This window comes from Ensifer adhaerens (assembly GCF_020035535.1).
Lineage (GTDB): Bacteria > Pseudomonadota > Alphaproteobacteria > Rhizobiales > Rhizobiaceae > Ensifer.
Genome location: NZ_CP083350.1, coordinates 1,494,952 through 1,551,706, shown reverse-complemented (window position 1 = coordinate 1,551,706; position 56,755 = coordinate 1,494,952). Strand labels below are relative to the sequence as shown.

54 protein-coding genes, 1 pseudogene and 1 riboswitch (1 of these 56 cut by a window edge) are annotated in these 56,755 nt (G+C 58.6%); of the genes and pseudogenes, 29 read left to right on the top strand and 26 right to left on the bottom strand.

Going from position 1 to position 56,755, the window contains the following annotated elements:
- The 3 genes from LAC81_RS27435 to LAC81_RS27425 all read right to left on the bottom strand — a co-directional run.
- A protein-coding gene (locus LAC81_RS27435; protein WP_223730274.1) for an ABC transporter ATP-binding protein crosses the window boundary here: on the bottom strand, window positions 1–155 show its start. It extends 1,012 nt beyond the left edge of the window; only the first 155 of its 1,167 coding nucleotides appear in the window; the start codon lies at window positions 153–155; its stop codon lies beyond the left edge, outside the window.
- Complete coding sequence (locus tag LAC81_RS27430; protein ID WP_223730273.1) at window positions 152–994, bottom strand: metallophosphoesterase family protein; 843 nt, start codon at window positions 992–994, stop codon at window positions 152–154. The genes LAC81_RS27435 and LAC81_RS27430 overlap by 4 nt, the downstream gene beginning before the upstream one ends.
- Window positions 995–1,218: 224 nt before the next feature.
- Entirely contained in the window at window positions 1,219–2,124 is a 906-nt protein-coding gene (locus LAC81_RS27425) for a LysR substrate-binding domain-containing protein (RefSeq protein ID WP_223730272.1), read from the bottom strand.
- Window positions 2,125–2,253: 129 nt separating this feature from the next.
- Here LAC81_RS27425 and LAC81_RS27420 point away from each other — a divergent pair, with 129 nt between their 5' ends.
- From LAC81_RS27420 to LAC81_RS27395, 6 genes are all read left to right on the top strand, one after another.
- Entirely contained in the window at window positions 2,254–2,565 is a 312-nt protein-coding gene (locus LAC81_RS27420) for a hypothetical protein (RefSeq protein ID WP_223730271.1), read from the top strand.
- A gap of 275 nt (window positions 2,566–2,840) precedes the next feature.
- A riboswitch (cobalamin riboswitch) is annotated at window positions 2,841–3,065 on the top strand.
- Between the two features lie 390 nt (window positions 3,066–3,455).
- On the top strand, window positions 3,456–3,677 hold the full coding sequence (nrdH, locus tag LAC81_RS27415) for a glutaredoxin-like protein NrdH (RefSeq protein WP_223730270.1): 222 nt from the start codon (window positions 3,456–3,458) through the stop codon (window positions 3,675–3,677).
- 9 nt (window positions 3,678–3,686) lie between these two features.
- Window positions 3,687–4,103 carry a class Ib ribonucleoside-diphosphate reductase assembly flavoprotein NrdI gene (nrdI, locus tag LAC81_RS27410; protein ID WP_223730269.1) on the top strand — a complete coding sequence of 139 codons (417 nt, stop codon included), beginning with the start codon at window positions 3,687–3,689 and terminating at the stop codon, window positions 4,101–4,103.
- Window positions 4,073–6,226: a class 1b ribonucleoside-diphosphate reductase subunit alpha gene (nrdE, locus tag LAC81_RS27405; RefSeq protein ID WP_223730268.1), complete on the top strand. Its 2,154-nt coding sequence runs from the start codon at window positions 4,073–4,075 to the stop codon at window positions 6,224–6,226. Before nrdI ends, nrdE begins: the two co-directional genes overlap by 31 nt.
- A 255-nt stretch (window positions 6,227–6,481) precedes the next feature.
- Entirely contained in the window at window positions 6,482–7,456 is a 975-nt protein-coding gene (gene nrdF, locus LAC81_RS27400) for a class 1b ribonucleoside-diphosphate reductase subunit beta (protein WP_223730267.1), read from the top strand.
- A gap of 139 nt (window positions 7,457–7,595) precedes the next feature.
- Complete coding sequence (locus tag LAC81_RS27395) at window positions 7,596–9,035, top strand: RtcB family protein (RefSeq protein WP_223730266.1); 1,440 nt, start codon at window positions 7,596–7,598, stop codon at window positions 9,033–9,035.
- Window positions 9,036–9,105: 70 nt separating this feature from the next.
- On the opposite strand, the gene LAC81_RS27390 is transcribed toward LAC81_RS27395, so the two are convergent.
- The gene (locus LAC81_RS27390; protein WP_223730265.1) at window positions 9,106–10,302 is read right to left on the bottom strand and encodes a multidrug effflux MFS transporter; all 1,197 of its coding nucleotides are present in this window, start codon (window positions 10,300–10,302) and stop codon (window positions 9,106–9,108) included.
- 207 nt (window positions 10,303–10,509) lie between these two features.
- Between LAC81_RS27390 and LAC81_RS27385 the strand changes: the two genes are divergently transcribed.
- Window positions 10,510–11,199: a TetR/AcrR family transcriptional regulator gene (locus LAC81_RS27385; protein ID WP_223730264.1), complete on the top strand. Its 690-nt coding sequence runs from the start codon at window positions 10,510–10,512 to the stop codon at window positions 11,197–11,199.
- 65 nt (window positions 11,200–11,264) lie between these two features.
- Here the strand turns inward: LAC81_RS27385 and LAC81_RS27380 are convergent, their stop codons facing one another.
- Window positions 11,265–11,549 (bottom strand): acylphosphatase, encoded by a 285-nt coding sequence (locus LAC81_RS27380; protein WP_223730263.1) that lies wholly within the window; start codon window positions 11,547–11,549, stop codon window positions 11,265–11,267.
- 295 nt (window positions 11,550–11,844) lie between these two features.
- Between LAC81_RS27380 and LAC81_RS27375 the strand changes: the two genes are divergently transcribed.
- The 6 genes from LAC81_RS27375 to LAC81_RS27350 all read left to right on the top strand — a co-directional run bounded on the left by LAC81_RS27375 (window position 11,845) and on the right by LAC81_RS27350 (window position 18,808).
- Window positions 11,845–12,735, top strand: coding sequence for a substrate-binding domain-containing protein (locus LAC81_RS27375; RefSeq protein WP_034805529.1), 891 nt, complete (start codon window positions 11,845–11,847; stop codon window positions 12,733–12,735).
- A 160-nt stretch (window positions 12,736–12,895) separates the two neighbouring features.
- Complete coding sequence (locus LAC81_RS27370; protein WP_223730262.1) at window positions 12,896–14,407, top strand: sugar ABC transporter ATP-binding protein; 1,512 nt, start codon at window positions 12,896–12,898, stop codon at window positions 14,405–14,407.
- Entirely contained in the window at window positions 14,404–15,366 is a 963-nt protein-coding gene (locus LAC81_RS27365; RefSeq protein WP_113538363.1) for an ABC transporter permease, read from the top strand. The genes LAC81_RS27370 and LAC81_RS27365 overlap by 4 nt, the downstream gene beginning before the upstream one ends.
- A 23-nt stretch (window positions 15,367–15,389) precedes the next feature.
- On the top strand, window positions 15,390–16,331 hold the full coding sequence (locus tag LAC81_RS27360; protein ID WP_223730261.1) for a sugar kinase: 942 nt from the start codon (window positions 15,390–15,392) through the stop codon (window positions 16,329–16,331).
- Between the two features lie 5 nt (window positions 16,332–16,336).
- Window positions 16,337–17,617, top strand: coding sequence for a D-tagatose-bisphosphate aldolase, class II, non-catalytic subunit (locus LAC81_RS27355; RefSeq protein WP_223730260.1), 1,281 nt, complete (start codon window positions 16,337–16,339; stop codon window positions 17,615–17,617).
- 174 nt (window positions 17,618–17,791) lie between these two features.
- Complete coding sequence (locus tag LAC81_RS27350) at window positions 17,792–18,808, top strand: LacI family DNA-binding transcriptional regulator (RefSeq protein ID WP_223730338.1); 1,017 nt, start codon at window positions 17,792–17,794, stop codon at window positions 18,806–18,808.
- Between the two features lie 65 nt (window positions 18,809–18,873).
- Here LAC81_RS27350 and LAC81_RS27345 read toward each other — a convergent pair whose 3' ends face one another.
- On the bottom strand, window positions 18,874–19,491 hold the full coding sequence (locus LAC81_RS27345; protein ID WP_223730259.1) for an isochorismatase family protein: 618 nt from the start codon (window positions 19,489–19,491) through the stop codon (window positions 18,874–18,876).
- Between the two features lie 125 nt (window positions 19,492–19,616).
- On the opposite strand from LAC81_RS27345, the gene LAC81_RS27340 reads away from it, so the two are divergent.
- Both LAC81_RS27340 and LAC81_RS27335 read left to right on the top strand, forming a co-directional pair.
- Complete coding sequence (locus tag LAC81_RS27340; protein ID WP_223730258.1) at window positions 19,617–20,621, top strand: GlxA family transcriptional regulator; 1,005 nt, start codon at window positions 19,617–19,619, stop codon at window positions 20,619–20,621.
- Window positions 20,618–20,911: a hypothetical protein gene (locus tag LAC81_RS27335; protein ID WP_223730257.1), complete on the top strand. Its 294-nt coding sequence runs from the start codon at window positions 20,618–20,620 to the stop codon at window positions 20,909–20,911. Before LAC81_RS27340 ends, LAC81_RS27335 begins: the two co-directional genes overlap by 4 nt.
- Before the next feature lie 153 nt (window positions 20,912–21,064).
- Here the strand turns inward: LAC81_RS27335 and LAC81_RS27330 are convergent, their stop codons facing one another.
- Window positions 21,065–21,979, bottom strand: coding sequence for a LysR family transcriptional regulator (locus tag LAC81_RS27330; RefSeq protein WP_223730256.1), 915 nt, complete (start codon window positions 21,977–21,979; stop codon window positions 21,065–21,067).
- A gap of 91 nt (window positions 21,980–22,070) precedes the next feature.
- On the opposite strand from LAC81_RS27330, the gene LAC81_RS27325 reads away from it, so the two are divergent.
- From LAC81_RS27325 to LAC81_RS27315, 3 genes are all read left to right on the top strand, one after another.
- On the top strand, window positions 22,071–22,478 hold the full coding sequence (locus LAC81_RS27325; protein ID WP_223730255.1) for a glyoxalase: 408 nt from the start codon (window positions 22,071–22,073) through the stop codon (window positions 22,476–22,478).
- Window positions 22,465–23,136: an SDR family oxidoreductase gene (locus tag LAC81_RS27320; RefSeq protein ID WP_223737062.1), complete on the top strand. Its 672-nt coding sequence runs from the start codon at window positions 22,465–22,467 to the stop codon at window positions 23,134–23,136. Before LAC81_RS27325 ends, LAC81_RS27320 begins: the two co-directional genes overlap by 14 nt.
- A gap of 128 nt (window positions 23,137–23,264) precedes the next feature.
- The gene (locus LAC81_RS27315) at window positions 23,265–24,281 is read left to right on the top strand and encodes a zinc-binding alcohol dehydrogenase family protein (RefSeq protein ID WP_223730253.1); all 1,017 of its coding nucleotides are present in this window, start codon (window positions 23,265–23,267) and stop codon (window positions 24,279–24,281) included.
- A gap of 17 nt (window positions 24,282–24,298) precedes the next feature.
- Here LAC81_RS27315 and LAC81_RS27310 read toward each other — a convergent pair whose 3' ends face one another.
- Entirely contained in the window at window positions 24,299–24,793 is a 495-nt protein-coding gene (locus LAC81_RS27310) for a GAF domain-containing protein (protein ID WP_223730252.1), read from the bottom strand.
- 279 nt (window positions 24,794–25,072) lie between these two features.
- On the opposite strand from LAC81_RS27310, the gene LAC81_RS27305 reads away from it, so the two are divergent.
- A complete protein-coding gene (locus tag LAC81_RS27305) occupies window positions 25,073–25,885 on the top strand; it encodes an arginase family protein (protein WP_223730251.1) in 813 nt (270 codons plus the stop codon).
- A gap of 30 nt (window positions 25,886–25,915) precedes the next feature.
- Here the strand turns inward: LAC81_RS27305 and LAC81_RS27300 are convergent, their stop codons facing one another.
- From LAC81_RS27300 to LAC81_RS27285, 4 genes are all read right to left on the bottom strand, one after another.
- A complete protein-coding gene (locus tag LAC81_RS27300) occupies window positions 25,916–26,905 on the bottom strand; it encodes a serine hydrolase domain-containing protein (protein WP_419195886.1) in 990 nt (329 codons plus the stop codon).
- Window positions 26,906–27,064: 159 nt separating this feature from the next.
- Complete coding sequence (locus tag LAC81_RS27295) at window positions 27,065–27,637, bottom strand: TetR family transcriptional regulator (protein ID WP_223730249.1); 573 nt, start codon at window positions 27,635–27,637, stop codon at window positions 27,065–27,067.
- Window positions 27,638–28,144: 507 nt separating this feature from the next.
- Window positions 28,145–28,504, bottom strand: coding sequence for a hypothetical protein (locus LAC81_RS27290; RefSeq protein ID WP_223730248.1), 360 nt, complete (start codon window positions 28,502–28,504; stop codon window positions 28,145–28,147).
- Between the two features lie 1,170 nt (window positions 28,505–29,674).
- Window positions 29,675–30,187, bottom strand: a complete 513-nt coding sequence (locus LAC81_RS27285; protein WP_223730247.1) for an HIT family protein — start codon at window positions 30,185–30,187, stop codon at window positions 29,675–29,677.
- 237 nt (window positions 30,188–30,424) lie between these two features.
- Between LAC81_RS27285 and LAC81_RS27280 the strand changes: the two genes are divergently transcribed.
- Window positions 30,425–30,799 carry a DUF4440 domain-containing protein gene (locus tag LAC81_RS27280; RefSeq protein ID WP_223730246.1) on the top strand — a complete coding sequence of 125 codons (375 nt, stop codon included), beginning with the start codon at window positions 30,425–30,427 and terminating at the stop codon, window positions 30,797–30,799.
- A gap of 23 nt (window positions 30,800–30,822) precedes the next feature.
- On the opposite strand, the gene LAC81_RS27275 is transcribed toward LAC81_RS27280, so the two are convergent.
- On the bottom strand, window positions 30,823–31,119 hold the full coding sequence (locus tag LAC81_RS27275; RefSeq protein ID WP_223730337.1) for an isochorismatase family protein: 297 nt from the start codon (window positions 31,117–31,119) through the stop codon (window positions 30,823–30,825).
- A 421-nt stretch (window positions 31,120–31,540) separates the two neighbouring features.
- Here LAC81_RS27275 and LAC81_RS27270 point away from each other — a divergent pair, with 421 nt between their 5' ends.
- Window positions 31,541–31,867, top strand: a complete 327-nt coding sequence (locus LAC81_RS27270; RefSeq protein WP_223730245.1) for a DUF4258 domain-containing protein — start codon at window positions 31,541–31,543, stop codon at window positions 31,865–31,867.
- 27 nt (window positions 31,868–31,894) lie between these two features.
- The gene (locus tag LAC81_RS27265; RefSeq protein WP_223730244.1) at window positions 31,895–32,347 is read left to right on the top strand and encodes a helix-turn-helix domain-containing protein; all 453 of its coding nucleotides are present in this window, start codon (window positions 31,895–31,897) and stop codon (window positions 32,345–32,347) included.
- A gap of 1,223 nt (window positions 32,348–33,570) precedes the next feature.
- Here LAC81_RS27265 and LAC81_RS27260 read toward each other — a convergent pair.
- Window positions 33,571–34,760 (bottom strand): IS3 family transposase gene (locus LAC81_RS27260; protein ID WP_223725348.1). Its coding sequence is split into 2 segments (ribosomal slippage): window positions 33,571–34,508 and window positions 34,508–34,760, totalling 1,191 coding nucleotides; the frame shifts between segments, so codons are not numbered across the junction.
- 111 nt (window positions 34,761–34,871) lie between these two features.
- Window positions 34,872–35,666 (bottom strand): hypothetical protein, encoded by a 795-nt coding sequence (locus LAC81_RS27255; protein WP_223730243.1) that lies wholly within the window; start codon window positions 35,664–35,666, stop codon window positions 34,872–34,874.
- Between the two features lie 756 nt (window positions 35,667–36,422).
- On the opposite strand from LAC81_RS27255, the gene LAC81_RS27250 reads away from it, so the two are divergent.
- On the top strand, window positions 36,423–37,091 hold the full coding sequence (locus LAC81_RS27250; RefSeq protein ID WP_223730242.1) for a hypothetical protein: 669 nt from the start codon (window positions 36,423–36,425) through the stop codon (window positions 37,089–37,091).
- Here LAC81_RS27250 and LAC81_RS27245 read toward each other — a convergent pair.
- A complete protein-coding gene (locus LAC81_RS27245; RefSeq protein WP_223730241.1) occupies window positions 37,072–37,665 on the bottom strand; it encodes a M50 family metallopeptidase in 594 nt (197 codons plus the stop codon). The genes LAC81_RS27250 and LAC81_RS27245 overlap by 20 nt on opposite strands.
- Window positions 37,666–37,815: 150 nt before the next feature.
- Here LAC81_RS27245 and LAC81_RS27240 point away from each other — a divergent pair.
- Window positions 37,816–38,258 (top strand): annotated as a pseudogene (locus LAC81_RS27240) (IS66 family transposase); the annotation flags it as partial.
- A gap of 478 nt (window positions 38,259–38,736) precedes the next feature.
- Here LAC81_RS27240 and LAC81_RS27235 read toward each other — a convergent pair.
- The 6 genes from LAC81_RS27235 to LAC81_RS27210 all read right to left on the bottom strand — a co-directional run bounded on the left by LAC81_RS27235 (window position 38,737) and on the right by LAC81_RS27210 (window position 43,920).
- Window positions 38,737–38,967 (bottom strand): hypothetical protein, encoded by a 231-nt coding sequence (locus LAC81_RS27235; RefSeq protein WP_223730240.1) that lies wholly within the window; start codon window positions 38,965–38,967, stop codon window positions 38,737–38,739.
- Between the two features lie 46 nt (window positions 38,968–39,013).
- Window positions 39,014–39,412, bottom strand: a complete 399-nt coding sequence (locus tag LAC81_RS27230) for a hypothetical protein (RefSeq protein WP_223730239.1) — start codon at window positions 39,410–39,412, stop codon at window positions 39,014–39,016.
- A 233-nt stretch (window positions 39,413–39,645) separates the two neighbouring features.
- Window positions 39,646–40,434, bottom strand: coding sequence for a hypothetical protein (locus LAC81_RS27225; RefSeq protein WP_223730238.1), 789 nt, complete (start codon window positions 40,432–40,434; stop codon window positions 39,646–39,648).
- A 40-nt stretch (window positions 40,435–40,474) separates the two neighbouring features.
- The gene (locus LAC81_RS27220) at window positions 40,475–41,281 is read right to left on the bottom strand and encodes a metallophosphoesterase (protein WP_223730237.1); all 807 of its coding nucleotides are present in this window, start codon (window positions 41,279–41,281) and stop codon (window positions 40,475–40,477) included.
- Between the two features lie 11 nt (window positions 41,282–41,292).
- Window positions 41,293–43,059: an AAA family ATPase gene (locus LAC81_RS27215; RefSeq protein WP_223730236.1), complete on the bottom strand. Its 1,767-nt coding sequence runs from the start codon at window positions 43,057–43,059 to the stop codon at window positions 41,293–41,295.
- Between the two features lie 264 nt (window positions 43,060–43,323).
- A complete protein-coding gene (locus tag LAC81_RS27210; RefSeq protein WP_223730235.1) occupies window positions 43,324–43,920 on the bottom strand; it encodes a hypothetical protein in 597 nt (198 codons plus the stop codon).
- A 408-nt stretch (window positions 43,921–44,328) separates the two neighbouring features.
- On the opposite strand from LAC81_RS27210, the gene LAC81_RS27205 reads away from it, so the two are divergent.
- On the top strand, window positions 44,329–45,117 hold the full coding sequence (locus tag LAC81_RS27205) for a hypothetical protein (RefSeq protein WP_223730234.1): 789 nt from the start codon (window positions 44,329–44,331) through the stop codon (window positions 45,115–45,117).
- A 1,364-nt stretch (window positions 45,118–46,481) separates the two neighbouring features.
- Here LAC81_RS27205 and LAC81_RS27200 read toward each other — a convergent pair.
- Window positions 46,482–47,216, bottom strand: a complete 735-nt coding sequence (locus LAC81_RS27200) for a hypothetical protein (protein WP_223730233.1) — start codon at window positions 47,214–47,216, stop codon at window positions 46,482–46,484.
- A 1,068-nt stretch (window positions 47,217–48,284) separates the two neighbouring features.
- Here LAC81_RS27200 and LAC81_RS27195 point away from each other — a divergent pair.
- Complete coding sequence (locus LAC81_RS27195) at window positions 48,285–50,567, top strand: DNA cytosine methyltransferase (protein ID WP_223730232.1); 2,283 nt, start codon at window positions 48,285–48,287, stop codon at window positions 50,565–50,567.
- A gap of 29 nt (window positions 50,568–50,596) precedes the next feature.
- Here LAC81_RS27195 and LAC81_RS27190 read toward each other — a convergent pair whose 3' ends face one another.
- Window positions 50,597–51,274, bottom strand: a complete 678-nt coding sequence (locus LAC81_RS27190) for a hypothetical protein (protein ID WP_223730231.1) — start codon at window positions 51,272–51,274, stop codon at window positions 50,597–50,599.
- Window positions 51,275–51,773: 499 nt separating this feature from the next.
- On the bottom strand, window positions 51,774–52,103 hold the full coding sequence (locus LAC81_RS27185; RefSeq protein WP_223730230.1) for a hypothetical protein: 330 nt from the start codon (window positions 52,101–52,103) through the stop codon (window positions 51,774–51,776).
- Between the two features lie 263 nt (window positions 52,104–52,366).
- Between LAC81_RS27185 and LAC81_RS27180 the strand changes: the two genes are divergently transcribed.
- Window positions 52,367–52,648 (top strand): hypothetical protein, encoded by a 282-nt coding sequence (locus tag LAC81_RS27180; RefSeq protein WP_223730229.1) that lies wholly within the window; start codon window positions 52,367–52,369, stop codon window positions 52,646–52,648.
- Window positions 52,649–52,970: 322 nt separating this feature from the next.
- Window positions 52,971–53,366, top strand: a complete 396-nt coding sequence (locus tag LAC81_RS27175; protein WP_223730228.1) for a helix-turn-helix domain-containing protein — start codon at window positions 52,971–52,973, stop codon at window positions 53,364–53,366.
- Window positions 53,367–53,892: 526 nt separating this feature from the next.
- Here LAC81_RS27175 and LAC81_RS27170 read toward each other — a convergent pair.
- Window positions 53,893–54,504: a TetR/AcrR family transcriptional regulator gene (locus tag LAC81_RS27170; protein ID WP_223730227.1), complete on the bottom strand. Its 612-nt coding sequence runs from the start codon at window positions 54,502–54,504 to the stop codon at window positions 53,893–53,895.
- Window positions 54,505–55,206: 702 nt separating this feature from the next.
- Between LAC81_RS27170 and LAC81_RS27165 the strand changes: the two genes are divergently transcribed.
- Entirely contained in the window at window positions 55,207–56,541 is a 1,335-nt protein-coding gene (locus LAC81_RS27165) for a hypothetical protein (protein ID WP_223730226.1), read from the top strand.
- Window positions 56,542–56,755: the final 214 nt, after the last annotated feature.

The following is a 56,755-nucleotide window of genomic DNA, read 5'->3' as shown; positions in this document are numbered from 1 at the left end:
AGCCCGGCGACGATCCGCAGAAGCATGCTCTTGCCGCACCCGGAGGGGCCGACAAGGGCGATAAACTCACCGGCCTCCGCCACCAGGCTGACGCCCTTCAGGATCGCGTTGCCGCCATAGGACTTGGTGATACCCTCTAGCGAAAGCACGCTCATTGCGCCGCCTCCACAAGGGGCTTCTTCTTCGCCGCCTGCGGATAGACCTCCTCGACGATCGGATCGAGCACGTGGCTGACAAGTCCCGGGACGGCGACGATCTCGCTCGAGACACCGGCATCGGTGAATTCGTGCACGACGGCGCCGACCAGCCGCTCTCCCGGCATCGGCCGCTCCAGCGTGTCGATGATAAAGGAGGTCGGCGGCGCCCAGACGAGCGCCGTTCCGGCATGTTCGCCCTTCCAGGCCCAATGCAGGTGGCCGCTTGCATGCAGCGCCACGTCGGAACCCTCGATCAGATCGAAGAGGCGCTGGCGCTGGTGGGGGCGAACGCTCCAGTATCCGGTGTCGCCTTCCTCTGGCGCGTCGACGAAGAGCGGCTTGTGGGCGAAGATCGCCACTTGGCGCCCGCCGTGGCTCCGCAACTGCTCCTCAAGCCAGGCGAACTGCGTTTCCTCTTCCTCATCTTCGAAGCCGAGGAGCAGGCTGTTGAGCCCGATCAGCCGCCAGCCCGCGTGATCGGAGACCCAGTAATCCGGTCCGGCGAGGCGGCGCCAGCGGGCAAGACGCTCCAGGTCGACCGGCTGATGCGAACCGGGCAAATGGCCGACATCGTGATTGCCGGGCACGATCAGCACCGGCATCGACAGCTGGCCGGTCAGGTCGAGCGAAAAGGTGATGTCGTCTTCGTGGTCGGCGCCGTCGATGGTCACGTCACCGGTGTGAATGACGAGATCAGGTGCCACCGCTTCGATCCAGGCGCGAAGCGGCTCCCAGTTGTCGTTGAAATGGCTCTTCAGCGGGCTGAGATGGGTGTCGCTGATCTGGACGATCTTCATGGAAACGGCCTCCGACGATGGCTTCAAGGCGTGCGCGTCGGAGGGCTTCGGTCTCCTCTCCGGCTGCGGTTGGCCGCAGTCTTTAGGGAGCTGCCATGTCAGTTTGGTAACAGCCGTTCTCAGCTGATTTTCAGTTTCTCCATGAAAGTTTCACCTTCATCCGATAGCGCCAACCGAGGGTGGTTTCGGCAAAACAACCTGCAAGGGAAATCGTCCGTCGGGGCTCAGCCCGAAACGGACCCCTGCTCCCCCATCACCGACGAAAGAAGCGCGTTCGACGCATCCGCCTCGGCGATGATCCAGTCACGAAACGCCTGGATCTTCTTCTGCCGTCGGCTGCCTTGCGGATAGACCAGCCAGTAGGCACGCCCGTCGCGAACCACATGGTCGAACGGCCGAATCAATCGGCCGCTCCTAAGTTCGTCCATCAGGAAGGTCGAAACGGCGATGGCAATGCCATGGTCGTTGAGTGTCGTGGTGACATCCATCGCCTGGACGTCGAAGATCAGCTCGGTACCGTTGCTTGCCGGCGGTTCCACCCCCGTCTCGATCATCCATCGCCGCCACCAGCTGGCATTGCCGAAGCGCCGCACGCGCAGCACGTCGGAGGGATGCCTGAGCTGGTGCTTTTCCAGGAAAGAAGGCGTGCAGACCGGCATGTAATCGATCGGGAAAAGCGGAAACACGTCGTTGCCGGGCCAGTCGCCATTGCCGCTGCGCACGACAAGATCGATCGCATCACGCTTGAAGTCGATCAGCTCCGTCGACATGTGCACCCGAATGCTGATGTTCGGATGGGCCGTCTGGAACGAGGCGAGCCTGGAGCCGAGCCAGCTCGACACGACGGTCGGCAATATGGAGATGTGCAGGTGGTGTTCGGTCTTGTCGGTGATTTCCGAAAAGGCCGCCCCGAGAAGGTCGATCGCCTCCGTCACCTTCGGCGCCAGTTGCCGCCCGGCCGCAGTCAGCCGCACCTCGCGCGGAAGCCGGACGAAGAGCGGCGTGCCTATGCGCTCCTCCAGCAGCCGGATCTGGTAGCTGACCGCCGCCTGCGTCATGCCGAGTTCGTCGGCGGCGCGGGTGAAGCTCAGGTGCCGTGCCGCCGCTTCGAAGGCACGCACCGCACTCATGGGAGGAATCTTGCTCATGGCGTTGAGATAAGCATTCTTTATGCCAGCATGCGAGAAATCGCTTTGCGCGAAGCGGCAAAAATCCTCACTTTTTTCGCGAACACAACAGCAAAAACAAAGAGGATAGCAATGCTTAGCGCGCTGCGATCGACGATCCTTCATGTCCTGAAACGGGCCGGGAACGTGCTCAACCCAACCATCGCCATCGATACCTTCAGCGAGTTCCAGTTGAGGGATATCGGCCTGACGCGGGACCACGAGAACATTCGGGCGCGCGTCGGCGACGTTGCCGATCCGCGGCACTGGCCGAAGGACGACAATGCGCAGAAGCCACAGCCCTCACCGACGCGGGACTGCGGCAACGCACCGCGCGTGGCGAGGGCTTCACCTCGCGCCCAACCCGGAGAAAACAAGGACGTCAGCATGTCGCTCTGCGACTGACGGGGCAAAAACAAATCTCAGCTGTCGCAATCTGCCACCCTGCCAGGCGCCGGATCGAATGAGCAGAAATTCGCTCTGGCGCGTCCTAGAATATCGTACCTTCGTAGGTGACCGGTAAGGGCGCGAGCGCGCGGCGTCGAAGCCGAGAGCGCCCCGCCAACGGGCTTTGCCGCGCCCCCTCGTTTAACGTCTTGTTATCCACACGGCGAAAGAATTCGCCCCCTCACCCGGGCCGGAGGCACCTCGCACCTATTGACGCAGATGCGCGATCAACTACTATATGTAGTGTTCGAGGTTCTTCCGATTCGCAAGGATTGGGAGCTAAGACGGGAATACGGTGCGCCGGCGCTTTCCGCCCGGCTATGCCGCAGCTGCCCCCGCAACTGTAGACGGCGAGCGACTGTCCGGAATTGGACCACTGAGGCATGAGGCCTCGGGAAGGTCGGGATGGAAGCTTTGACCCGTGAGCCAGGAGACCTGCCTCGAGCAACATAAGTCCACGGGCGGGGTGTCCGGAGGGGTTGGGTGCGTTACGGCAGGATGAGCCTGCCGGATCGTCTCGACATCTCCCCGGCAGCCTGTCGAAAGCTTCGGGGTGAAGTCATGTCAGTTTCTTCCAGTTCAGATCCACCTTCTGCGGACGGGTGCGCGTTGTTGCGCGCCTGATCGGAGGGCCGCGCCCTGAAAACTCGCATCCGCGGAATTCCTGAGCGCCCGAGCAATACGAGCCGACCCGGTTGCGTAACCGACCTTGGGTCAGCTTGACGACGTCAACTCCGGTCAAGGCGACCGGGGAGCGATGTTCCGTGTCCAATCGCCAACACCACGGTTCGCGTTCGCGCGACCCGACGACTTTTTGCGCCCATTTGCGAGACCCTCACGAGGAACCCATGTCGATCACCGTCTACAGCAAGCCCGCCTGCGTCCAATGCACCGCCACCACCCGCGCACTCGACCGCCAGGGCACCGATTACCGCCTCATCGATATCTCCGAGGATTCCGATGCGTTCGCGCTCGTGCAGGGTCTCGGCTACCGCCAGGTCCCGGTCGTCGTCGCCGGCGAGCGCCATTGGGCCGGCTTCCGCCCGGACATGATCAGCGCACTTGCTTGAGGGCTAGCGATGGGGCTGATCGTCTATTTTTCCAGCCGCTCGGAAAACACCCATCGTTTCGTCGAAAAGCTCGGCCTTCGCGCAACCCGCATACCGCTCAACGAAGGTAAGGGTTCGCTTACGGTTACGGAGCCCTATGTGCTCGTCGTGCCCACCTATTGCGGCGACGACGGCCGGGGCGCCGTGCCGAAACAGGTGATCCGCTTCCTGAACGATGCGGGCAACCGCTCCCACATCCGCGGCGTGATTGCCGCGGGCAATAGCAATTTCGGAGCGACCTACGGGATCGCCGGCGACGTGATCTCGGCCAAGTGCCGGGTGCCCTACCTCTATCGGTTCGAGCTACTCGGGACCGAAGCGGACGTCGCCAACGTCAAAAACGGGATGGAACGATTTTGGACGTCTCAACACTCGAACGCCCCCTGAAGGCAACGGAACCGGCGCTGGACTACCATGCGCTCAACGCGATGCTGAACCTCTATGACGAAGAGGGGCGCATCCAGCTCGACAAGGACCGGCAGGCTGCGAAGCAATACTTCCTCCAGCACGTCAACCAGAACACCGTGTTCTTCCATAACCTTCGCGAGAAGCTCGATTATCTGGTGACCGAGGGCTATTACGAGCAGGAGGTTCTCGACCAGTATTCCTTCAACTTCGTGCGCGACCTCTACGATCACGCCTATGGCAAGAAGTTCCGTTTCCCGACGTTCCTCGGCGCGTTCAAATACTACACGTCCTATACGCTGAAGACCTTCGACGGGAAGCGTTACCTGGAGCGCTACGAAGACCGCGTCTGCATGGTGGCGATGACGCTGGCGCGCGGCGACGAACAGCACGCCCGCGATCTCGTCGACGAGATCATTTCCGGCCGCTTCCAGCCGGCGACGCCGACCTTCCTCAATGCCGGCAAGAAGGCTCGCGGCGAACTCGTCTCTTGCTTTCTGCTCCGGATCGAGGACAACATGGAGAGCATCGGCCGCGCCATCAATTCGGCGCTGCAGCTTTCCAAACGCGGCGGCGGCGTGGCGCTGTCGCTCACCAACATCCGTGAGATGGGCGCGCCGATCAAGCAGATCGAGAACCAGTCCTCCGGCATCATTCCTGTGATGAAGCTGCTCGAAGACAGTTTCTCCTATGCCAACCAGCTCGGTGCCCGCCAGGGCGCAGGTGCGGTCTATCTCCACGCCCACCACCCTGACATCATGCGCTTCCTCGATACCAAGCGCGAAAATGCCGACGAGAAGATCCGCATCAAGACGCTGTCGCTCGGCGTCGTCATCCCCGACATCACCTTCGAGCTCGCCCGCAACAACGAGGACATGTACCTGTTCTCGCCCTATGACGTGGAGCGCGTCTACGGCGTGCCGCTCACCGAGATCTCGGTGACGGAGAAATATCGCGAGATGGTCGAGGATGCCCGCATCCGCAAGCGGAAGATCAAGGCGCGCGAATTCTTCCAGATCATCGCCGAGATCCAGTTCGAAAGCGGTTATCCCTACATCATGTTCGAAGACACGGTGAATCGGGAAAACCCGATCGCCGGGCGCATCACCATGAGTAACCTCTGCTCGGAAATCCTGCAGGTGAGCGAGGCGAGCGAATTCAACGACGACCTCTCCTACGCCAAGATGGGCAAGGACATTTCCTGCAATCTCGGCTCGCTGAACATCGCAGCGGCGATGGACTCGGCCGATTTCGGCAAGACCATAGAGACCTCGATCCGCGCGCTGACGGCCGTCTCGGATATGAGCCACATTTCGCCGGTTCCCTCGATCGAGAAGGGCAACGATGACAGCCACGCGATCGGCCTCGGGCAGATGAACCTGCACGGATATCTCGCCCGCGAGCGCATCTTTTACGGCTCCGAGGAAGGGATCGATTTCACCAACATCTATTTTTACACTGTGACCTACCACGCGATCCGGGCCTCAAACCGCATCGCCATCGAGCGTGGCGAGAGCTTCAAGGGTTTCGAGAACTCGAAATACGCGTCGGGTGACTATTTCGACAAATACACCGAGACCGAATGGCTGCCGGCGACCGAAAAGGTGAAAGACCTATTCGAGCAGGCGGGAATATCCATCCCGACGCAGGAAGACTGGCTGGAGTTGAAACGGGCGGTGATAGCTGGCGGCCTCTACAACCAGAACCTCCAGGCCGTGCCCCCGACGGGCTCGATCTCCTACATCAACCACTCCACTTCCTCGATCCACCCGATCGTCTCGAAGATCGAGATCCGTAAGGAAGGCAAGATCGGCCGCGTCTACTATCCGGCCGCCTTCATGACCAACGACAACCTCGAATACTACCAGGACGCCTACGAGATCGGGCCCGAGAAGATCATCGACACCTATGCGGCGGCTACCCAGCACGTCGACCAGGGCCTGTCGCTGACGCTCTTCTTCCGCGACACGGCAACGACCCGCGACATCAACCGTGCCCAGATCCACGCCTGGAAGAAGGGCATCAAGACCATCTACTACATCCGCCTTCGGCAGATGGCGCTCGAAGGCACGCAGGTCCAGGGCTGCGTTTCCTGCGCGCTGTAACCTCGCATTCCAGCAACGGCACATACTGCCCCTCACCCTGGCCCTCTCCCCGCAGGCGGGGAGAGGGGACGTGCCATACCAACGGCCCAGATGCGGCCGGTCCCTACGATGTGGGACGGTGCGGCATTGTCCCTTCTCCCCGCAAGCGGGGAGAAGGTGCCGGCAGGCGGATGAGGGGCCATACCCGCACCGCGTAGATGTGGGCAACTCCCTCACCGCACGATGAGGCACACACGATCACAAAGGTTTAACGACATGAACATGCACGCCAAACCCGCAAGCCGCGTCCGCGCCATCAATTGGAACCGGATCGAGGACGACAAGGATCTGGAGGTCTGGAACCGCCTCACCGGCAATTTCTGGCTGCCCGAAAAAGTGCCGCTCTCCAACGACATTCCCTCCTGGGCGACGTTGAAGCCGGAGGAGCAGAAGCTGACCATCCGCGTCTTCACCGGCCTCACCTTGCTCGACACGATCCAGAACGGCGTCGGCGCCGTCAGGCTGATGGAGGATGCCGCCACCCCGCATGAGGAGGCGGTGCTTTCCAACATCTCCTTCATGGAGGCGGTGCACGCGCGCTCCTATTCCTCGATCTTTTCGACGCTGTGCCTCACGCCGGATGTCGACGACGCCTATCGCTGGTCGGAGGAAAACGAGTTCCTGCAGAAGAAATCGGCGCTGATCATGGGAGAGTACGCCTCCGGCGATCCCTTGAAGAAGAAGGTCGCCAGCGCCTTCCTCGAAAGCTTCCTGTTCTATTCCGGCTTCTATCTGCCGATGTACTGGTCGAGCCGCGCCAAGCTCACCAACACCGCCGACATGATCCGGCTTATCATTCGCGACGAGGCGGTGCACGGCTACTACATCGGTTACAAGTTCCAGCGCGCGCTGGAACACTTAAGCGAAGAACGCCGGCAGGAAATCAAGGATTTCGCCTTCGACCTGCTGCTCGAACTCTACGACAACGAGGCGAAATACACCGAGGCGCTCTATGATGGCGTGGGGCTAACCGAGGATGTGAAGAAGTTCCTGCACTACAACGCCAACAAGGCGCTGATGAACCTCGGCTACGAGGCGCTGTTCCCGAGTGAAGCCTGCAAGGTCAATCCCGCCATTCTGTCGGCCCTGTCGCCGAATGCCGACGAGAACCACGACTTCTTCTCCGGCTCCGGCTCCTCCTATGTCATCGGCAAGGCGGTGGCGACCGAGGACGAGGACTGGAATTTCTGATCGGACAAGCAGGCACAGCTCTTCGACCCTGGCGTGCTGCCGGCCCCGGCAGCACGTTGACTGCCGGCGTGCAATCGCCTAGATAACGCGCCGATCCGTATTGCCGCGGCTGCTGAACCCGAGGCTACGGAGAACCACCATGTCCACCCGAGACAACCCTACCGTCCGGAACGCTGTCGTTTCCGGACATGCAATCAGGTCCGTCGTCGCGATCGACGAACCTGAGCACCAGCGTGCGCGCGCACTCGGCGATCTCGCAACCGCCCTTCCCTCGCCGGAGGCCCTGGCGGCACGGGATGCTGTTGCCGGTCGCATCGTCACCACGCCAGACTTTCATCCCGGCAAGCCCGTTCCGGTCGGTGTCGTCGCCGACATCGAAGGCGCCGTCATTCCGCACCTGATCGGCAACGACATCGGCTGCGGAATGCGCATGATCGTCCTCGACAGGATCGGCGAGAGCGACCTTGGACCCGATCTGGAGAAGCATCTGCGCCATGTCTTCTTCCAGGGCGGCCGCGACATCGCGCTGACCGGCAAGAACCGTCACGCAATACTCAGACACGGCGTGCCTGGTTTGCTCGAAAGCCTTTCCGGCGAGCGGCGCGGCTTGCTTGCCCGCCTTGATCTCGCAGCAGCCTGGAACGATGTGGCTCGCATGTCGGATGACGGCAACTTCCACGCGGACAGTATCGATCCCGATTTTGCCGACTATGCCGCGCCCGATGATCGACACCGGCACGACGCCATTCTCGGCACCATCGGTGGCGGCAACCATTTCGTCGAATTCGGTATGGTCGAACGCATCGCCGATGGCGGCTTTGCCCACCTCGCAGGGCTGAAGGCCGACAGCGTCGTTGTCGTCGTCCACTCCGGCTCGCTCGATTTCGGCCAGCGGATCGGCACGGCGACGCGCGAACGGACGTGCCTCCAGGCGACGGGTGCTCGCGATGGCATTCTGTCCCAGGCACGCGACTGCGATCTCTACCGGCGTTTTCTCAACGGCCACGCCAATGCGGCCAACGTCGCCTTCGTGAACCGGTTCCTGATCGGCCTTGCGGCGGTGGAAGCCCTGTCGCGCACCATTGGCCGTCAGGTCGAGCATCGGCTCGTCTACGATGCTCCACACAACACCGTGTGGGAGAACGGCAGCACCGTTCGGCACCGAAAGGGGGCCTGCCCGGCGCGCGGAACAACGGCTCTGAAAAGCTCGCCTTACGAGTGGACTGGCGAGCCGGTCATTTTGCCGGGTTCGATGGGCGACGGCACCTGGCTGCTGCGCGGCCTGGGATCCGAGGAAGGCATGGAGTCCTCCGCCCATGGCGCTGGACGTCGGCTTTCACGCCGGGAGGCGAGAGTTGCAAAGACGACGCTGTCCGGCCTGCGCGTCGTCGGCCCGATCGACACCGAAGATCCGATAATAAGGGGACGGGCAGATATTCTCGCGGAACTGAAAGGCCGCCTGAACGAAGAAGCACCGGCCGCCTATCGCCCGATCGATCAGGTGGTGGACCCGATGGTGGCGGACGGCCTGGTGGCCCGCGTTGCCCGGATCCGACCGATCCTGACCATCAAGGGGTAGGCAAGAGAACACCGGCGAAGCCAGGCCTCGCCGGTGTCTTCCTGGGTCAACAGCAGGCTGTTTCTTCGGGCTACTCCGCCGCCACCACCCGGCTGCGGCCGATCGTTGCCTGGGTCAAGAGGAAGGCAGCAAGGGCACAAGCTGCGATCGCGCCGGTCATTGGCAGGGCCGTGCCGTCGAAGAAGAGGCTCGCGACCACCATGGCAACGGCGGCGGTGACGAAGTGCAGCGTCCCCATCAGCGCCGAAGCCGTGCCGGCAATCTCGCCGTGGTCTTCGAGTGCCAGCACCGCCGAGGTCGGGATCACCAGGCCGAGCACCCCGTAGCCGACGAACAGGAAAGCGGCCATGACGGGCAACTGGTTGAAGCCGAGGCTCATGACAACGAACATCGTGACCATGGTCAAAGCGAAGGCGCCGACGGCGAGATGCATGACCCGAACCAGCCCAAAACGCTCGCCGAGCCAGCCGGTCGCCTGCGACACCGCGAAGAAGGACACGGCGTTCATCGAGAACGCGATGCTATATTGCGTCGGCGTCAGCCCGTAGTGGTCAATGAGCACGAAGGGCGAGTTGGCGAGATAGACGAGGAACCCGGAAATGCCGAGCCCGCCGATGAAGGTAAGCGTCAGGAAGTTACGGTCCGAAAGCAGCAAGCGGTAGGCGGCAAGCGCGCTTGCCACGCTGCTGCCCGCACGATCCTTTTTCGGGCGGGTCTCCTGCAATTGCGTCGACAGGAGGATCAGGCCGATAAAGGCGGCGACCATCACCGCGTAGAAGACGCCGCGCCAGCCGTAGAACTGGATCACGGCGCTGCCGGCAAGCGGCGCCAGGATCGGCGAAACGCTGAAGACCAGCATCAGCAGCGACATCAGCCGTGCCGCCTGGACGCCGGTGTGCATGTCGCGGACGACAGCGCGCGGAATGACCATACCGGCGGCCCCACCAATGCCCTGCAGGAAGCGGAAGGCGATCAAGGTCTCGATGTCGGTCGCAAGCGCGCAGCCGATGCTGGCGACGGTGAAAAGGCCGATGCCGAGATAGAGCGGCGCCTTGCGGCCCCAGATATCTGACAGAGGGCCATAAATGAGCTGCGAAATGGCGAAGGAAATGAAGAACGCGAGCAGGCTGAGCTGTACCACGCCGTTTTCGGCCGCCAGGTCTCTGCCGATCGACGGTAAGGCGGGCAGATACATGTCGATTGCGAAGGGACCGATCGCCGAAATCAGACCGAGGACGATGGCCGTGCGGAGGAAGGACGCTGTCATGGCAATTATCTTTCAGAAATCGCGACAAATGTTCCGGCGCAAGGCCGGCATCGCTGCCGCCAGGATTGAAACTCGAAAGATGACGGTCGTGCCAGGATCGAACGTTGGGAGACGCATCCTGCGCTGACTACTTAGTCCATTAATTTGGACACAAGTGTAAAATTAGACACCATTGTCTAAATCGTCAATGGGCCTTATCTTCGCTCCATGAAAAAACATGACCCCGCCTCGCCTGATGTCCGCGTGCAAAAAGGGCAGCTTGCGAAACGCGTCTCGATCCTCGAAGCCGCTGCAGACGTTTTTTGCCGCGAGGGCTTTTCCGGTGCGAGCATCGACGAGATCGCCGCCGAAGCCGGCGTATCGCGCCAGACGGTCTACAACCACTATCGCGAAAAAGAGACGCTGTTCATGGCGGTGATCCAGGACATCATGGATCGCACCAACGGCGTGCTCTTTTCGATCCTCGCGACCTTCCCTGAACGCGCCGACAATCTCGAAGAGGACCTTGCCGCCTTCGCGGTGCGTCTTAACAAGAACTGCATCTGCAACCAGGACGCAAAGTTCATCCAGAAGCTGATCGCGACCGAAGGCAATCGCTATCCGCATCTCTTTCAGTTCTGGCGCGAACAGGGGCCAGGCAAGACCGATCGTGCGCTGGCTGCACTTTTTGCGCGGCTTGCGCACCGGGCGCCGCTCGATATCGATGATTTTGACCTCGCCGCCCGGCAGTTCATCGCGCTGATCAAGGCGGACCTGCAGATGGGCGGGCTATTCGGCGAGGCTCCAGGCGAGGCCGAACTTGAGGAAAGTGCCCGCAAGGCGGTTCAGACTTTTCTGCGGGCCTATGGCCGACCGACGGGCGAGCAGAAAACGAGCAAGCTCGAAGCGCAACGTTGATTTCGCGCTTGGGCGATGGCCGCCCGGTCAAAACCAGGCGGCGGTAGTTTCGGCTGAAGGCCTGCCTATCGGGTGATTCGAAAGCCGTTGACACCCTCCGGCGCTTCGACGAATTCAGCAACGACCTTCGAAACCCATGCGGCCGGCGGGCCGTCATGCAGGCGCTCGAGCATAAGGGTGACCGCGTCCTCCGGGCCGCTGATCAGAGCGGCAACCGAGCCATCGGCCTCGTTTCGAACCCATCCGTCGAGACCGAGCTTCTGCGCCTCGTCCCGCGCCCAAACCCTGAAGCTAACACCTTGTACCCGCCCGAGGATTCGGACCAGCGCCGTCCTGTTGACCTTCGTCATGATCTCGTCTCCGTCGCCGTTTGCCACGCTATCTGGCGCAATGCGGGATAAAGGCAAGCCATCCCCGCTGCGAACTTGAACAACCTCGTCCCGCCACGCCGTCGGGCCAGCGACGAACGGTGACGAGGTCACCTAAAATTTTCTCGTTATACGTTTATTTGTTTGTTTGCGTATTTTTAAAAATTGACGCGCGCAAAGTTTTGTGGTTTTTACGCCTTCACCAAGACGGCGGCGAGGGGACCTCGCCAGCTTGGATCGCGATACGAAGGCCCACGCCGTTTCCAGGGAGGAAACCATGAACATGTCCCGCATTCTGAAATCGCTCGTCGCCGGCACGGCGCTCTCGCTCCTCGCCTCCTCGGCTTTCGCCGACGGCATCGGTGCGTCGCTGCTGACGCAGCAGCATCCGTTCTACATCGAGCTCGCCGACGCGATGAAAGCCGAGGCCGAAGCCAAGAACGTCAAGCTTGAAGTCTCGATCGCCAACCAGGACCTCAACAAGCAGCTCGCCGATGTCGAGGACTTCATCGTCAAGGGCGTCGACGTCATCGTCATTTCGCCGGTCGACAGCCAGGGCGTGCGCGCCGCGATCGAGAAGGCCGAAAAGGCCGGCATCAAGGTGATCACCGTCGACGTTCCGGCCAATGGGGCGACCGTTACCTCGCATATCGGCACCGACAACTTCACCGGCGGCGTCAAGGCCGGCGAGCTGATGGCCAAGGTTCTCGACAACAAGGGCAAGGTCGCCGTCATCGACTATCCGACGGTCCAGTCGGTCGTGAACCGCGTCAACGGCTTCAAGGAAGCGATCGCCAAGCATCCCGACATGGAGATCGTCGCGATCCAGACCGGCATCACCCGCGCCGAAGCACTGGCCGCCGCCCAGAACATGCTGCAGGCCAATCCTGATATCACCGGCATCTTCGGCTTTGGCGATGACGCGGCACTTGCCGCCGCCGTTGCGGTGAAGGCTGCGGGTCTCGAATCCCAGGTCAAGGTCATCGGCTTCGACGGCATGAAGGAGGCCCGCGACGCGGTCGACACCAACCCGGTCATGGTCGGCGTCATCCAGCAATTCCCGGACCAGATGGGCAAGCAGGCGGTCGACACGGCCGTCAAGGTTGCCGCCGGCGAGACCGTTCCGGCCGAACAGCCGATCGTTCCGGGCGTCTACACCGCGAAGTAAGTCCTCCCAGGACTGCCGCCGCCTCAAGGGCGAGATCAGGAAAGTGTGTGCGGTTGTCCGCCCGCATCCTGCTCCGATCGAAAGGCGGCGGCAAACATCGGGGTGCACGCCCCGGCCCTTGGCCGGCGGCGTCCCCTCGGCTGACCCGAAGGAGGCCGCCATGCATGGTTCGAACACGGATACCATTCTCGAAATCGACAACGTCACCAAATCCTTCGGCCAGGTCGCGGCGCTGAAGGGCATGCGCCTCAAGGTCCGGCGCGGCCGGGTGCACACGCTGCTCGGCGAAAATGGTGCCGGCAAATCGACATTGATGAAGATCCTCGCGGGAGTACACGAGGCAACCTCGGGAGAAATCGCCCTCGATGGGCGCGCCTACCGGCCGCGCAATCCGCAGGATGCCGCCGCCCTCGGGCTCGCCATCGTCTTCCAGGAACTCAGCCTCTGCAGCAACCTGACGGTGGCTGAAAACATTCTCGCCACCCGCGAGCCGCGCCGCTTCGGCTTCATCAACGACAAGGAGCTCGTCGCCAGGGCCCGCGCGATCGTCGCCGATCTCGGCCTGCCTATCGATGTCAGCGAGAAGGTCGGCAATCTCTCGATCGCCCAGCGCCAGCTGGTCGAGATTGCCAAGGGCCTCAGCCACGAGGCCAAGGTCGTCATTCTCGACGAGCCGACGTCGTCGCTCAGCGACAGCGAGGCCGAGATCCTCTTCGACATCATCGCGCGGCTGAAGAGCCGCGGGGTCGCCGTCATCTACATCTCGCACCGCATGGAAGAGATCATGCGGCTCAGCGATGACATCACGGTCATCCGCGACGGCGAATATGTCTCCACCCATGATCGCGACGACGTCACCATCGAGGCGCTGATCGCGCTGATGGTCGGCCGGCGCATGGACGAAATCTATCCGCCAGCGACGCACGAGCAGAAGGCGGATGCCACGCCGGTTCTCTCGGTCGACGGCCTTACCCGCGACGGCGAATTCGAGGACATCTCCTTCGACATCCGGTCCGGCGAGATCCTCGGTTTCTTCGGCCTCGTCGGGTCCGGCCGTTCTGAGGTGATGAACGCCCTCTTCGGCATGAAGGCCGCGACCGGGACTGTGCGCTTCGAGGGACAACCGGTCCGCTTCCGCTCGCCGGCAGAGGCAATTTCGCGCGGCATCGGCTTCGTCACCGAAAACCGCAAGGAAGAGGGCCTCGTCCTCAGCCACAGCGTCGGCTGGAACATCTCGATGGCGGCCCTTGCCGACTTTACCGGACCGCTCGGTTTCACCCGCAAGCGTGCAGAACGCGAAGCCGCTGCCGCGGAAGTCGGGCGACTGGCGATCAAAACGCATTCGCTCGACACGCCATCCGGTTCGCTCAGCGGCGGCAACCAGCAGAAGATCGTGCTCGCCAAGTGGCTGCTGACCCGGCCCAAGGTGCTGATCCTCGACGAGCCCACCCGCGGCGTCGACGTCGGCGCCAAGTTCGAAATCTACAAGATCATCCGCCAGCTGGCGGCCGAGGGAACGGCGATCCTGCTGATCTCCTCCGAGCTGCCGGAGGTTCTGGGAATGAGCGACCGCGTCGTCGTCATGCACGAGGGCGTCATCGGCGCAACGCTTTCCGGCACCGACCTCAACCCCGAAACGATCATGGCGCACGCAACGGGATTCCAATCATGACACAGCAATCCGAAGCCCAGGCCGCTTTCATGCGAGCCCTGAAACAATATGGCGGCATTCTGCTGTCGCTGGTGATGCTCTGCGTCATCTTCTCCTTCCTTAATCCGCGCTTCATGTCGGTCGTCAACTTCATGAACATCCTGCAGCAGGTGGCCGTGGTGGCGATCGCCGCCTTCGGGATGACCTGGGTGATCCTGCTTGGCGAGATCGACCTTTCGGTCGGCTCGATCATTGCGGTCGCCGGCATGGTTGGAGCGCAGTGTTTCACCTTCGGCCTCGGCTTCGCGCCGGCGCTCGTCATCACGCTTCTTGCGGGCGCGCTGATGGGGATGCTGAACGGCGTGCTGACGGCAAAGCTGCTGCTGCCATCCTTCATCGTCACCGTCGCGACCATGGGCATCTACCGCGGCATGGTCAGCCTGCCGACCAACGGCGCGCCGGCGATGATCGAGAATTCGACGTGGACCGCCATCGGTACCGAAAGTTTCCTCGGCCTGCCCATCATCATCTGGGTCGTCGCCGTCCTCTTCCTCGTCAACCACATCCTCTTGAGCAAGACGAGCTTCGGCCGCCGCGCCTACCTGACGGGCGGCAACCGCGAGGCGGCCGTCTATTCCGGCATCAAGGTGGACCGGCTGAAGATCACCATCTTCATGATCTCGGGCGTGATGGCGGCGATCAGCGGCGTGCTTCTGTCGTCCCGCCTGTTTTCCGCCCAGACCAATGCCGGCATGAGCTACGAACTCGACGCGATCGCGGCGGCCGTGCTCGGCGGCACCTCGCTTGCCGGTGGCGTCGGCACCATGGTCGGCACGCTGATCGGCGCGCTCATCATCGGCGTCATGAACAACGGCATGAACATGCTGTCGGTCCCCTACTTCTACCAGCTCATCGTCAAGGGCCTGGTGATCCTGATCGCCGTTTGGCTCGACGTGCGCGCCAAGCAGGCAAAGCGCTGATCTTTCCGAAGAGACATAACCCCATGCACAAGATACTGACGATCGGCGAAATCCTCGTGGAGATCATCGCGACCGAAAAGGGCGACGGCTTTCGCCAGGCGACCCCTCTGATCGGCCCCTACCCCTCGGGCGCGCCGGCGATCTTCATCGACCAGGCCGGCAAGCTCGGTCAGGCAGCAGCAATGATCTCGCGCGTCGGCGACGACGACTTCGGCCATGTCAACCTCGATCGGTTGAAAGCAGACGGCGTCGACATCTCGGGTATATCAGTCGATCCGCTCGGCACCACCGGCAGCGCCTTTGTGCGCTACCGCGCCGACGGCAGCCGCGCCTTCGTCTTCAACATCCGCCACAGCGCCTGCGGTACGATCAGGCTCGATAAGGCAACCCGCGCGCTGGTCGGAACCTGCAGCCACCTGCATGTGATGGGCTCGTCGCTCTACGCCCCGAGCGTCGTCGAGAGCATCATCGCCGCGATCGAGATCATCAAATCGGCCGGCGGCACGGTCTCCTTCGACCCGAACCTTCGCCCCGAAATCCTCGACAGCCCCGGCATGCGCGAGGCGCTGCAGACGGTGCTCGCCAAGACCGACGTATTCCTGCCGAGTGGCGCGGAGCTCTTCCTCTTTACCGAGGCGAAGACCGACGCCGAGGCGGTTTCGGAACTGCTCGCCACCGGCATCAAGGTGGTCGTCGTCAAGCGCGGCGCCGATGGCGCGAGCTACTTCGATCGCGAAACGACGCTCTCGCACCCCGGCTTTGCGGTCGAGGAAGTCGACCCCACCGGCGCCGGCGACTGCTTCGGCGCGACCTTCGTCACCTTCTGGCTGAACGGGGCAAAGCCCGCTGAAGCGCTGGAATTTGCCAATGCCTCGGGCGCGCGCGCCGTCATGATTTCCGGCCCGATGGAAGGCGCCTCGACGCGAGCCGATCTCGAAACCTTCATCAACGCGCAAAAGGGCTGACCGCCATGCAACAGAACCTGCTGATCGACATCGCCCGCTGGTCCGAACGCCCCGGCCCGCGCGGCATTCCCTCCGTCTGCTCGGCCCACCCGCTGGTAATCGAAGCCGCCATGCTGCGCGCACGCGATGAAGGTGCCGCTCTGCTGATCGAGGCGACCTGCAACCAGGTGAACCAGGACGGCGGCTATACCGGCATGACACCCGCCGATTTCACTCGCTTCGTCGCCGAGATCGCCGATCGCGTCGCCTTCCCCAAGGAAAAGATCATCCTCGGTGGCGACCATCTCGGTCCGAACCCGTGGAAGCATCTGCCGGCGGATGAGGCGATGGCCAAGGCCGAGACGATGATTGAGGCCTATGCGAAGGCCGGCTTCACCAAGCTACATCTGGACACCAGCATGGGCTGCGCCGGCGAGCCGGTGGCGCTGCCCGATGCGGTGACGGCGGAGCGCGCAGCTCGGCTCGCTGCGGCCGCAGAAGGTGCCATTCGCGGAGGGAATGGCGTCGCCCCCGTCTATATTATCGGCACCGAAGTACCGGTTCCGGGCGGTGCGCTGGAAGAGCTCGACACGCTGGAAGTCACCGCACCCGAGGCTGCGATCGAGACCGTGTCGATACATCGTCAGGCCTTCGAGAAAGCTGGTGCTGCCGATGCCTTCGGGCGGGTCGTCGGCGCGGTGGTCCAGCCGGGCGTCGAGTTCGGCAACGAGAACGTCATCGCCTATGACAGGGCGAAAGCGGCAAAGCTCAGCGCCAGCCTGAAACAGCTCGACGGCGTCGTCTTCGAGGCGCATTCGACCGACTACCAGACGCCGGAGGCGCTGCGCGCTCTTGTCTCCGATGGCTTTGCCATTCTCAAGGTCGGCCCGGGCCTGACCTTCGCGCTGCGCGAAGCGCTTTACGGCCTCGACCAGATCGCCGCCTTCCTCTTCCCCGAGGCTCGCAAGCAGACGCTGGCGGCGGTCACCGAGACCGTGATGCGCGAGGAGCCGGCGAACTGGGGCAAGTATTACCACGGCTCGGCGGAAGCTCAGCGGCTGCAGCGGCATTTCTCCTATAGCGACCGCATCCGCTATTACTGGCCGCACCCGAAGGTCGCGGCAGCCGTCGAAGAACTTCTCGCACTGCTCGACGGCGTCACCATACCGGAAACGCTGATCAGCCAGTATCTCCCCGGCAGTTACGAACGCGTACGCGATGGAGAAGTCGCCGCCAAAGCAAAACCACTGGCTCTTGCTGCCGTCGACAGAGTTCTTGAGGATTATTTCATGGCCTGCCGAGCGTAAGGCGGCATGCGGAAAAGTGTATGCGGTTTTCCACCCGCATCCCGCTCTTGAGAGAAGCGGCCATGCATTCGGTGAATATTTGCCGGCCGGTACTGCCTATCCCCGAGAAATGAACCTATAAACGAAATCAAAACAATATGGGGCACAGTGACCGTGGACAGACAGATCAAGACCATGGAGGATTTTTCGGAGTTCGTCGGCTTGTCGCGCCCGACGGTCTCCAAATACTTCAATGATCCGGGCTCGGTCCGCAAGAAAACCCGGGATGCTATCGAGGCGGCGATCAAGCAGTCAGGTTTTCGCCCGAACATCTTCGCCGTCAACCTCAACCGCCGCCGCACCAATATCCTCGGCGTCATCGTTCCCAACTCGACCGACCCGTTCTACATGGCGCTGACACGCCGGATCGAGCACATCGCCAACCAGGCGGGTTTCCTCGCCTTCGTGCTCTCCTCCGACGGGCGGCCGGAGATGGAAGAACGGGCGATCGAAACCTTCAAGTCGATGAACGTCGCCGGCGCCATCATCGCCCCCCTCGGCGTTCAGTCGCATCACAAGACGCTGTCTGCACTCGGCGCGAGCATTCCGCTGATCTATGTGGACTCGCCGCTCGACGACAGCTCCTCCTTCGTCGGCACCGACAACCGCCAGAGCTTCCGGCTGATGGTCGACTACCTCTGCCGCTCCGGCAGCCCACCCTGCTACTTCGGCATGCCGCCGGTCAACAACAACGCACTCGCCCGGCGCGACACCTATCTGGAAGCGATGCAGCAGCTGAAGATGGAGCCGACGCTGGTCGAAACCACGCCTAACGCCGCCTGGGATTTCGAAAAATTCGGCTTCGACGAGACGCTGCGCATCCTCGGCTCCGGCGGCTTTCCGACGCAGACGGTACTTTGCGCCAACGACCGCGTCGCCTTCGGCGTCATCGCCGCCGCCTTCCAGTCGGGCCTCAAGGTCGGCCGCGACGCCGATGCGGACCTGCGCGTCGCCGGCCATGACGATCACCCGCTGTCGCGCTACACCTGCCCGCCGCTGACGACGGTGGCGCAGAACTACAACGAGATCGGGCGGCTGGCGATCGAGCTGCTTCTGTTCAAGCTCGGGGAAACCACCGACGACGGCGGCGCCTTCCCCGAGGACGAGCGCATTCTCTTGAGCGCCGAGATCATGCTGCGCAGTTCGGCCTAGCTTAATCGGCTCGACACAGGTTTACGTCTTCCAAAAGAGCCCGGGCCGAGCCGGCTATTCAGAGATCAGGACCGGCGCGCGAGTGCGAGAACTTGGTCGGTTGTCAGGATATCGCCGAAGGTGTCGTCGATCGTCGCCAGCGACGAGCGATGCAGCACCGCATGCGGAACGACGTCTCCATCCCCCGTATCAAGATCGCGCGTGGCGCAGGCGTCCGAAGCGACGATGACGTTGAAGCCGAGCGGCACGGCATCGCGCGCAGCACCGGCAACACAGGCATGGGTCATCAGGCCGGTGATGACGAGCGTTTCGACGCCTTCCTGCTTCAGCCGCACACCGAGATCGGTACTGGCAAAGACGCTGACCGACGACTTGCACACCACCGAATGGCCGGCGGCCGGCTGAATATCGCGATGGATCGAAGACGTCTCACTGTCTTCGGCAAAGACGGGGCTGCCGGCCGGCGTGACATGCTTGACATGATAGACCTTCATGCGCTCGGCATCGGCGCGCGCAATCAGCCGCTTCGCATTGGCGAGCGCCTTTTCGCCATCCGGGATCGGCATCCGGCCCACAAAATACTCGTTCTGGAAATCGATCGCCAGCAGTGCCGTCGTCTTGGGATCGAGGCTTTCGGGTGCAGGCGCGCCGGCAATCGTGCGGATGGTCGGGTGATGTGTCATGTGACGTTCCTTTCGCGTTTCGATACCCGCGAACATCACCAAAGCGGAGACATGACGAAAGTGGCCTAAACGACAATATGTGATAGGTTCTGGCCAAATTTGAGTGGATGAGTATCGGCCGGAACATGCACACCATCGCCATCGTCGCTTTCGAGGGCATCAGCCCTTTTCACCTTTCGGTGCCCTGCATCGTCTTCGGCGATGACCTTCTGAAGCTCGGTGTGCCACGTTACCGCCTGCTGATTGCGGCCGAGAGAGCCGGCACCATTCGCACCATGTCGGGCTTCAGCATCGAAGTGGAACACGAGCTTTCCAGGCTATCGGAGGCGGACACGATCGTTGTGCCGGCCTGGAACGATCCGAACACGCGACCGTCGGAGAACCTGCTTGAGGCGCTACGTGCCGCGCGCGCCCGTGGCTCCCGGCTTGTCGGTCTCTGCCTCGGCACCTTTGTGCTCGCCGAAGCCGGCCTGCTCGACGGCCGGTCGGCTTCGACGCACTGGGCCTGGGCGGATGAATTCGAGCGGACCTATCCGCAGGTCGCCCTGAACCGGTACGCGCTCTATCTCGACGAAGGCGATATCCTGACCTCGGCCGGAACGGCCGCCGCGATCGACTGTTGCCTGCACATCGTGCGCAACGACCACGGCGCCGAAATCGCCAATCGCATCGCCCGCCGACTCGTCGTCGCGCCGCATCGCCATGGCGATCAGGCGCAGTACATCGAGGCGCCGCTTCCCGCCCCCGGCAGCGGCGATCCGCTTGGCACGACGATTGCCTGGGCGATCGAACATCTCGACGAACCGCTTTCGCTCGAGCGCCTGGCCGAACACGCCGGCATGAGTCTGCGCAGCTTCACCCGCCATTTCCGCAAGAAGACCGGAACGACCTTCACCCACTGGCTCCTGGCTCAGCGGCTCGCCGTTGCGCAACGGCTGCTCGAAACCGGCACCTGTTCCGTCGATCACGTGGCCGAGATGGCCGGCTTCGGCTCCACCGTCTCGCTCCGCCAGCACTTCACCCGGGTTTTCTCGATCTCGCCGGCAAGCTATCGTCGGCAGTTCCAGAACAAAAAGTCGTCGTATACCGTCGTTTCAGATCGCAAACCTTCTGAGGCGACCGCGATATGAACAGGCTGGATTGCAACCCGGACGACGTTGAATTGGTGCGGAAAACCACACCAGAAGGCTTCGGCGACTGGATCGCCCAGAAAATTGAATATGAATTCGCCGCCCGGAAATTCCTTGAGCGGATTCCCGCCCCACGCGTCCTGCTCTCACCGCTGCTGGACGCGATGGCGGCCGGAGATACCCTGTGGTTGTGCCGTAGCAAGCAGAGGGGCATGCTCCATGGCAATGAGGGCGTCGCCCTGGTTCGCGAGGGACAGCCGATCCTCTACCTGCGTGTGATCCAGCGCTGAGAACATCAAGCCAGCATCGGCCGCGTCTTCGGCTGTCGCACAAGGAACGCCGGCAGCGGCACGGCAACCGCCGAAATCCCGGCCAAGCAGAGGAAGAAAGCCGAATCGCCGAAACGCTCCGCAATCCAACCAGCGCCGATGCCACCGGCCGGTCTAGGCCCGTTTTGCCGACAGCATGTGCTCGACGGCGCTCAGATCCGACGCGATGCGCTCGATCAACAGCCGCACCCGACGTGGCTGCACGCTCAGCGGCGGATAGACGATCTGCAGCCCGGTCTCACCGACCGTAAAGTCCTTGAGCAGTTCGACCAGCGCACCGGACGCCAGGTCTTCAGCGATGTCCCATGCCGATTTCAAGGCGATGCCGTGGCCGGCGCGGCACCACTCCGCCACCAGCCCGCCATCATTGGCGACGCGTCTGCCGCGCACCATGACCTTGTGTGGCTTGCCGTCGACCTGAAAGGCCCATTCGCGGTCGAGATTGGCGCCGAAGCGCATGATGATGCAGTCGTGACGGGAGAGGTCGTCCGGATGCTCCGGCCGGCCCATGGCGTCGAGATAGGCGGGCGCGGCGCAGACGACCCGGCGGTTTTCGCCGAGCGCGCGCGAGCGGAGCGTGCTGTCGGCGAGAACACCGTGGCGGATGGCAAAGTCCATGCCCTGGCCTACCAGATCAAGATAGCCGTCGGTGAGGTTGAGATCCACCGTCACGTCAGGATGCTCGGCAAGGAACCGGTCAAGGATCGGCACGATATAGCGCCGCCCCATATCCTCCGGCGCGCTCAGCCGGATCGGCCCCGAAATGGTACGCGTGCCCGAGCGGATGCCGCTCTCCAGTTCATCGGCCTCCGCCAGCAGCCGGCGGGCGCCGTCCACCAGCAGACGCCCCTCCTCCGTCAGGCTGATCGGCCGCGTCGTTCGTTTCAGAAGTGCCGCGCCGTAATGGGCCTCCAGCGCCGCCAGCCGCTCGGACACGGAGGCGGGCGACAATCCCTTTTCGCGGCCTGCGGCGGAAAGCCCGCCCTTTTCGACGATCAGCAGGAACAGGGCCAGATTGTCGAGCAGCATCTTTCGTCTTCTCCGAATTATAATTTTGGATCTAAGCCAATTATCCGGATGCGCCGCAAGAGCTAAGTTTCCTCTTGAAAGGAGACGCGTCATGCAGCTCGACCACGTCACCATCCGCACGGCCGATATCGACGCAACGCGTGCGTTCTTCGAGACGGTCTTTGACCTGACTGTCGGTGAACGTCCCTCGGCGATCCGGCGCATCCCCGGCCGCTGGCTCTACGCCAATGGGCAGCCGATCGTACACATTATCGGCAGTCACGGTGCGGGCTTCGACATTGCTGCCGAGGCGATCGATCATGTCGGTTTCCGGCTCGAAGGCTACGCGACGTTTCGCGCGAGACTCGACGGGCTCGCCATTCCCTATTCGACAATGGACCTTCCCGATATCGGCGAGCGCCGACTGTTCCTGCGTGCGCCCGGTGGCCCCTTGCTCGAAGCCGTCTTTTCCGAACCCGTTCCCGCATTGTCCCTGGAGTATGACCATGACCTTCACTGATAACACCGTCTCCGTCGTCATCGGCGGTACCAGCGGTATCGGCGCGGCCGTCGCCAAGGCCCTTGCCGAACGCCCGGGCCGGGTGGACATCGCGAGCCGCACCACGGGCCTCGACATCGCAGATACGGCGGCGGTCGCCGCCTATTTCCAGCGATTGGGGCCGATCGATCATCTGATCGTCACGGCCGGCTCGTCGGCCCCCGGCGGCAAGGTCACCGACATCGACCTCGAAGCAGCCAGGGCCGCCTTCGACGTCAAGTTCTGGGGCTCGATCCTGCTTGCGCGCGAAGCGGCCAAAACCATCCGACCCGGCGGCACGATCACCTTCACCTCGGGCTTTCTTGCCCGCCGAACCGTCCCCGGAACCTTTGTCAAGACGGCGATGAACGCCGCGCTCGAAGCATCGGCAAAGATCCTCGCCAGAGAGTTGGCACCGCTACGCGTCAACGTCGTCAGCCCCGGTCTGACCAATACGGAAGCCTATGCAGGCATGACCGGCGACGCGCGCGGGGCGATGTTCGATCGCGCCGCCGCAACGCTGCCGGCCGGCCGCTACGCCGAGCCGCAGGACATCGCCCTCGGCTACCTTTTCGCGATCGACAATCCCTCCGTCACCGGATCCGTCATCGATATCGAAGGCGGCGCGCTCATCAACTGACTTAGGACGCCCGAAGACTTCCCTCGCAGGCAGGACGCCGCCTATTCTTGGCCCGTCATCGTCGCTACCGCTACGGGCCGAGAGCGTTACGTAACTGCAGACCGTTTACCCGCCACAAGGAGCAAACCATGAAAGCTGTCGCCCTCACCCGCTATCTCCCGGTTTCCGACCCGCAGTGCTTCCTCGATGTCGAACTCCCGAAGCCGGAGCCCAAGGGGCATGACATTCTGGTTGCCGTCCACGCCGTCGCCGTCAATCCGGTGGACGTGAAGATGCGCGCGCCCAAGGACAAGATCGAGGCAACGCCGCGCGTGCTTGGCTGGGATGCGAGCGGAATCGTCGAAGCGGTCGGCCCGGATGTGACGCTGTTTCAGCCAGGCGACCGCGTCTACTACGCCGGCGACCTGACGCGATCGGGCTCCAACCAGCAATACCAGCTTGTCGACGAGCGCATCGTCGGACGCAAGCCGAAGTCGCTGAGCTTCGCGGAAGCCGCAGCGCTGCCACTGACGACCATCACCGCCTACGAAGCCTTCTTCGATCGGCTCCGCATCGACCGGGACGGTGCCGATCGCGGCCAATCGATCCTGATCGTCGGCGGCGCCGGTGGCGTCGGCTCGATCGGCATTCAGCTGGCCAAGCGCGCCGGACTTACCGTGATCGCCACCGCCTCGCGGCCGGAAACCATCGCCTGGGTCGAGGAGCTCGGGGCCGACCACGTCGTCAGCCATCGCGAGCCGCTGGTCGCGCAGGTTCGGGCACTCGGCTTCACCCATGTCGACCATATCGCGATCTTCAACGACATGCGCCATTGGGACGCTGCGGTCGAGCTCATCCGGCCGCAAGGCGGCATCGTCTCGATCGACAACACCGACGTGCCGATGCCAATGGCCGGAATGAAGACCAAGGCGGCAAGTCTGCATTGGGAGTTCATGTTTGCCCGCCCGATGCATCAGACACCGGATATGATCGAGCAGCACCGGCTCCTGTCCTTCGTCGCCGACGAGATCGACGCCGGGCGGCTGAAGACGACGCTTGCCGAGGTGCTGTCGCCGATCAATGCGGCGAACCTGCGCGAGGCGCATCGGCGCATCGAAACGGGTGCTGCCAAGGGCAAGATCGTCATCGAAGGTTTTGGGGGCTGACCGCCCAGCGAACTGGTTTAACTGAGATCGCTCGCGGCGACAAAGATTGCGGCGAGCGCCTCGAAACCGGCCTGGTCCTCAGCATCGAAACGCTCTGGCGTCGGGCTGTCGAGATCCAGCACTCCGAAAACCTTTCCGTCCTTGATCAGCGGCACGACCAGTTCCGAGCGCGACGCCGCATCGCAGGCGATGTGCCCTGGAAACGCATGAACGTCTGGAACCAGCATCGTCTGCCGTTGCGCGGCGGCAGCGCCGCAAACGCCTTTGCCAACTGGTATCCGCACGCAGGCGACCTTGCCCTGAAACGGCCCAAGCACCAGTTCGTCGTTCGGCCGCAGGAAGTAGAAGCCGGCCCAGTTCAGATCCGGCACGAGATCAAATACAAGGGCGGAGAGATTGGCCGCATTGGCGATGAAGTCGCGCTCGTCGTGCAAGAGCCCGCCGAGCTGGCTTGCCAGTTCGCGGTAGAATTCGGACTTGTCGCCCGTTTCGATTGTCTTTGCGGCAAACATCTCTCACCTTCCAGATCTCGGCATCATGCGGGCGCGCCTCGCGAGGCAACCCGCCATCGGGCATAAGCGACCGCCATGTACGCACAGCAATACCACGAACGTTCGCCCTGATGAAATTGCGATCACTCTGCAGAATCGATATATCCATTTAAATATATCGATTCTGCAGACCGTCTTTTCAGGCCAATGCCACACTTTGAAAACACCCGAAATGCACGCTTTGCCGGTTGATGACGGCGAGCTGCGTGCAACGACGTCGCAAATGCAAGGAGTACGACCGTGTCCTACGAACTCATCGTTTCCCAGGGGCGGATCGCCGACAGAACTACGGGCGCAATACCAGGGGCCGCGCTCACGGCGGAAGCACTGAGCAAGCGCCACGGACTGAAACCGACCTCCGTCGGCAGGCCGTCGCCGGCGAGGCAAGACGATTGGTCGGCGAGCCTGCCTGAGGCGAGGGAGACATTGGCCGGCCTGCAACAGGCGCTGGCAGAAACTATGCGGCGCGGTAACCGGCCGCTTCTCGTTGCCAATACCTGTTCCGCAAGTCTGGCGACGTTGCCGGTCCTTGCCCGGGAACATGCCGATGCGGTCTTGCTCTGGATCGACGCGCATGGCGACTTCAACACACCGCAAACCACCGAAAGCGGTTATCTCGGCGGCATGGTGCTCGCCGCCGCCTGCGGTCTTTGGGACAGCGGACACGGCAGCGGACTGAACCCCACTCAGGTCGTCATCGTCGGCGCGCGCGACATCGATCCTGCGGAGGCGGATCTGCTGCGGCGGGCAGGCGTCCACACCCTTTCGCCTGCCGAAGCGACGCCGGAAGCCCTTCTGCCGCTGATCGGCGATGCGCCGGTCTGGATCCACGTGGACTGGGACGTGCTCGAGCCGAACCATGTACCGGCCGCCTATGCCATCGGCGACGGCCTGCTCCCGCAGAGCTTGCGCGCCATTTTCGAAAGCATCCCGAGACAGCAGATCGCCGGTATCGAGCTTGCCGAGTTCGAGGCCGCGCCGGACGATTTGAAGAATGCATCCGCGATCGAATGCCTGCTCGATATCGTGGAGCCGCTGCTGGTTGTTCGCTGATCGGCAGTGACAGGCACGAGCGGCGCGCCCTCAACCATCCGTCTCCGGATCGGCCTTCACCCTTGTGATGATCTCGCCGAGCACCAGATGCAGCGCGTCGCGGTAGCCATTTCGGGCTGACGGTCCGCTCTCGGCTGAGGTCATCACCACAGTCAGATCAAGGCTCGGCACGATGTAGAGCATCTGACCGCCATAACCCCAGGCGAAGTGCACCTCTTCGCCAGCGATCTGGCGCTCGAACCAGCCATAGCCATACTCGTCGCCGGAGAAGCGCGAATTGGTGCGGTGTTGCCAGGACGCTGCGATCCATTCGGCCGACAGCAACTGCTGGCCTGAAACGGTACGACCGCCACTGCGGTAAAGCTCGCCGAAGGCAAGCAGGGAGCGAGGGCTCATCGCCATCTGGTTGCCGCCGAGATAGATGCCTTGCGGGTCACGATCCCAGGCCCCGATGCGGAAACCGTCGAGCGGCGCCAGCCAATCGCGCGCCAGGGCGAGGGTCGACTTGCCGCTGACCTTCGTCAGGATCGCAGAAAGCAGATGGGTCGAGGCGGTGGAATAGAGCATCTGTCCGCCCGGAGCATCATCGAAGGGCTGGGCAAGTGCTGTGCGCACCCAGTTTCGGCTGGCGACCCATCGCCCGTAGTTCGGCCCCGACAGCCGGCCGAGCCCGGCCTGCATCGACAGGAGATTGCCGATGGTGATGTCATTGATGCGCGGGTCTGGCGAAGCCGGCAGGTCGGCCTTGAGGATCGGCGCGATCTTCTGGTCCGGCCCTTCGAGCAACCCCTTGTCGATGGCAATGCCGACCAGCGCCGAGATGATCGATTTCGATGCGGATTTGATGTTGGTCGAGTCCGTCACGCGGTTGCCGCGATAGCCGCGCTCGGTGAGGATCTTGCCGTCGCGGGCAACGATCACGGTCTTCAACGGCTCGAGTTCCGGCCGCTTAGCCAGTTCTTCCAGCAAGGCCGAAACCGGCGGCGACGCCTGAGCGGCGGCCGGCAAGACGAAGAGCATCGAGAGAACGAGTGCGGGTGCGGCGAACCGCAGGAAAACAGCAGCGACAAATCTGGTCATGGGTCAGCATCTAAGACGGCCCGGCGCCGCCGTCATCCATTGCACGACCATCTCACGGCGATTTGACAGGTGGGTGACCGCGGTGCGCTGGCGCTGACTTCAGTCCGCCGGGCGCCTTGCGAAGGCTTCAACGAAGCGCGCCAGGCTTTGCTCGACGAAATCAGTGACCGGCACCCGCGGGTCGAAACTCCACCACAGCAGCGATCCCTGCCATTGCGACGCCATCAACAGCCCCAGACCGGGGGCCGCCGCAGGAAGATCGGCGAGGCATTCGTCGAGTACGGCCGAGAGCACGTCTCGCCACCTGGCGCCACGGACACGCAGCACGGGATCGCGCAGATCTTCCCGGAGTATCCGCAGGTCGTCGGCATAGCTGTCAATACCGCCATAGTCGCCCGAGAGGCCGACGAGCAGCGCGACGGCGCCCTCGGGCGTTCGCGGCACCGCTGCCATCAGTTCCGCCGTCTGGCGGTCGAGGCCGTCCCATGCCTGGATGAGTGCCCGCTGGATCAGTTGCGTCTTGTTCTCGAAGCGCTGCACCAGGGTGGCGCCGGAAAGGCCGGTGCTTGCGGCGAGTGCCGCAAAGGTCAATCCATCAGGGCCATGCGATCGCATCAGCGCGAACGCTGCCGACAGCACCTCTTCGTCTGGCATCGTTTTCGGGCGTGGCATCTTGACTCTCATTTATAACCGAACAATCATTTATATATCATCACGTCGATAGAACGGCCAGACATCTGATTGCGCTCGCTTGGTTTGTCGCTATGAGCGCTGATGTAGGCGATCCGCTCCGATAGTTTTGTCCTCCTTCCGTCGAAACGACATGTTGGCGACGTTAGCGAGGAGGAGGCCGCCAGAAGCAGGGGCTTCTTGATTTCATTGGGCAACCATACAATCCGAGCAACGATCACCACGACGGGGCCACTATCTCCGTCGCTGCGTCAGCGACTCACTGCTGGCTACGGATCGCTCGAGGGTACGTCGGCCCCACACTGGCGGCAGAATGACAGCGGTCCTGGCTACGATGATTTGACATCTCGACCGTTGTCGAGGTTCCGTTGAACTCTTTTCGGCCAAGACAGGTGTCGGACTTGATCGCCGCTCTCTTCGGGCGAGGTAACAAATATTTAGCATCTCGGCTGATAGGAGCAGCCCGCTGTCGTAGGGAGTTCCAACATGTCAGGCGTTGGCTTCAGACTCATACAACGACCAGAAAAAGGGGCGGGCCGCCAAATCGACGTTTACTATTTCGCTAAGCGCAAAAGCGGCGCCGATGTCGAAGGAACGGATCTTATCGCCATACTCGCTAGTCTCGCCGACGACTCTATGCGGGAGACCATTGAGGACGCGTTCGCAAAACTTCGGGCGCTTGCGGTAGCCGCTTTCGAGAAGGGACTGAAGGCCGCCGAACTTGAATTCTTGTTTCAACTTGACCTTTTCGAAGGCTGGCATTTTCAAGTCGTCGGCTTGGATCGCGACCGCCGGTTGACTTTCAAAACAACGAATAAATTTCGCGAGCATCTGGAGGAGGTGTACCATATCCCGCCTCTTCCGAAAGGCGCTGAAAGTGGTGCTCTCTAGTCCACCACGTCTCGCCTTTGAGCGCACGAAATAGACGCGCGTTCTCTAGAAGATGAGGGTTGCTCTCATAATATCCACCTTCAGCTCTGGCCGCAAACTGGATCAATTCATCCTCCTCGACCAGCAAAGCTCCCTCGCCGAACTCGGCTTCGATTTGCGCCCAGCGGGATTCGATATCCTCCGCTAGCCGGAAAAACTTTGATCACTCTTGTGGCGCGCGGCTTTGTTCCTCGGATATCCTCCTGCGTAGGCGAAACAAACTGCCAGATGCTACCGCGGATCGAACGCCTTCGACAAAATAATGCTTGTCAAAGAACGGTCGCGTGACGCCGCTCCGGTTTGGTGTCGCGTTTCCGAAAGCTGTCATAGCACACTCCTTCAGGGCTAAATCAAAGGAAGTGCCATTCCTTCGGTCGCAGTGAAATTCATAAAGACACCATTTGAGTGAAGCCGATCCGCCACGTCTCTATTGCATCTTTTTGTTGGACTCGAACGCAACGTAGCCAACCATGATATGATTCTGTCCCCGAAATTTGTCGGCGGCAAGTTTTCAAAAATCCCAACCGTTTTCCCCCTAGGTTCCCTTTGCGGCCAACCAGAGTCACTTTCACGGCGCTCTCACCCGATGAGTTGGCATGGTAAAGTGGGTGCGACGTTATCGTCCAGGATGCGCCATGTGACGAACCGTCGGCGCAAGTCCGTCGTCGAAAACCGTAACCGCATGAACGTGTTTCTTCCGCAGTGATCTTTAAAATTGTCTACCCGGATCGTTCTCGGCGCTCCGGCGTTGGCGCTTACCATACATCCGGGTGCCTGGATCGGCGGCAAGAGGAGCCGACTGGTTGTCGATCCCCCGTGCGCCAAGGCAGCCAGATGAAATAGTTTGACTGCTTCTCGACTTGGAGCGAAAGGCAAGATGATGTCCTGCACCAGCGGAGGACCCTGCCCCGGCACGAAAGAAGGCATCATAGAAGGTGTACGACTTCTCAATGTTTGAGACGCCGAACGACGCATGATGGAGCATCTGTGCTGTCCTTATGGACTGATGTGCGAAGAGAGCGGACCGAATATAGTCCGCACTTCACGCCTGAAGCAACGCCGTATTGTAGCGCTCCTCGCAGCACAGACCTACACGCCAAGCATCCCCTGCCGCAGCTTATTGGCGGATTCTGCGACAAAAGCGAGTTCCGCCTTCGAGTTCATGGTATCGCGGGCATGGCGAAGCGCCGGACGTACCGCGTCGATGGACTTTCCAAACTGCGCCATCCACGGATATCGAGGCACCATCCAAAGATGAAAGTGGTGCGACGTATCCTCATTGTAAAAATAGTAGACGTGCTCGATACCAAGCTGCTTTGCCTGCTGCCCCCTCAACTTCTGAACGAGGGGTAGAAACTCGGATGTCTCAGCAGGAGTCATATCAGTCAAAAGCTTGAAATGACGCTTCGCAGCGACGATAACTTGACCGGGCACGGGATAAGCGACGTCCTGGTGAGCATGAAAATACTCGGTCTCGAATATTGTCCCGCCAGGAAGCGGCTTGCGTCCCGACGTCAGTTCACAACTTAAACACACACTTGTAACCTGGTGATCGTCCATATCGGGAGTTGTTCGAGGTTCACGCTTGCCTTCCAGCAACATCAGTTTGACCGGCCCAATTGTCAACTTCCGAAGGCGCTTAGCACGGCGGCTCGACTGCGGCGTCTACCAGTTCGAAGTACCGGTTCACAAAGGACAGGAACCCGGCGAGGACGGTGATCGAATTTAGCGCCTCTGGTCTGAACTCAATCGAAACGCGCTGGGCCGTCTCGCTTGCAGCCCGGGCTGGTTTGATCGTTATAGTGATTTAATTGGTCGAGAACGTTTGAAAGAGGAAAAATGCTGAACCCTGCTCTCCGTGCAATCCTTGGCGAACTCAGCGCTCGCGAACCGCTTTTCCATCATCGGGAGCTTGGCACCAGCCGCGACGACCTCCTCAAAATGACGGTCGATGATTTTTGGGAAATTGGCGCAAGCGGCAAAGCCTACGACCGAGAATTTGTCATAGAGAACCTTTTGGAATTTTACAAAACCCCGGAGCCTGAAGGCTGGTCATGCTCGGAATTCTCCATTCGCCAGCTTGCGGAAGGTCTTTACCAGCTCAACTACATCTTGCAGCAGCCGGATCGGAGAACTCGCAGAACGACACTCTGGCGGAAAAATGCAGACACATGGCAAATTGTCTTTCACCAAGGTACCGTCATAGCTGAATAGCCCAAACCTAAAGCACCGGGTACCTAGACCCGGTATACGGACAGAAGAGCAATGGCTTCGTCTGTCGGTCGCACATCGCCAAAGCTACGATAGATATTGTGGAGCGTTGCGTTGTGGTCCTGGTCGCGGCTGGCAGCCGTCGCGTCAACCACGAAAACTACCCGGAATCCGCTGGCATAGGCATCACGGGGCGAGGACTCGCAGCAGATGTTCGTCAACGTTCCGGTGATGAGAACCGTGTCTAAAAATGCCCCCTTGGGTTTTCCAGAAAAGTGGGTATTGCACGCCAATTTTAAAAAGTCACTTCCCGAACACTGCATGAAAACAGCCATCTAGTGGCGCAGAAGCTGCTGCGGCTAAGGACGGTTTAGCTGGCGGTTCGTGGTGTCAAGGGGGTGCCGTGGTGTCGCTCCGCAGGCTGCGGGCTTTGAACCGTTGGCATCAGCGCCCCTCGTGGCTGGGCTTTACCAGAGTCGAAGGCTGACGCCGAGCATCTATCCGGGTCCGTATGTGGGCTCGAGCCGGAGAAGTCGCGTCGAAAGATCACTTGCGATCGACGCCCTGTCATGCCGTGCGAATATGCTCGGGAAATCGGCAATCCACCAAGGTCAGCGCGTCAGCGGTGTAGCAGGAAGGCGGTCTCATCCGCGCCGACGTGTGAGCGGCGACAGCCGAATACATCAACCATTGACTTTTCCATGGCCAGAACCTATACATTGTATAGGAAACTGGAGAGCAAGATTGTCGAATGTAGTCGATTTCGGAGCGCGAGAATCTGAGCAACCCAAAAAAATGTCGCGCGGTGAGTTTCAGAAACTCGTTCGCGATTTTACGATCAATGGCAAAGTCCAATACACCAGACACGCTAAGCAGGATCATCCAGAACGGAAGATCACAACGACCATGATCCGAAACTGCCTTCTAAAAGGAACAGTAATTATCGATCCTATTATCGATATCAAGGGTAATTGGAAAGCTGACGTGCACCGCCATGGAGCAGGACAAGAGTTGACCGTCCCAGTTGCCATTATTTGGGAAAAGCACGTCCTCGTAATTTCGGCGATGTAGTAGCTCGGGCGGGACAAGGAGATGAAGATGTACCATTATATTGAATGCGGTCTGGACAATGTCTACTTGGCATCTGGGTACACTGTCGAAGATACGTCCGGCTATGGAGAGACTTTTTCGATAGAAGATATGGTAGGCCTGCACAACGCCATCGGCGATAGCATCGTAAGGCAGCACCGGACCATGAATGGTGCTGAGTTCAGATTCCTTCGTTTGGAGCTTGATTTCTCGCAACGTGGACTTGCTGACCGCTTGTCGACCAACGAGCAAAGTATTGCGAAGTGGGAAAAGGCCTCAAATAAGCCGGTCTCCAATCGTGCGGCGGAACGGCTTCTGCGCATCATCTATGCGAACAAGAAAAAGGATGAGGAACTGAGTCGCTTGATCGAGAGTATTACCGAATCTGACCAGTCACTTGATGCTGAGCAGATTCAGTTCCGCCACGAGTCTGATGGCTGGCATACGGCGTTAGCCGCTTAGCGGAATCTTTCGCGGTTCCTTTGGAAGTGTGTCCGCTCCAAAGAGCCGACACATTTCTTGCATCGCGGAAAACGACTACGTTGAATGCGCGCTCTTACCTCTCCGTTGGCGCTGCGTCCGTCCATACGCTCCGACAGATCCTCTTAAGCCGAATCGCTATCGCCGTCCTCGCGTCGGCTGTTTAAAGCTGACTGCGGACCGAGCCCGGTCCTCCGGCGTCTGCGGACGACATCGCCAACTATTTGCCCCAGCATCGACCATTTCACTGATCTTCAGGTGGCCATTTGCCCAGCCCTCCACCGGCATCTCCTTGCCTGTTTGAGGGAAACAGATGAAATGGTGCCCATGCTTTGTCCGGTGCGGCCTTATTGGATGCATTCAGCAGTTTGAGCGACCGTCGCACATAATCTCTGCAGCGTTCTGCCATTGCCGCCTGTTACTCTCACCACTTCTTGCATCAAGATGCTCTCCAAACTGAAGGATCAGAGGGGCAAAATCGAGAGAGTGGTCGCTCGAACCGGTCATCATTCGGTCGACGAAAGCCCGAAGGCCATGGCTTCGAGTCGAGGCGGTCGTCGTCTGGCCGATGAACGTTTTGCGAAGCCGTTGCGCCGAATGGATTATGCCGCTACTTTGGCACGAACCAATCGTTGGAGAGTCCGATGTTGAGAGATAAGCCCGGCTGGGTAACCGACTACTAGATGCCGCGCAGGCATGAGCGGCGCGGCCGCGACTTCGCGCATATCCAACCGAAGCGCTGCTAGACGAACTGCGATACAAAGAATCTTGTCTTAGGCCCGCAGAAAGCCGCCTGTCTTCTTCGATGGACGAAACCCAGCAGCCGACGGCGATAGTTGCTGCCTCCCCGTCTTCGCAATTGGTCCCGTCAGAAGCATATGTTTCCAGTCACGGATCAGTCAGCGTTTGTAAGCGCGCCGATTGCCAAATTTTCACTGATCGAAAAGTGGGCCAGTGACAGCGCTGCCTAATACCAGGCATGCATGTCTACAAGTTTGCCAGTATTATTCCATTTCGGACGTAGCATTTGAGACGAAAGCCCCCGATGACGGCCTGCCACGAGATCACCATTGGAAACGCATCGAACTTGAAACCGGCCATTAATAGCCAATAGTCCGAGGCGTTTCCGAGATCGACGACGGCCCGCGAAGGCTCTTCAGTCATATGCTCCAACGATGAAACGCACTTGACCTGCCACTGAACTTTCATCCAGCGGCGATTAGAGCCCCGGCGGTTTTCGATACGCCATTTGGCGCGGTGGGAGCAACCGGCGGAAACGCGTAGCCTTCATCTTGCGCAGCGTTGGAGCCGGTTGCGGCGATGGTCCCGGCATAGTTGGCCGGGGTCTGATATCCGAGCGATGAGTGTGGCCGGAAATTGTTGTAATCCTCCGCCCATTCGGAAATGGCGCTGCGAGCGTGGCCGAGACCGAAGAACAGGCTCTCGTTCAGCAGTTCGTCGCGCATGCGGCCGTTGAAGGATTCGACGTAGCCGTTCTGCATCGGCTTTCCCGGCGCGATGTAGTGCCATTCGACCTTGTGCTCCTTTGACCAGGCGAGGATCGCGTTCGACGTGAACTCCGTGCCATGGTCGGAGACGATCATGCCGGGCTTGCCGCGCCGTTCGATAAGCGCCGTCAGTTCGCGGGCGACCCGACGCCCGGAGATCGATGTGTCGGGGATTGCCGCCAGGCATTCGCGCGTCACGTCATCGACGATGTTGAGCACGCGAAACCTCCTTCCGCAGGCAAACTGGTCGTGGACGAAATCCAGCGACCAGCGGGCATTGGCCTTCGCTTCGACCAGGATCGGCGCACGCGTGCCGACGGCACGCCGTCTGGCTTTCCGCTTGCGGACCGACAGCCCTTCCTCGCGGTAGAGCCGGTAGATGCGATTGACGCCGGACGGCTCTCCGTCTCGCTTGAGCAGGACGAACAGCCGCCGATAGCCGAAACGCCGTCGCTCGTTGGCGAGGTCGCGCAGTCTTGCCCGCAGTTCGACCTCCGGCGGCCGGCAGGACCGATAGCGCACCATCTTCCGATCAGCGGATATGATCTGGCAGGCCCGCCGTTCCGAAAGACCCATCACGGTCTTCAGATGCGCGACGGCTTCGCGCTTGGCGGCAGGCCCTACCATTTTTTTGCCAGAAGCTCGCGGAGCGCGGCAGCGTCCAGCATCTGCTCGGCCAACAGCTTCTTCAGCTTAGCATTCTCCTCCTCGAGCGCCTTGAGACGCTTCGCCTCGGAGACCTCCATACCGCCGTATTTGGCTTTCCAGTTATAAAAGGTCGCTTCCGAAATCCCGTGCTTGCGGCAGAGCTCAGCCACCTTCGCGCCAGCCTCCTGCTCCTTCAGCACCGCAATAATCTGCTCTTCCGTAAATCTCTGCTTCTTCATGCGTCCGTCCTTAATCAGGCCGGACTCTAATCCAATCTGGAGGAAATTACCCGTGGCAGGTCACACTCGGCAACGATTGCGGCGAGATCTTAAGTGAGACCAAATTCCCATTCAGACCCGCGCGCTTGTACACTCAATATCGAACCGAGGTATTCCCGGTCCAGCGAGACTAACTCGCACGGCATTCCTACGGTTTTCTTCGATGCGCTCGCGAACTGATTGGGCTTTTTCGTCAAGCGCCTCGACGGTTACATTGAGCCACTTTACCGCCTCCATCGCAGATATTTCACCCAACGCGTATAGCTCGAGATATTTCCGCCAATAAAGGGGATGGTCTTCCAATCGCAAATTTGAGGAGCTTGTTGCTAGGATCTGAAGCGCCCTCCCAATAGCCGAAAAAACGTCAGTGCTGGTCATAGAACGCGAAGGAGTCCCAAGCTTCCATTCTTCGATATGCAGCCAGTCCGCGGCGTTTGACTCAGTGAAAGCCGTCAGTATCCACACCTGTCCTGAGGTCTCGAACTTCCAGTCGTAGTTATCCATCTTGCCGTTGGCAATTATCGCAGTAGTAGAGAAGTCGAGATCGGTAATTCGGAAGGACCGCAGGTTCTCAAACAGGTTCCGGATTTCGTCGGTAACTATGAAACCGTCAAAGGACGTTGGAACACCTGCTTCTTCGTCGCTGACCCAAATCCAAGACATAACATACGCGCCGAAATCGTACCGGTCGATGATGCCCGAAGTTTCTATGACCAACTCGTCCTTGCCAGCAGCTTTTTCTTCCGCCGCCTTTGTGAACGCTCCTGTCTGCCGATGAGGCCTTACCCTCAACCTATCCGCCAGCGGGCCTTCGCCCAGCGCATCTATGACTAAGTCGATTTCGTCATTTGAAAGCTCAACCCACATTTTTTAGTCTCAGTAAACGCGATACTATGAGTGTTCGGTCGATTATTGGCCGTGTCAACTCCTGTTCACATCGTCGCGCTTTGATGGGCGATTAGAAGATTTCGCCCTAGCAACGGTGGGTGTCTATGCGCACCCCACGCTTACTCAGCCAGAATTACGCGGGTGATGCCGAAGGGGTGAGCCACAGTGGAGAGAGACAATTTGCCGTCCGATACTTTTGAGATCCCTACCTTCGATGCGCCGCGGGTTTTTCATCGAGCCAAAAGCAGGTGATCGCCGCGCAAAGGTCATTTGCGGTAAACTCAGGCTATCCGTATTTTGCTAAGGACATCCTGAGTTAACTTAGGATGTCTTTTCCAATCAAAGGTGGAAGCTGGACGTCCCTTTCACACAGCAAGTCGCAATTTCCAGCGGCGCTCGATGATCTGCTGGGAACCTTGTCAAGATTGTCGCGGACAAGGATCTCACGGGTTGGGGTGAAGCCAGCCCTTAGCCGTTGCCACGACGTCAGGCATTGAGTGGTGTGTGCCATAGTGAATGATATGTCTCTCGCTGAGAAACCAGTGACTCCAATCCGCCCGCCCCCCTATCCACGCGCTGCCGATCTCAAATCCTGCACCATCTTGCTACGGCCCCGAATCGGCCAGAAGCAAACGCTTTGCGCCCACGAAAAGTCAGTTCACCATTACTCAATGTGGGGCCGGAGTAGTGGACAGTATGAGGACGATAGAGGGATGTGGTGAGAGACTATCGAGTGTGATCGAGCGGGATCGTGCGGCTGCTGTTAGCGCCGCCAAGCGTTTCGCCATGGAGCGGAATGACTTGATAGAAGACGTTTTGGGTGCGGATGAGCAAATGATCGAGTTGCTTTGCGGTGCAGATCATCGGCTTTGGCAAGCGCAGCTAAGCAGAGCAAGGACGAAGGTTTTGTCCGCTTGCGCATCCTCAATCCTCTTCATGACGCTCACGTTGCTCTGCCTCGGACAGATCAATTCCCACGGACCATCTTTTGAAGCGCTACTCGCTGCTCCAGGAGCAGTTCTAACTTCTGCGTGCTTATCGAACACGCTCATTTGGATGAGAAGTTCGGTGCGGGAGCTGCTCACCTTGAGGTGGAGCGGAAAATCAACTCACTCCACGGCAATCGTTAACGCATGCATTGCGAATATCTGCTGTGTCGGTGGTAGAGGTGTGTATTCTCCAGGGAAAACGACTCTTGACCCAGATGGCTTCACCGTAGGCTTCGCGGCTTTTTCCGACATGGCGCAGACGACCCTTACAATAGAGCAAAGGTTCACCAAACTTGCCCTACGCTCGGAAACTGGAAAGAATTTCCGGTTCATTCTTTTCAACCCCGCCGACATCGAGCGAGCACGTGCTGCAAATGAAAAATTGAACTCATGGATTAACGTGCCGGTACATTGAAAAGATCCCCTCTCATCAGCGCTTCCATTCTTGCACTCTCATTTCGGCCTCTAATTTCTGGCGTGATTTCTCGACCAGAGGCTACCGTCTCTAAAGCCTCGGGCGAAAGGAAGCTTTCGGTCAGGAGGCAATCAACAAGTCTGTAAAACATTACTTTCTGCGAATGAATGATGCCACCGAGGCCCAATAGGGTCTTCGACGGATTCAGTAGCCGTGACCGAGCTACACCCGCCCGCACTAAAACGGCGATATCAGAGGGCCCTTGACCGAGAAGACCCAACGGCCATCCACTCCCATTACCACATACGAATCTTGCGCGCGAAAAAGTCCGTTGATCAAACGTATCGTCTTGCCGCGAGTGCGTTTTAACGTAAGTTTCTGCAGCCCATCCAGCTAGCGAAAAGTCAATATGCTCATCGTCGCTCAGCCTGTTTCCTTTTTCTAGCCCATTGGACGGCAGCGTACTTTCCCCCATCATGATACTGACGAATTTCAACCGCACGCCATAGCGCCGGGCGAATACATAATGTCCAATCTCATGAGCAGCGTTCTTTAGTTTTTCGTTATCAGGCATTCAACAGGTCTCCGTCGCAACCGGACCCTACCCGCACGCTCTTACCCAATGGTGAACCCGCCTAAACGTGCGTCCACGTCGCGTGAATAGGTGCTCAGCCGCAGCGGCTTTTCTCCCCGCCGAAGCCTGTGTCAACTTGCCGACGACGGATCCTATCGCTTCGAGGACAGTCGAGCCAATGAGTGCGTTGCACGGACTTGAACGGCCATCGCCGCATTCTGCAAGTGGCCGGGTACGCCGCCTCCAACAAGCTTGTGCGTAAAGATCAAGGCAATGACGGCGTCACCTTGACGGAGACCGTCGAGCGCATGGTGAAGCTCGGGGAGATAGAGGAAATTGTTCCGAGCCAAAGCTCCGAGGCTCGTGTCGCCGCGCGTCACCGGATCGCGCTGCAGCGATCGTCAAAGACCTCTTCACTCTCTGGCAGGCGACCGTGCCGCGTGTCTCGGGTAAGTCGAATCTCGCGGACGCTCCGTTATGGCATCTCGCGTCGTGACATCTTCGAGCGCTTCCTGACCGACGGCCGCATCGAACGTTTTGCGAAGCTATTGCGCCGAATGGATCCGGCCGCTACTTTGGCACGAACCAATTCTTGGAGAGTCCGATGCTGAGAGATAAGCCCGGCTGGGTGACCGACTACTAAATGCCGCGCAAGGCATGAGCGACGCGGCCGCGACTTCCCGTCATATCCAACCCGTCGAAGAGCCTGCGATACAAAAATTCGTGGCTTGGGCCCGCAGAAAGCCGCCTCGCTTCTTCGATGGGACGAAACGAAGCAGCCGACGGCGATAGTCGTCGTCGCCGCCTTTCCATCTTCGCAATTGGTCACGTCAGAAGCATATGTTGACAATCGTAAGCATATGCTTCCAGTCAGGGATCAGTCGCCGTTTGTAAGCGCGCCGATTGCCAAATTTTCACTTGAAACCGGCCATCAATAGCCAATAGTACAGTCCCGCAGGATGGGCCCTCCGTTGTGAAGTCGGCTTGAAGATCGTGCACGATGTTCGGAAGGAATCCCGTCTGCTTTTTTTGTTGTTGGCTAAACCGGCACCGGCTAGCAGCAGTATTGAATCAATAAAATGATGTGGCTACCGTGGCCAAGTATGCGGGAAGTGGAGCATTTGAGGCGATCTCTTTCATTTCGGCAAGGAGCGCAGTCCGGTCTTCATCATTATCATGCGGCTCCCTGATCGTTGCATCCAGACCATGCAGCATTTCGAACAACTCGCCGTAAAATTCTTCGGCGCGTGCACGTTTGTCCCGGTCGTAATCCTCAATAATTTCATGTACTTCGTTGAACATTTAGGCCTCGCTTTCCTACGGAGCCTATATCCAATTCAATCCGTCCTCACGTCGGTTCGGTTGCCATAGTTAATGTAGGGAGTACGCGCATCTTATCCCTGAAGCTGCCGCCGAACTTCAGGGTAGCGTTGAGCAATCGGATGCGCTCGTCGGCTTTCGGATCAAATCCGGCGTTAATGAGACGGATGGAGGCAAGAGCCTTCGCGTGCAGTACCGTCAGCTCAAACATCAGGCACAGAACGCGAAGCTTGTCACTGTAATGCTTTGCGATGAACGCTTCGCCTTCCTCTGCCCAAACTTCCGGATTTTCTTGGTACATGTCGTAGGCCTTAACTAAAACGGCTCCAGCCGTCTGCAATCCGCCTTCGTTGAGCTGAACGACACTTTCGAATTTCTTTATCTTATGAACCGCCATATCCAGCAATTCTTCTATAATGGTTTCCATCTCTACACTCGGCTGCGTATTGCCTCTTTGGAAATTGGAATCCGCTTTCTGCCAGAAGTAAAGCGCCGAAATTCTCACCAGCAAGTCGCGCCGAAATGGCTCACGTCTAGGTTCTCCCGAGGATCGATGAGCAAGACAGCCACACGCTCACGTGTGATTGCCACTGGTCTCCCCCAACTCGGCCTTGGTATGTGAATAGCCAAACAACACCACCACCTCTGCTCTATAGGCGCTCATGATGGACGAGGCTTGAGTCTGCGGACCGGCAGCGCTTCCACATGTTGAACCTCCCGGTCAGCAGTATACGGCACTTCGATCTCCCACGTCCGCATTCGTCGGATGGCCTCTTCACCAGAGATACCAAGCCGGATCGTAACGATCCGTAGGCTGAGGGCTCCTGCCGACCAACCCTGCAGGACCGTCCGCTCATATTCCGGATGTTCCGGGCTAAAATGACTATTGTCCCCGTTTCGGAAAATATCGATGGCCTTCAGAATGCAACAAACGGCATCTTCATCGGACATATAACCCGCTTCGAAACCTGTCACGGATGGCCAAGATTCCTCGTGCCACCATCTCGGTGATCGCGTAAATCGTTCGTTGCCGCCCACTTCGAAACGCCAGTAACTGCCGCGCGCACGAAAATAGAAATGATGTCCGTCTAATCTTCCTTCTGCCTGCACGGGCGTCCAGCCTGACAGGTGGTACAATTCGAAGCCCTTAAGCCCTTCCAGAGCCCTTCGCGTATCTGCTGAGAGATGCAGCCGTTGAAGGTCGAAGGGAGCGTCTTCAGGATCGTCGAATTCCAGGCCGAAACCGGCTTGTTTCATCACACGGAAAAACTCCGACACACCCCGTACCACCGTGGGGGGTGCCCAAATGATATCATCACGAATGTAACCTGCCTCGTCAGCGAGTTGTTCGACTTCTCGCCTGTCTTCCGCCGACATCTTCTTGAAGGTGACCGCATACGTGCAGGAGCCATTGCTCCAAAGCGGCTTTAGAACGAGCTTGCTGGACATTAGATTTTACTCCTTTGGGTGCGCTCACATACGTTCTGGTTCAAAGTTCGATGACGAAGCCGGGGCGATATCCGTTTTTGCCGCGCTCATGCCGATAGCCGAGCGGGTTGCAGATCACCCGCGTATGCCCTTCGACGTAGTCCTGGAACTGATGGATGTGGCCGTGAATCCAGACATCCGGCCGCCCGGTTTGGATGACATCTGTGAGATCACTGGCAAAGGCAGCGTTGGTGGCATGACCCTTGTACTGCTTCAACAATGATCGTGGAGACGGCGCATGGTGGGTTAGGACGACGGTCTTGCCGGTCCAGGATCTTGTCATTTCACCAGAGATGAACGCCTTGCTTTCTACATGTCGGCCGATGATCTCGCGGCTCGTGATAAGCTTGGGCATCCCCTCACGAAACGGAGGCGAGCCATAGATTTCGCGGAAATCGAGCATGTTTCGTCGGCAGAAGTGGACGGCTGCCTCGGCACGATCAGGAAGCGGCAACTCATCATCGATGCCCCATGGAATCTGATAGTCAGTCCAGAGCGTCGCACCAATGATCCTGACGTGATCGATTTCGAGCGTTTCGTTTTCCAGTGGATGGATGTTGCATTCGTCCGTGCCTTCGCGTGCTGCCGATAAGGCACCGTCGATGGTGTTCCCGTAGTAGTCGTGGTTCCCAAGGACCACGACGACCGGCATTGTTGGAGCGATCCGCCGTTTCAGGAATTCGAGACCGAACGCAAGGAAGCCGGAAATGTCGCCTGCGCAGACGCAGATGTCGGCTGGAGGGATGTCGAATTCGGCTGTCATATCGGCATGTGTGACGTGCATGTCACTGATGATCCACGCTTTCATGGCGGTAACCTTCAAGAAGCTGGGGGAAAAGGGGCGCTTAATGCAGGCGCATCATTGGCCGCAGGAGTACTAGACTTCAGGCCACGGTCGGTATGCGTGGGGGCGGCGTTGAGCTTAGCCGCCATCTTTGCGACCTGATCAGCAGAAACTTTCCCCTTCGCCACCAGCTCGTCGGCAATAGCCTCAACGAGTTTCAGCTGATTGCGGATAATCTGCCTCGCTCGCTCAAATTCGGTCCGGAGTAGATCGTCCACCCAGATCGCGACGCTGGGGTCGTGAAGGCGAAGTGTTTCAAGGTCGCGGTCGCTCTTCGCCAAGCTATGACGAAGCCGATTACCCATGCCCATAGCGCTCTGTAGCATCGTGGCGATCCGGGTTGCTTGCGCGAGGTCAGAGTCCGGCCCTGCGCCAGCTCCGTCACTCACTGCCCCAAGGAGCACCTGCTCGGCAGCAATCCCCGCCAGCAACACCACAATGCGATCCCTATAGGTTTGCGCGGTGCGGTATCCGACGTTGGGTACCTCGAAATATGCGCCACCACCCGGGACCGTCTGACTGTCGTTCCTAGTATGATCGATGATCATCGCACCGTAGAACGTGCCATGGTCAAGCGCGACGACCGCAACGGTATGGCCTGCCTCATGCACAGCAAGCGCGCGACGCAATTCGCCCGTGATCGCCACCATTTCTGGCAACGATTTCATAATGTCAGCCACCCCCAAGTCACGCTTAGCCCTTCGGGCAAGCCGTTTGGCATCTCGGGCCACCTTCGCGAGATCAGCTCCAGAAAACCCATCGGTGGCTGCCATCAACGTTGGATGATGTTTTCTCGGCAGTGATTGACCAAGCTGTTGTTGAAGGATGGCGATCCTGTCTGTCGCAGTTGGGAGGGGAATGGCCACGTGTCTATCCAATCGCCCAGGCCGCAAGATGGCAGGATCGATACGATCAAGAGCATTGGTCGCGCCAATTACGACGACGCCTTCGCGTCCATCAAGGCCATCCAAGTGTTCGAGAAACCCATTCACCACCTGTGTGCTGTAGTCTTTGTTATCTGCCGAGAAGGAATTGCGGTCGCCAAAACTGTCCAATTCATCACAGAACAGAATGCAAGGCGCACTTTCCTTCGCCTTTTCGAAGTCGGTTCTCATGGCCTTTAATAGGTCACCAAGGTGACCTCTTGCCTGCCATCTAGCCAAAGATGTCGCAATGATCGGCACATTGCATTGTCGGGCAAGAGCAGCAGCAAACTGCGTCTTGCCAACGCCTGGTGGTCCTGAAAGAACGATACCGGCGTCGACTTCCGACCAATCGATCTGACCTCGCTGCCAATCGATGAGGTCCTGGGCAAGCTCAAGTCCCCAGTGCTTTGCTGTTCCGTAGCCGAACATGTCCTGCAATGGCGGGAGGCCTCCCCTCTTCTCCGTCGGCTGGCTGACAGCGGCGGCGGAAGCCTCTGCCAGCCGCGCCAAAGCAGATCTGATTGGACGACCTCGCCGTAACGCAGCCCAAACATGCGGCAGTGGATAAGACATCGCGGCTTTCGCTTCGGAGGGAGTGACATCGATCTGATAAGCGATCCGGCAGCCGATCCGAAAATCCATGGCCGAAATCGACGGGATGTCGGCTTCGACGTCAACTTTCAGGGAAACTTGAAAAGGAAGTTCAGCACCCTGTTCCCTCAAAATCAGAAGGCGACGCTTTCGGTTGCAATCCCCTTCCATCTTCTTGAGGATGGTGCGCGGCTTATCGGTAGCGGCGATCACCACGTAGGCCATGTCGTCTCGGTCAACAGACAAGCGAAGCAAGAGACTCTCGGCGCATGCATCGTAATCCTCGCCCGACTGGTCTGAGGGAACGTTCAGCAGAACCACGCAGTCCGAGCCTCTGTTAAAATCGCGAGCCTTCCTGAGTGCACGTCTAAGTGTGCAGTACAACGCGGCGTCCTGTGGCGTTTTCAGTGAATGCTTTGTTTTAGGCACAGTTATCCTCCTCGCAACCTGAGGTGCGAACTTCAAACAGGGGAATGTTGTGTGATGGGCTTAGCCGCGATAGCGGCGAACAACTGTCTCGGGTCCGATGAGCGCAGTATCGAGATCAATCTCGATGAATCGACCGACGACCATGTTTGCAAGACCCAGTATGGGCTTGGACTCCTGGAACACGGAGAGGCTCTCAGCCAGGGTTAGAGAATAGTGCTGATCCAGAACGGACAACAATCTCACCCGGTCTCCCAAGCTCACTTCACCACCAGAGCATTGCAACAGATCTTTGCAATTCCTCAGACGGATAGGGTCAATGTCTCCGCGCGACATTGTCCGATACGTGAACCCTTGACTGGTGACCGCTTCCGACACCCATTGGGGCGGTCGGCGCTGCCCAATCACATCGATCACCAGAACGTCGTACTGACGTTCGGCGACGAAATCGGGAGAATAGGTATCAAATCCATGGCGAAGGTGCAGAGACCGGCAGTTCCAACTCGAAACTGCATCTTCAAAATCCAGCAAACATGCAACATCGCGAGCCAACTGGTCCCTGGCGATGAAGCGGCCTACACATCTGCTAAATTTGGGTTGGGAGAGAATGGTTTGCGACGTACGTGACGTCTTGCCAGCGGGCAACGACTGAATACTCATCTACACAACTCGAATAAACACGCAGTTGACTACAGCCTCTCTCGAGGCGGCGGATCAGCGGGATATTCGTATGATGCTTAGAGTCGCGTTTTCCATAATCAGAACAGATAGAGAACAATATCGAGCCTGTCAACGGTCTTTTTTAGAGGAGACTATACCGACGGTCAGCCTATCACGCGGTCTGGGTAGCAGTCCTGATCTCCGGCATCGACCTGGAAACGCCGGGAGCCTGAACGGAAGGGACGGGTCCAAACGTCGGTGGGCAGCCCACCTCAGAAGGATCTTCCAATCTCGGCCTGACAGGCGTCGACCTACGACAAATCAACGTCAACTCTTTCGGGGTTCGCCGCTTGACGGTGACGGAAATCCGCTCCAGCCTTGTCGCTATCGTTACTCGGAAACATTTTTATGGGAATTTACAGCATCGAGAACACCTACTGCGCCACCGTTTATGTTCAGGCAAACACCCTGAGGGATGCGAATGCCAAATTAGAGGCGCTGTTGGGAAAGACAATCAACGCCTGTGACAAGGCCTGGTTTTCGGAGGCTCAGTTTGGCACGCCGGAGATGCCCGAGCTGAGTTTCGCTACGGCATTTACGTCCTACGGCCCCAAAGACGATGCGGTGCTGAACTCGGTGACGAACACCGAATTTGGTAAGAAAATGGAGGCCGAGAGCCGAGGAGGTAAGTCTCGCCTATTGCCTAATATTGACCGGAGCAATTTCAGCGGTAAAGGCATGTGCGTTTACTGGTGTGATGTCGAGCTGGCCTCTACGGTGTTCTTCCGAGCTAAGGACGATATTGAAGCAACCGAGAAGCGGGTTGACTTGGAGGACTGGGACGTCGATCTGGAGTACACGCGTACTTGGTTGTATCCCGAAGCCTTGGACGATCGAGACTTTCCGTATGCGCTTTCTCCCAACTTTGCTATCCGTGCCCGGAAGGGATGCGAGCTGGGATTGAGATGGCCGGAAAAAGAACATGTAGAGGCAGCAAGCCCCCTGGCAAAGGCGGTTAGCTCTGTCGCGGTTCCTACTGACGATCCTCCCAGGCACACCTCAAGTGCTGATGGAGCGGTGCAATACCTCGCGGAACGCCTCAGGAAGTACAGTACCCACTGTGGCGGGCACTTCGCATCCATGATCGTCGAGCACGCTCGGATGCTCGTCCTCCGATGGTGGAAGCATTCGGTGTAGGGTTCCCTACCAGGAGCCAAGGGCGCTCTGATCATTGAATCCGCGCCTGGATTTCAATTTGGCCCCCCTCACCTGCTCGTTTACGATGAGCACGGTCAGGTTGTGGGCGCAACCGCTAGATGTCTCTGACGCGAGATAGCGCGAAGATTGCGTGGACGCCGGGGCCAATCGCTTCTGCTTTAAATCGATTGTTTGAACCGATGCCATGGCGGCTAGTGGCTGCCCTCGACAAAGGGCCCGTCGTTACAGTGCGCGGGGCTCGGAGGCGACGCCAGCGCGCAGCTTCTAGCGGATCTGCGCCAGGAAGTTCACTAGAAGTCGCCACCACTTCACTAACGAATTCCACTACCAGTTAGTGACACGCGGCAGGAATGTAGCGCCTGCAACTGCCGTGGACTGCGGCCGTCCATCCGCTCCGATAGATCCCGTCACGAAGCATCGTTATCGCCGCCTCACCTCGGTAATTTAAAGCTGACTGCGGGTAGAAGCCCGCTCCTCCAGCGTCCGCGGACGATGCATCGCCAACTATCTGCCCTAGCATTGACCATTTCGCTGATCATCAAGTGGCCATTTTGCTTAAGCCTGTCGCGGGCAATTTCCTTCAGAGCCGACTGACATTCCGAATTGCAGGCGTAAATGCCTTCTTGTTGGTTGCGGCCGACGAGTGTCGAATGCCTAATAGTACAGCGCGGCCTGCGCGAATGTGTGGGCCCTCCAAGGACAACAAAATGAAAGCAGATTCTTCGTGTGATTTTCTGTCTCCAGACGGCGCTCTTATTGTGGGGACATCCGAAAAAATATTTGCAACTGCTTCGATCTCCGGTATCGATCCGACAACTGGGGAGCCCCTGTACTTCGGAGGAACCGAGGTTCATTGGGATACCCAGAAGACTCTTGAACGTGGGGGTAAGATTCTCTTCGTTTGCTCGGAGGGCAACGAATGGACGTTCGACCAGCTAGTGCCCGCTTTGACTTATGAGCCCGAGCAGTCCCCTCTTTCGCTCCGCTAGTCGTATTCCGATGGAGGCAGAAACGGTGTTCGCTGAAGACTCTTTTCAGCGTTCCGCCGTCATCGCATCGTGCGTCAACAACGATCCGCTTCTTGGCGGCGTCAACGTTCTGCCAGCCAGCGATCTTCACCCACTTCCCAGGTTCAAGATCTTTTGTCGTACTAAGAAGTGCTCGGGGTCTAATGTTCATACCATTTAGAATGGCGCATTGTATGATGGTCGGACAACTTCAGGGCCGGTGGTGAAATCTGCCAGTTCGTCCCATTGTGCGCCTCCCTGAACTATTCTATTGCCGACCGGCCAGATTTCGGAGCTCGCAAGTGCCCGGTGTTTACCGCGGTAAGCTGATATCATTCAGCACCCGTAAACGACAGATCTCAGCGAAAACGGCTTGCCGAGGTCAAGGCGGACCTCTCCCGAGATGGCCAACTGCATGACTGCCGTGAAGATCAAATTGGTCTCTTTAAGGAGCACTGGCTTCTCTTGCGACGACCAACGGATCGATTGGTGGACAAACTCTGCCGTCTCTGAGATGGCCTGGATTGTAGCTGGAAGCCTGGCGCGGCGGACGACTTCTCTTGCACGGGCAAGTGACGTCGGCTCCGTTCCGCGGGCCGCGTGGCTCCACATTACGCGCAAGTTTGACAGCCGCGGCTCGATGCGAACGGAACGTTCGTCAAGGACCGAGTAGGCGCAGTCTAAACGATTGCGAAAATATCGAACCCGCTCGGCCACACGCGCTGAAAAACAAGAGTCAACCTGCTCTGTTAACGGGACGAAATCGCTGAAGACGACACTATGGTCGCGAAGCAAGATTGCGATATCGGGAATGTAGTCGGAATTGCCGGTTGCGCTTCCGTCGAGCCTCGACAAGCAGGAGATCCCCACCGGATACGGAGCAAGTCGCACGACTTTTGGATCAGTGTCGAGATGCAGTAGCCCATCGGCCATCAAAGGCGAATGGGCCTTGATGAGGCCGGTCGAAGCCTTGTCCGTCGGGAACGAAATGCGCCTCCGACGGCCAATTTCTCGAACAGGGCTATGTCCGTCGGCAAAAATCTCTTTAAGGAGAGGGTTTACGCAAACCATCGCGACCTCCTGCCCTCGTCTCAGCTGAAAAACCGGCATGTCGAAGCGCGGTCGCGTTCGCTGCCAGGTACAGATACGGATGAGAATGCGTCTTCAACATAGACCTCTCGCGTTTCGTCGCAGCAGAAACCGGCTGGTCTCGGACATCCACGTCCCCGGTGCTGCTAGCGGAATATCTCTAGGCGTAGCGATCTCGGGCCGCCTTTGCAGTCAGGCAAAAGCCTCCCTACGGCGCATGGGAGTTGTGGTCGCGCGCACGTCTGTCACCTTGGGTGTGTTGGCAGAAGGTGGGATGAGGGTCAGCGAAACGGCTGACCGACGTATATGTCAGGCAGCCGAAATGGCGGAGAGGTCATCCCTCGGCGACGTTCCTATTCGAACTATCTGTTTCACGTTCGACCTCGTTCGTTGCGATTGGTGCGGGAGCGCATCTGCTATGGCCCGCGCGAACAACGCTATCTAGCCTGTTTCCGTGTCCCGCGGGACAACAAGGTTAAAGTTCATCGAGAATGACTACCAAAGTCAAGGACTCCAGGGGCAACCGTTAAGATATGGTTAACGCGCCTGTGGTCGGGATCCAACTTGGTGTGGGTAGATATGTCGACACCCGTCGAACAAATTTCCCTCGGCAAAGGCGCTAACAGTCAGGTAGTAGCCGCATATTTTGAGATGCCGTTTATCGCGCGCCCTCGTCTGATCTTGCAAGAGCAGCCAAGCTGGCCACGATAATGGAAATGTTGGGCATCGGAGCATCGATCCGTCATTGTGCGGCGACAGATGACAACGCCTTCGAAACCCTTCGACGCGGCGATCCAGACTGCGGGAACGTATCGACGCGAGGGTTGCAAAGGAATCCACCCGGGCAAAAGAAATTCTGGAGAACGAGCGTCCTGCCCTGCTTGCGCTCGCAATGGAGTTATTTGAACGTTCAACTCTCGATCAGGAGAAGGTGGGTGACATCATGAAACGTTCGAGCCGAAGGAAAAAGGTGATTTGACGCCGAAAACTCGCGATTAATCGGCGAGGTATTTCAAGATTTAATCTTTCTCTTTGGACGGAGAGAATTCCTTGTGTGGCAGAGGAAAGAAAACCGACAGCAAGGAATTCATACCGAAAATGCCTCCTAAAAAACGCATCAGCAAGAGATCGCCATCCGATGAAACGCTCCACGCGGAAGGTATCGCAATCAAGAGGATGCGCCAGAAACAGAGCAACAGCATTCTCGCGCTCGTCGACAAAATCGATGCCCTTTGCAAATCGCACGGAGCGGCGAACATCATTCCCCTCCTTCGGGACTGCGGCCTGAACGATGATGAGATCGCCACCTTCATGGCGATAACGCCGAAGCTGGGACGTCACAGGGATCGGATCACGAAACAGGGTCTAGGTTTCGATGGAATTCGTGCACTCGTGCATGCCGATGAAGAAGCCATCGCCCAGGCAATGAACCTGGGCGATGCCGGTGGCCGTCTGGGCGCAAGCGAACTGGCGCGCCTTCGTGAAGTTCCGGAGAGTGTGAAAATCTCCGATATCGATGCGGTTTATAAACTTCGGGATGAATGCTTCAAAGCAGAATGCGTTCGCATGGCCGAAAAGCGCCAGCACTCATTCACCACGAGGACGAAGAAACTGCACTTCGCTATGGAAACATATGAAGCGAATCTGAGGTATGTGCGCCGTTATTATGAGACGGTCGATAATTATGATTTACTCGCAGAGATGAGCGATGAAGAAGTTGCTGCGCTAGAGCAAAAAGGCGCAGTAGTCAGCGCGCTTAGGGAAACGTTCTTCGTAGAGAAGGAAGAGGAAATTGTTGCTTGCGCGAAAAGCCTTCTGAACGAATTTGACCATTTATTCCCAGGACGGGCGATACCTAAGTCAGAGTGGGGCCTTGTCGGGAATGACAACCCGACGCTCAGATATTTTGCGGAAGCAAGACAAGCACTTGTGGCGCTTCAGGCAGGCGGATTTCTTGGTGGCTTTCCTTCCGACGCTTCCGAACACGATCAATGGGACGCGCTGTCATCCATTGCCTACCTCGCCGGAGTTCATAACGACAGCACTCTCTCGCAACGCTTCTCGCCAAGACCGGTCGAAAAACTGAATGCCTTCATTGTGCGCGCAGCGAGCGGAGTCGAAGCGGTCGGCCTGGATGCTGCTGGTTTCCGTCTTCGAGCAACCTACACTTCGATGTCGCCAGGCAGACCGAGAGGCCGGTCCATGACGCCTTCCGGACGACAAAAAGTAGTCACATATACGAAGGAAAGCGCTCCAGAGGTAGACTTCAAACCTTTGACGCTCGAACAGCCTGGAAGACGGACAATTCCAAACGCCTGGAACTTACGGCGCTTTCAGATCGATTACGACGGCCTCTCCTCCGATCTAATGGGCGAGATCAACCGCTTGGGCGGCCAAGAGGTCCATCTACTTGCGGCAACGCTCAGAGACCAACCGTTCAAGGAAAGAGGCAGAGGCGAAGACGACGAACGTCAGCAGTTCGGCCATGCGTTCCAATTGCTCCGGGATATCCGGCCAAAAGCATTCTTCTTCGAATCTGCGTCAGAATTTCTGGGCCCGAGACACATTCCCTTTCGCAACAGACTGGCAAGCCAGGCTGAAGAACTTGGTTTTGCTGTCGCAGATTTCGGCCTTAATGCTTCGATGCTCGGCGTCCCGCAGGATCGCCCGAGATCGATATTGATGGGGGTAGCGAAGGAATACGGGTCGCGACTTCGGCCACCGATCCTGGTGAACCCGATACATCAGACCGTTGGAGACGCCATCGCCGATGTTGCTTTCGGTTTTCTGCCGGAAATCGAAGCAATCCCCGAAGGGTCACGTACGCCAGACCAGATTAAATACCGAAAATGGGCGCGGACATGGCTGTCCAAACACGGAAAAAAGATCGCACCCGATGCGTTGAGTCTCATTCGCGGAAGTTCTGACACGTTCGACAAATGGCACAAGTACGGCTTCAACGACTACGAAAGACACATTGTCCGACCTCGGCTTGAAGACCTGCAAACCGATTCCGTGCCTTTGTCGCTACAGATTTTGAAGAGGCTGCAGGGTATTCCAGACGATTGGACATTCCTTGGCTCTGAGCGCGCTCAAATGGCACAGATTTGCGAAACGACGCCGCCGGTGATCTATCGCGTCATTGGTCACGCTATCCACGCCGCCCTCACAGGCGAGGACGTGGACATCGATCAAGCTGCGCGACTGGCGCTCGACAGTAAACGGTGGAAAACAGCATCGGGCTTCCGCAGCATGGCACAGAGCCAAAATCCGGCTCGTATCAGGGCGCTGGAATGGCGTGAGCATATCCTACGCGAGGAGAAAGGACCCTGACCTGCGCAACGGATCAGGGTCTGTCGTGATCAGAAACCTAGGTCAGGAATGTTGCGCTCCCGCATTTCCCTCCAAAGTATCTCCCTGACGTTTTGAACGCGGATATAGGAGATCTTTTCAACTTCTTCGTCGTTGATCATGAGCGTGGCGTCAAAATTGGCAAACTCGATGCGCCACTTGTCAGCGCCGATGTCAAAGTTGATCGAAAGGACGCCATCGGCCGCCCTTTTCACCGTTATCGGACTATCAGTTTTGTCCTGGATGGTTTGCTCAATATCGCGAAGAGTTTTAACGAAGTCGGTGTCGTCGATCAGGCCAGGATGCGTGTTCCCTACGCGCAGAATCGGATACTCCTTCAGATATTTTGCGATTTCGGCGAATATCTCATCGGTGTCTCCGCGAAATTTCGGGGTATCCGATGGACAGCCCCATTCGACGAACATCCAGTCGCCAAACCCTAGGGGTTCTTCTCCGACATCCTTGATCCTCAGACATGAGCCCTTCCAAGGATTGGGGGTATCGGTGAAGACTTTATCGTCGACACGTATAGTCACTGTATGATGCAGACTGCCATCTTCGTTTTCGAAGCAAAAATCCTTTCCAGCGACTGAGTTCCTGTCGTATCGCGGTCTCAAACCAAGCTCTTCGAGCACGGGCTTCAGCTTTTCTTGAACCTCGCCAAGTCTTTTCAATTTCAGAAATTGCATCTTCAGGGGTCTCCAATACTGTCGCCCCTATCTGATCGGCACGAACTTGCATGGGACAACGTATCGATCCCGAAGAAACGAGTTCACCATAATCCAAACCTTGATAAATCATTATCGACTTGTGTGGACTGGTCCGGTAGGCAGCGTCATCCGCTGGGGCGGCTTTGGAGAGTCCTACTGTCGTTCTTCCGAATACCCACGCAAGCGCCCGGCGCTTAGGCTAACTGCCTCAATGACTGCTGGCGTGCACGCGCACTCCATGGTCTTCCAACACACGACCGTCCTGCGATCGAGCCCTCGCAACATGTCGGCCCCGAGTTGAACATCTTGGGACTGCGAATTTCAATCTAAATGAGTTAAGTGCTCGTTGCTTTCCGCACGAGCGACGTCCGCAAAGATATCGGATTACCTTGTCATCGCAATGTAAACGGTGTCCGGCTCGCACCTTGACTGGCATTACTAGCCGAAAGGCGACTATGCACCAATGGTCGTCACTACATTAACGTTTACGAGCGGCAAAAAGCCAATAAAAGAAGCCGAAGAAAGTCGCAGCCACATATATGGGCGCGGCGGCGGCAACAGTGTAGTTGGGACATGCCCGTCCTGTGCAGTTTAAGAGATAGAATCCGAAGGGAATCGCGTTCGCAAGGAGCAGCACCATAGGCAGAGACGGGCCCACGATTGCTGTTCCAGCTCCAAGCAGCGGGACGAAGACGACGGCGGCTATCAAGACAAAAAAGCCGATGGCCGCACCCCATACTCCAAAGAACAGAAATCCAAGACCGGTCAAAATTATCGGGCCCGCGACCAAGCCGAATAGGCTTCTCATTATGGCTGCACCTCGACAACTTTAAATCGATCAATCCTGCTATCACTGCAGTTAAAATCTAGTTTTCTATCGCGTGGTGGGTGGAACGGAACGAAGGCTTGGCGATCAAGGGATCAGACTCCAAGAAGTTGCGCCGCGAGCGTGAACATCACACCCGCCGCTTCGCTTGCTTGTCGGTTGCGGCCGAAGAAGATCAGATGTCTTCGGATTTTAGCAATGAGCCAGGCCCGTACCTGCACGGTTAGCCTTTCAAGGACAACAAAATGAAAGCAGATTCTTCGTGTGATTTTCTGTCACCAGAGGGCAATCCTATTGTGGGGACCTCGGAAAAAATCCTGGCAACGGCCTCGATATCCGGTATCGATCCGACGACTGGGAAGCCCCTATACTTCGGAGGAACCGAGGTTCATCGGGATACGCAAGAGACGCTGGAACGCGCGGGCAAAATTCTCTTCGTTTGCTCGGAAGGCAACGAATGGACATTCGACCAGTTGGTTCCGACTATGAATTATGAAGCCGAGCTGTCCCCTCTGCCGTTTCGCTAAGTCGTTTTCTGATGGAGACAGTAGTGGAGGCATGTGGGGCTTGTTACGCTCCAGGTCCAAGCCCTGGTTGGTATGACCTTTCGCAGACGCTGGAGAACGTTTTCTCCTAGGCGCACAGCCAGGCGAACGGCCTCTCAATTTGATGTTTATATGAATGTTATCTAATATACTTGCGGGCGGTCTGTAGATGGTAGCATCACATGGATGCGCGAAGACGACGTGTGTGCTCTGGCGCTCGCTGACGGGCGATCATCAGCATCGCCGGGAACCGCTGTGCTCCGTCCACATCGCCTTCCCCGACTCTGGATCGAAGGAGAGCCTCATGTCTAATCCCAAGTCCCCAAACGAAGTCGATGTAATCGTCGGTCGCAATGTCAGACGCATTCGTAACATGCTCGGCATGTCCCAGGAAACGCTTGCAACCAAGCTGGGTTTGACGTTTCAGCAGGTGCAGAAGTACGAGAAGGGAACCAACCGGATATCGGCAAGCAAGTTGGTTGCCATATCTCACGCGCTTGACTGCAGCGTTGGCCAGTTCTTTACCGATGTCGACGCGAGCACAAATACTGTTCCGATGCCTAATGTTAGCATTGCGGCCCTCAAGTTGGCGGGTCACTTTGACAAGATTGCGTCGTCTTCCCAACGCGATGCCGTCTCAAAACTGGTCGCATCGCTAGCACGCCACGGCGCAGCGCACACCCCCCTTTCGGAGGAATGATTGCGGACTACGGGCATCCGATAGCAACTTCACGCTCGCGGGCCATATCCAAAGGTTGACGGACGCACATAGCGGTTCGCTTTGCCTTACCTGCAAACGCTTCCTAGCCTGTTGAACGGTGCGTCTCGCGCGCCAGTTCGGCGGAGGCATTAGGGAACTCCAGGAGCCGGATGTGTTCCAACGGGGGTCTTCGGCATTGGCCGCTGCGGCGATACCAATCCAGTTGGTATTGAGGTCGATGCGAGACAGCGTCCTTTGACCGGCACGACAGGACGGCGACACTGCGGGTGATTTGGCAGATCCATCGGATCGAAGGTCACGCTGATATGCGTATCGCTGATCGAGAAGCTGACGTTGATCCGGTCTGTTTAGGTCTTGTTGGCGCAGATGTCAGCCAGTTCTCACATGATCATGCCCCGGTTTCCGCCCACCTGAGCAAGCCATTGGCACAAGGGGCGACAACCCGAAGCCATAACCGATCAGAGTCTCGCTAAACTGGAGTTGTCAAAAAGATACCTTGAGTTGATCATTTGAGAATGCCCAAGATTGCTTCACCGGAAGGGAGCATCTGGTTCTCCAACTCTCCGGTCTTGCCGACGATACGCACGCCCTGCAGATAGGAAAATAACGCAAGTGCGGTACTCGCGGGATCGACGTCATGGCGAATTGAACCATCCAACTGCCCGTCGCGGATGAAACCTTCGAGCCGCGTGACGAGCTCACGATTGTGTCCTGCGACCCTGTCGGCGATCTCGGCATCGGAAAGAACCAGTTCCACGGCGGCGGCGATGGCCAGGCATCCACGTCTGCCGGTCTCGCCACAGGCGGACATGACATAGAAACTGATGACGTGGGCAACCTTTTCGCGACCGGTGGAAGCTGAAGACAATGCCTGTTCCAGCAGGTCAGCTCGGACCTGCTTATAGCGATCGTAGGCAGCGACGAAGACGTCACGCTTGTCCTGAAACGCTTTGTATAGGCTGCCGGCAGTCAGTCCCATTTGGGCTTTCAGTTCTGCGATGGAGGTTCCGTGATAGCCCCTCTCCGAAAATGTGCGGATCGCCGCGTCCAGAGCTTGGTTCATGTCGAATTCGCGGGGCCGCCCGACGGGGCGATGGGAGGTGCTTTCAGCATTCATCGCGTGACCTGACCTATTAGAAAAGGTTCGTTTCCTAACGGGCCACGAAAAAGGGAACTTGGTCAAGCCCTTGCCTGTGGGCCTTTCGGCTAGATTTGATAGATCTTCGCAAAAGAAGGGTTCCTCATCTTGCTCGTCGACATTACTCGTTCATACCCAGCATAATCAGCGCGAGCTTAGATCGGACTCGTTCGCCGCTGATGAGAAGTCCACGCCATTCCTCACCCCGGAGCAGTCATTACTCAGTCCAACAGGCATCGAGCTTTTTATAGCAGCGAGGGGCAGCGAACGCGGCGCGGATGCTTTCGGACCAAATGTCCCGCGATCATCGGCCGTAGGAGGTGCCTAACAAGGTTGCTTTACGGGCCATCAGACCTGAAGAACGAACAGAACCAACTCCAGTCGACTTGCACCCAAAAACGATGAGCCACGATGTCAGCTTCGCCCATTCGAGTGACCCGCTGATGATTGCAGAGTACGTCGCTGAACTCCCTCCACACTTTCGACCTTCCGAAGGCGATCAACTGGAGATCCTGGCGCGCTGATAACCCGGTGGTGCGACGCTCCGATGCCCTGACAGATTCTAACGACATGGCGGTTGCCGCGTTGCCATGTGCGCGGCGCAGCGTTTGGAAGTGCGATGCCTACTACCTAAACTACGCGCTCGCCGCTTGACGGACTGAAATTTTTTGGCGGACAATAGTGGATCGAAATAAGTTTCTGCGTACGCCCATGCTCCCAACACATCTACTCACCGTCACGAATGACTATCTCGCCGGTCGCCTCCCGATCGCCTTTGAAGAGGATGTAGACGCTATCCCTTTCAACCCTATGCCTCATCTCAGGTATGTGGGACGGTACATTTCGACTGGTCCTGACGCTGCGATTGCGTTGACGCGAAGCGGCATTGAATGTTTTGTCGATGGAGAACCTTGCAAGACGGAAAATGCGTTCACCAAGCTCGTGGGTGGGAATAGCTCACACTTACGTGGGGCTTGGGAGGATAATAGACTGCAAGACGATGACACGGTCATTCTGACGGGCAGATGGCATCGCCCCGAAGCCGACCGCGGTCCCTTCGATGAACCGCCGCTTACGAACACCGGCCGTTTTAATATTTACGTCATCCACGTAGTTAATCCAGAAGGTTCAGTCACTTCGAAGAAGTTCGACCAGCATATCCTCGAAGACAGTAGCGTTTGGAGCGACATTTCGATCCCAGTGATGGGCGACATCAACACATGCTTCTTAGCGGAGCTGCATGAGCACGCGGAGACGATGCTGGAAACCGGAACCGACTACGGTCTCCGAACGCCTTTTGGAATTATGCTCGCCGACGGCGTAGCTTGGTTACCGTCAGATCCTGGATCACCAGTCATCTTCTCGACGCGACCGCGATCCGATGAGGATCAACGGCTGCATGAGTTGAGCCTCGAGGTTCGGACCTGTCCAAGCATCAAATCGTATGAAGTCTTCGTCGACGGCGAGCCTGAAGGAGTTTACGAGGCAGGAGACAAGCGCTGGGCGCTCGATGCATATGCAATCGACTGTGGCTACTACAAGTCAATGGAGCAAATGCGGCTTACAGAAGACGAAGATCACCCTGTCGAGTCGTACTATAGGCGCTATCAAGTAGTTGAGATCGCGGAAGACGTTCTTGCGATGCGTCATGAACGGGCGTTGGAGCGCGCGCGTAGACTTGAAGAAGCAATTGGCACACCGGCGCGTGTTCCAGATATTGTGGATGCGGGTTACGCTGAATTCTTCGCTTTGCAATTTAATGACACTGACTGGAACCCGGAATACAGGTTCTTCGATCATCGTGATCGCGAAAGTTGGCGCACGACGATGATGTCTCAGTGTCCGGATGTTCCTGATCAGGATGGCGTTCTCAAGCAGGGTTACGCAAGTGCGTGGATCGAAAGCGAAGGACATCCATCCGAAGAAATCGGGCCCCATTCGTATCGCCTTATCTGCCTCCCAGATTGCAGCTTGGATTTGAGGTATATCCGCGCCCTAAATCGCGAAGCCATTTAATGCTTGACGATGGTGAGTGACCTTAAGTTGATTTGGGCGAACGGCTGTATTTAAATGTAAAGCGGGCAACCCCCACACGGCGGCATCGATGGCGGTGAAAGTTGCTTGAGATACGTCCGATCTTGAAGGCGGCCTCCGCGATGACAGGTAGGCCTCTTCCTCCCGCAGTCGCATGCGGCCCAGACGACCGGCCCGACAACGAACGCGCCTGACA

Coding starts and splice junctions, on each gene's coding strand:
- LAC81_RS27430 (WP_223730273.1), bottom strand. CDS start 994: ATGAAGATCGTCCAGATCAGCGACACCCATCTCAGCCCGCTGAAGAGC.
- LAC81_RS27425 (WP_223730272.1), bottom strand. CDS start 2,124: ATGAGTGCGGTGCGTGCCTTCGAAGCGGCGGCACGGCACCTGAGCTTC.
- LAC81_RS27420 (WP_223730271.1), top strand. CDS start 2,254: ATGCTTAGCGCGCTGCGATCGACGATCCTTCATGTCCTGAAACGGGCC.
- nrdH (WP_223730270.1), top strand. CDS start 3,456: ATGTCGATCACCGTCTACAGCAAGCCCGCCTGCGTCCAATGCACCGCC.
- nrdI (WP_223730269.1), top strand. CDS start 3,687: ATGGGGCTGATCGTCTATTTTTCCAGCCGCTCGGAAAACACCCATCGT.
- nrdF (WP_223730267.1), top strand. CDS start 6,482: ATGAACATGCACGCCAAACCCGCAAGCCGCGTCCGCGCCATCAATTGG.
- LAC81_RS27395 (WP_223730266.1), top strand. CDS start 7,596: ATGTCCACCCGAGACAACCCTACCGTCCGGAACGCTGTCGTTTCCGGA.
- LAC81_RS27390 (WP_223730265.1), bottom strand. CDS start 10,302: ATGACAGCGTCCTTCCTCCGCACGGCCATCGTCCTCGGTCTGATTTCG.
- LAC81_RS27385 (WP_223730264.1), top strand. CDS start 10,510: ATGAAAAAACATGACCCCGCCTCGCCTGATGTCCGCGTGCAAAAAGGG.
- LAC81_RS27380 (WP_223730263.1), bottom strand. CDS start 11,549: ATGACGAAGGTCAACAGGACGGCGCTGGTCCGAATCCTCGGGCGGGTA.
- LAC81_RS27375 (WP_034805529.1), top strand. CDS start 11,845: ATGAACATGTCCCGCATTCTGAAATCGCTCGTCGCCGGCACGGCGCTC.
- LAC81_RS27370 (WP_223730262.1), top strand. CDS start 12,896: ATGCATGGTTCGAACACGGATACCATTCTCGAAATCGACAACGTCACC.
- LAC81_RS27365 (WP_113538363.1), top strand. CDS start 14,404: ATGACACAGCAATCCGAAGCCCAGGCCGCTTTCATGCGAGCCCTGAAA.
- LAC81_RS27360 (WP_223730261.1), top strand. CDS start 15,390: ATGCACAAGATACTGACGATCGGCGAAATCCTCGTGGAGATCATCGCG.
- LAC81_RS27355 (WP_223730260.1), top strand. CDS start 16,337: ATGCAACAGAACCTGCTGATCGACATCGCCCGCTGGTCCGAACGCCCC.
- LAC81_RS27350 (WP_223730338.1), top strand. CDS start 17,792: ATGGAGGATTTTTCGGAGTTCGTCGGCTTGTCGCGCCCGACGGTCTCC.
- LAC81_RS27345 (WP_223730259.1), bottom strand. CDS start 19,491: ATGACACATCACCCGACCATCCGCACGATTGCCGGCGCGCCTGCACCC.
- LAC81_RS27340 (WP_223730258.1), top strand. CDS start 19,617: ATGCACACCATCGCCATCGTCGCTTTCGAGGGCATCAGCCCTTTTCAC.
- LAC81_RS27335 (WP_223730257.1), top strand. CDS start 20,618: ATGAACAGGCTGGATTGCAACCCGGACGACGTTGAATTGGTGCGGAAA.
- LAC81_RS27330 (WP_223730256.1), bottom strand. CDS start 21,979: ATGCTGCTCGACAATCTGGCCCTGTTCCTGCTGATCGTCGAAAAGGGC.
- LAC81_RS27325 (WP_223730255.1), top strand. CDS start 22,071: ATGCAGCTCGACCACGTCACCATCCGCACGGCCGATATCGACGCAACG.
- LAC81_RS27320 (WP_223737062.1), top strand. CDS start 22,465: ATGACCTTCACTGATAACACCGTCTCCGTCGTCATCGGCGGTACCAGC.
- LAC81_RS27315 (WP_223730253.1), top strand. CDS start 23,265: ATGAAAGCTGTCGCCCTCACCCGCTATCTCCCGGTTTCCGACCCGCAG.
- LAC81_RS27310 (WP_223730252.1), bottom strand. CDS start 24,793: ATGTTTGCCGCAAAGACAATCGAAACGGGCGACAAGTCCGAATTCTAC.
- LAC81_RS27300 (WP_419195886.1), bottom strand. CDS start 26,905: ATGCTCTTCGTCTTGCCGGCCGCCGCTCAGGCGTCGCCGCCGGTTTCG.
- LAC81_RS27295 (WP_223730249.1), bottom strand. CDS start 27,637: ATGCCACGCCCGAAAACGATGCCAGACGAAGAGGTGCTGTCGGCAGCG.
- LAC81_RS27290 (WP_223730248.1), bottom strand. CDS start 28,504: ATGGTACACCTCCTCCAGATGCTCGCGAAATTTATTCGTTGTTTTGAA.
- LAC81_RS27285 (WP_223730247.1), bottom strand. CDS start 30,187: ATGTTGCTGGAAGGCAAGCGTGAACCTCGAACAACTCCCGATATGGAC.
- LAC81_RS27280 (WP_223730246.1), top strand. CDS start 30,425: ATGCTGAACCCTGCTCTCCGTGCAATCCTTGGCGAACTCAGCGCTCGC.
- LAC81_RS27275 (WP_223730337.1), bottom strand. CDS start 31,119: ATGCAGTGTTCGGGAAGTGACTTTTTAAAATTGGCGTGCAATACCCAC.
- LAC81_RS27265 (WP_223730244.1), top strand. CDS start 31,895: ATGTACCATTATATTGAATGCGGTCTGGACAATGTCTACTTGGCATCT.
- LAC81_RS27255 (WP_223730243.1), bottom strand. CDS start 35,666: ATGTGGGTTGAGCTTTCAAATGACGAAATCGACTTAGTCATAGATGCG.
- LAC81_RS27245 (WP_223730241.1), bottom strand. CDS start 37,665: ATGCCTGATAACGAAAAACTAAAGAACGCTGCTCATGAGATTGGACAT.
- LAC81_RS27235 (WP_223730240.1), bottom strand. CDS start 38,967: ATGTTCAACGAAGTACATGAAATTATTGAGGATTACGACCGGGACAAA.
- LAC81_RS27230 (WP_223730239.1), bottom strand. CDS start 39,412: ATGGAAACCATTATAGAAGAATTGCTGGATATGGCGGTTCATAAGATA.
- LAC81_RS27225 (WP_223730238.1), bottom strand. CDS start 40,434: ATGTCCAGCAAGCTCGTTCTAAAGCCGCTTTGGAGCAATGGCTCCTGC.
- LAC81_RS27220 (WP_223730237.1), bottom strand. CDS start 41,281: ATGAAAGCGTGGATCATCAGTGACATGCACGTCACACATGCCGATATG.
- LAC81_RS27215 (WP_223730236.1), bottom strand. CDS start 43,059: ATGGCCTACGTGGTGATCGCCGCTACCGATAAGCCGCGCACCATCCTC.
- LAC81_RS27210 (WP_223730235.1), bottom strand. CDS start 43,920: ATGAGTATTCAGTCGTTGCCCGCTGGCAAGACGTCACGTACGTCGCAA.
- LAC81_RS27205 (WP_223730234.1), top strand. CDS start 44,329: ATGGGAATTTACAGCATCGAGAACACCTACTGCGCCACCGTTTATGTT.
- LAC81_RS27200 (WP_223730233.1), bottom strand. CDS start 47,216: ATGGTTTGCGTAAACCCTCTCCTTAAAGAGATTTTTGCCGACGGACAT.
- LAC81_RS27190 (WP_223730231.1), bottom strand. CDS start 51,274: ATGCAATTTCTGAAATTGAAAAGACTTGGCGAGGTTCAAGAAAAGCTG.
- LAC81_RS27185 (WP_223730230.1), bottom strand. CDS start 52,103: ATGAGAAGCCTATTCGGCTTGGTCGCGGGCCCGATAATTTTGACCGGT.
- LAC81_RS27180 (WP_223730229.1), top strand. CDS start 52,367: ATGAAAGCAGATTCTTCGTGTGATTTTCTGTCACCAGAGGGCAATCCT.
- LAC81_RS27175 (WP_223730228.1), top strand. CDS start 52,971: ATGTCTAATCCCAAGTCCCCAAACGAAGTCGATGTAATCGTCGGTCGC.
- LAC81_RS27170 (WP_223730227.1), bottom strand. CDS start 54,504: ATGAATGCTGAAAGCACCTCCCATCGCCCCGTCGGGCGGCCCCGCGAA.